Genomic DNA, 56486 nt, shown 5'->3' with positions numbered 1-56486 from the left:
AGCAAGGCGGTATTTTGCTGGCCAAGCCAGGTGCCCAGGGCCTGCAAATCCAGCCGGTAGGAGGCCAGCGTATTTTCCGCCAGATTGCGCTCAAGCCACAGCGCATCCAGGAATTGTTCAATCAGCGCATTGTCTTGCTGTTGCACGCGGTCCTCTCTTTGTTGCATTTCCACCCGCGCCATTATGCCTTAAGCCGACGCAAATCAGGTATACTCGCTGCAATTCTCTAAACAGCAACGTAACGGTTTACACATGAAGATTGGTCTGTTTTACGGCTCCAGCACCTGCTACACCGAGATGGCGGCAGAAAAAATCCGTGAGATTCTGGGTGAAGACCTGGTCGACCTGCACAACCTGAAAGACGTCTCGCCCAAGCTGATGGAGGACTATTCCATTCTGATCCTCGGCATCCCGACCTGGGATTTCGGCGAACTGCAGGAAGACTGGGAAGCGATCTGGCCGCAGCTGCCAGAGCTGGATCTGAAAGGCAAGATCGTCGCCATGTACGGCATGGGCGATCAGCTCGGTTACGGTGAGTGGTTCCTTGACGCGCTGGGTATGCTGCACGATCAGATCGCGCCGCTGGGCGTGCAGTTTATCGGCTTCTGGCCAACCGAGGGCTTCGAGTTCACCAGCCCCAAACCGCTGAGCGCCGACGGCAAACACTTCGTCGGCCTGGCGCTCGATGAGGTCAACCAATACGATCTGAGCGAAGAGCGCCTGCAGCAATGGTGCGAGCAGATCCTGTTGGAAATGGAACCGCTGCTGTAGCCGCTATCGGGCGCTGAACGCGCCCGATTTCCCTCGCTTATTTCCACAGACGGAAGCGTGGCTCCTCTTCCCCGGCCGGCGTTTCCTTGGTCAAACGCGCCGGATCGGCCACCTGGTACCAGTCCAGCTTGCGCGTCAACAGCATAATGCCCGCCAGAATGGCAAACAGCAGCCCGGCCCCCAGCACCAACGCATTATCCTCCGACTGCAACAGCAAATAGAGCACGCCGTACAACAGCAATAGGCTCGCAGCGAACAGCGCACCGCGCAGCTTGCCGCGCAGTACGGCGCTCAGATAGAAGCCGATCAGCCCGCTGCAGGCGATGCTGGCCGCCAGGTAAGCGAAAGCGAATCCCAGGTGTTCGGAGAAGGCCAGCAGAATCAGGTAGAACAACACCAGCGCCGCGCCGACCAGCAGGTACTGAATCGGGTGCACCCGCAGCCCGGTCAGGGTTTCGAACAGGAAAAACGCCATAAACGTCAGCCCGATAAACAGCAGCGCGTATTTGACCGCGCGCTCGGTCAGCTGATAGTGATCGACCGGTTCGACCAGGCTGGCGCTGAAGGCCGGCAGCTTGTCCTCGTCGATAATGGCATCGTCGTAATAGAACGCACTGTTGATGTTGTTGGCAAACCAGGTGCTGCGCCAGCGAGCGCTAAACCCTTGCTCCGTCACCTTGCGTTCGTCCGGCAGGAAGTTGCCGAGGAAATTCGGATGCGGCCAGTTGCTTTGCAGTTGCAGCTCGCTGCTGCGCCCCAGCGGCACCAGCGACAGGCTGCTGGTGCCCGCCAACGTCAGGGTGAAGTCGGCGTTCAGCCCCTCTTTTTGTTGCAGCATCGCCAGCGTCAGCGGGGCGTGGATCCCCTGCCGCAACGATCCCACGCCGGTGCCCGGCTCAAACGCCACCGGCTGCGGCAATCCCAGCGGGGAAATGCTCTTGATGCCGCGAGAGTCGCTCAGCGCCACCAGCAGGAACGGCTGGCCGACGGTCACGTTGGCACGTTGCAAATCCGTCAGCTCCGGCTGGCCGAAACGCACCTTGAAGCTCAGCGGCCCCTGGTAAACCTGCGTTTGATAAATACCCAGTTTGCGCACCTCTACTTTCGGCGCCCCCTGCACCTGAAGCGACTCAGGCAGCAAATAGCGGTAATGCTGTACCCGCTGCACTACCGTTTGTCCTTTCTCGTCTTTCTTCTCTTCACGTTCGACATAGGGAATGACAATCAACGGGCCGAGCACGCGCTGCGCCCCGCTGGTGCTTTCGCTCACCTGCCCGACCACGCTTTGCCGATAGCCGCTGCGTTCGTCGATCACGCTCATCAGTTGGGCGATGGGGATCAACATCACCACCATCAATCCCAACAGCGTGGTTATTTTCCAGAAAAGTACCGATTTCATCATGCTCGCTCCTCGTAGGTTATGAGGCCACGATAAAATCCGCAGGTGAAATCAGAATGTGGTTATGTGAAGGGAAGGTGAAGTCACAGCGATAACATAAACGTCGCTTCCACCCCGTGCGGCCGGCGGTTGCGCAGGTGAATGCCGCCATGATGCAGACGCGCGACTTCCTGCACGAAGTTCAGTCCCAGCCCGCTGCTTTTCGGCCGTTCGGCGCGCGGCAGCGAATAAAAACGCTCGAACACCTTATCGAGCGCATAGTCCGGAATGCCGCTGCCGTCATCGCAAACGCTGATGCAGTAATGCTGTTCTCGCCGTTCGCCTCGCACGCTGACGCAACCGCCCGGCGGGGTAAAGTCGATCGCATTGTCCAGCAGGTTGGTCAACGCCTGGCTGATCAGCAACGCATCGCCGTTCAGCGTCATCTCCGCCAACGCCTCCAGTTGCAATCTGACGCCGCGCTGCGTCGCCTGCGCCTCTTTGCCCGCCATCGTCTGGCTGACCAGCGCCGCGATCGCAATCGGCGCGGTTTCCATGTCTGGCCGACTCTCCAGCCGCGCCTGCACCAGCAGTTTGTCCACCAGCTGTTGGATACGTGCGCTTTGCTGCTCGATATTGGTGAGAAAACGCCGGGCGGTCTCCGGGCGGCGGCAGCTCTTGCAACAGCTCCGCCGCGCCCCTGATCGCCGCCAGCGGGCTTTTCAGCTCATGCGTCAGGGTATGTGCATATTGTTCGATATAAGCTTTCCCTTCCAGCTTCAGTCGCATGCTCTCCAATGCCTGCGCCAGCTGCGTCAATTCCCGGCCACCCACTTTAGGCAGCGGCGCGCTTTCCCCTTGCGCCACCCCATCGGCATAGCGCACCAGCCGGCCTATCGAACGGTTGATCCACCAGACGAATACCGCCCCGATCAGCAACGCAATCCCCAGCAGCAACGCACCGGCCCACAGAATGCGCCGTTCGCTGCGTTTGATCACCGGCGCCATGGTGCTGTTGGGTTTGCCCACGGTGAGCACGCCGATAATACGCCCTTGTTCTATCACCGGCGCGGCCACATACATCACCGAACTGTTTTCATCTTCTGGATCGCTGCGGGTGCTGCGAGCGCCGTACTCACCGCGTAGCGTCCGATAAACGTCATTCCAGCGCGAATAGTCCTGCCCCTGCGCGCGGCCGGCAGAATCGAAGATAACCCGCCCCTGGGCATCGGTCAGATAGACGTGGTATTCGCTGCGATCCTTGCGGATGCCGGAGATATTGGCGCCGATCGGCCGCTGGTTCAGCTGCGTGAACGCCTGCGCCAGTTGGCCATGCGCCGCATCGCCGCGCTGCATGTCCTGACGGGCGATTTGCGCCAGCAGGTTGGCGGTGTCCACCAGCGTGCCTTCGGTAGCGCGCCGCACGCCGGGCTTCACTTCCTGGACGAAAATGCTCAGCACGAAGTACCCGGCCACCGCCACGATCAGAAAATATCCCAGCAGCAGGCGCAGGCCAATTTTCATGGCTGGCGGCTCACGCTGTAGCCCAATCCGCGGTGGGTGTGAATGGGCGGTTCACCGGGCTCAACCGCACGCAGCTTGGCGCGCAGCGTTTTGATGTGGGTATCGACGGTGCGATCCAGACTTTCTTCCGCCTGCGCCCAAACGCTTTCCATCAGTTGCTGCCGCGAGAACACCCGTCCCGGCGCCAACAACAGCGTCTTCAGCAGCAGGTATTCGTAACGGGTCAGCGGCAGCGGCCGCTGATGGTAGGAGATGGTGGCCGCGTCTTCGTCGAGCGTGAAAGCGCCGAAATGATAGCGCGCGCTCTGTTGCAGGCGCTGCTGCTTATGCAGGCGGCGCAAAATGGTGCGCACCCGTGCGCTGACCTCGCGAGGGGAGAACGGCTTGGCGACATAGTCGTCGGCGCCGATCTCCAGTCCGATCAGGCGGTCTACTTCATCACTGCGGGCGGTAAGAAACAGAATCGGCAGGTCGGCCGCCTGAGCCAGCAGGCGGCGACACAATTCAAAACCGTTGATATCCGGCAAACCGACATCGAGGATAGCGAGCGCAGGCGCACCTTGCGCCAGCGCCTGCAACGCCGGTTCCGCGCGTTCGAACCAGCGCACCTCGAAGCCTTCGCTCTCCAGCGTGTAAACCAGCGTATCGGCAATGCTGGGTTCATCCTCCACCAACCAGAGTACGGGTTTCATCAGGCCTCCTCGCCGTCGCCCGCCGGCGGATACAGCAACAGCTGCCGCAGGTGGCGCCACTCCTCTTTGCTCATGCAATCGGAAGCCAGCCACAGCCGGCGGCGCTTTTTGCCCTCCAGCGGCTGCAGCGTCAACAGCATGCCATAACCCGGCATCCACGGTTTTTTCGCCAGCCGCCACTCGCGTCCGTGCCAGCTGAAACGCCGGTCCGCCAGCAGCCGCAACTCACCCTGCACGGCGGCGATGCGCTTCTGGCTGCGAATGCACTGAAACACTACCAACGTCAGCAGCACCAGCCAGAGCGGGCCCAAGCCTTCCGGCCAGGGCGAAATCAGGATCAGCAGGATCAGAACGCCGTGGGTCAACAGGGAAAACAGCTGGGTGCGCCAGGAAATGCGGATATCACATCGCCACTGGGCCACGGTCTTTATTTCGCGTTTGGATCAGGGTCACCATTCTCTGCAGCTCGCTGTCCTGCGGCGCGCCATGATTCATCAGCCAGTTGAACAAATCGGGATCGTCGCACTCCAGCAGGCGGATAAACAGCGCCTTGTCCGCGTCATTCAGGCTGTCGTATTCGTATTCGAAGAACGGCATGATGGAGATGTCCAGCTCGCGCATGCCACGGCGGCAAGCCCAGTGAATACGTGCTTTGTTGTTAATATCCATGTTGTTATGACTCACCTCTTTTCAGCGCGGCAGCGCCAGCGCAGGGTTCAAATGACACACTGTATGGCAACGCCGTCGCAATATAATTCCATCAGCCGGGGATCTGTCTGCAAGGGTGCCCAGGCCGCAAGCCTATAGAGTAACAATTTGACATACACGCCGGGAAGGCGCTTTGCTGCGGAAAACGTAATAAAGCGCAAAATGCCAAAAAAAGCGCACCCCGGCCCCACAGCGCGAATAACAGTTTGCAAAGCCCGCCGCCTCTTTTACCATGGGTTCAATACCCTTCAGGTAAGCTAAACGTTGAGCAGGAACTTACTATGGCGCATAACATTCCATTCCCACCCCGTCAGCCCTCCGCTTCCACCCATCTGCCCCTGACGCTGATCTCGCTGGAAGAGTGGGCGCTGGTGACGTTGAACGGGCCGGACACGGTGAAGTATCTCCAGGGCCAGGTGACGGCGGACATCGACGCGCTGGCGGCCGATCAGCACGTACTGTGCGCCCACTGCGACGCCAAGGGCAAAATGTGGAGCAACCTGCGTCTGTTCCACCGTGGCGAAGGCTTCGCCTATCTGGAACGCCGCAGCGTGCTGGACAGCCAGCTGGCTGAAATCAAAAAATACGCGGTGTTCTCCAAAGTCACCATCGCCGCCGATAACGATGCGGTGTTGCTGGGCGTCGCCGGTTTCCAGGCGCGCGCCGCGCTGACGGGCCTGTTCGCCACATTACCGGATGCCGAACATCCGGTGGTGCAGGACGGCGACACCACGATTCTGCACTTCAATGCGCCGGCGGAACGTTTTCTGCTGGTGACCCGCCCCGCCGTGGCCGAACAGCTGATCGGCAAACTGCATGACCAGGCGGAACTGAATGACAGCGGCCAGTGGCTGGCGCTCGAGATCGAAGCCGGCTATCCGGTTATCGACGCCGCCAACAGCGCGCAGCTGATCCCGCAGGCCACCAACCTGCAGGCGCTGGAAGGCATCAGCTTCAGCAAGGGCTGCTATACCGGTCAGGAGATGGTGGCGCGCGCCAAGTTCCGCGGCGCCAACAAGCGTGCGCTCTACTGGCTGGAAGGTAAGGCGGCCCGCTCCCCGCAGGCGGCGGAAGACCTGGAGCTGCAGCTGGGTGAAAACTGGCGCCGCACCGGCACCGTACTGGCGTCGAGCCAACTGGCCGACGGCACGCTGTGGGTGCAGGTGGTGATGAACAACGATTTGGATGCCGACAGCAAGCTGCGGGTGCGCGACGATGCCGCCAGCCAGCTGGCGATCAAACCCTTGCCGTACTCGCTGGCCGAAGAGAAATAATCCATCGGCCGCAGGCGCTCTGCCTGCGGCCGTCTTCGTTACTCGTCCAACTCCCCGTCGCGCTGTACCAGATAAATCAGCACCAGGATGATGGTGACGAAGAAGCGAAACGCACTCGGTACGCCGTTCCATTGCTGCGACATCCACATGCCGAACCACTCGCCCCCAATCGACATAAAGCCGACCTGCCAGGTGAGGAAGCCCAGCGTCAGCCCCACTACCGCCAGCTTTTTCCGGCCGTTGAAAGCGTTAGCGGGCAGTTTCAGGCCGCCCAACAGACGCAGGCCGCCGATCCAGCACAGCAGCGCGGTCAGGCTCTCCAGTGCAATGATGAAAATATAGCCGGCGTGATGTAGCCACGGTGTCTGTATCGAGCGGTAGCCGATGGTGGCGTCGGGGAAAAGGGTGTCCATCATAAAGACGTGGCGCACGAAGGCGAAGTTGGAGCCGTAATCGGTGATATTGCCGAAGGCCACCAGCGAAGCGAACAAAGCGATAGCGCAGACCAGCAGCGCTTTGGATAAGCGAACGATCATCTTAGTGAGTCCTGAACAGAGGTGAGAGAAACGGTATGCGGGCTCAGAAATGAAGGAACGGGCTTGCTGGATACCCGAAAGAAGCAAGCGCCTCTTTTTTAAAACAAAAGAGACGCCAGTGCAATACGCATTCAGACGTAGCGGCAACGCTTAGACGTACAGGTAGATCGCCATGAAATGGCAGGCGCTGCCGCCGAGCACGAAGGCGTGCCAGATGGCGTGGCCAAAGCGAATGCGCTTGGAAGCGTAGAAAATCACGCCCAGGGTATAGACCACCCCGCCTATCGCCAGCAGCGTGACGCCGCCGGCCTCCAGCCGCGTAACCAGCTGATAAATCACAATCAGCGACAGCCAGCCCATCGTCAGGTAGGTCACCAGCGACAGGGCTTCAAAACGGTGGGCGAAGGCCAGTTTGAACAGCACGCCGAGCAGCGCCAACCCCCAGATTACCGCCATCAGGCCCTTCGCCAACGGCGAATCCAGCCCCACGAGTAAAAACGGGGTGTAAGTCCCGGCAATCAGGAGATAAATGGCGCAGTGGTCAAATTTTTTCAGCCAATGCTTGGCCTTCTGATGCGGGATCGCATGGTAGAGCGTGGAAGCGAGAAACAGCAGGATCATGCTGCCGCCGTACAGGCTGTAACTGGTGATGGCCGTCGCATCGGCACCGGTATTCACCGCCTGCACCAACAGCAACACCAGGCCGACGATGCCGAACACCAGCCCGATGCCGTGGCTGATGCTGTTGGCGATCTCTTCCGCCCACGGATAAGCCGCGGCGACAATCTTATTGCTCCCGGCTTTCACTACGTCCGTTTTCCCCATAACGCGCAACCCCTCAAAATGCCCTGCTTTGTGCGAAATTAACGCAAAGCAGCTTAACTGAGAATAATTCCAGTGTACACGTGTACGCTAAAATAAAAATGTGAACGCGTGTAACCATCGAAATCCCCCGTCCGGTGGTCTACAATCGTCAGGCTTCAACCCACCCACCTTGAGGTTTACACCATGTCATCCGCTGTACCCGCGTTAGATTTCGGCTCAATGACCCAAGTCATCCAATTCCTGATGGAAATCGATAAGTTGAAAGGCGTGCAACGCCGCACCAAAGTGCTGGGCACCCAGCGCCAGGAAAACTCCGCCGAACACAGTTGGCACTTCGCCATCGCCGCCATGAGCCTGGCGCCCTACGCCGGTGATGACGTAGACATTCAGCGCGTGATCCAGATGGCGCTGCTGCATGACATCGTGGAAATCGACGCCGGCGACGTGCTGGTCTACGATCTGGCGGCCCGCGCAGCGATCCACGATCAGGAAGTGGCGGCGGCGCGTCGTCTGTTCGGCATGTTGCCGGAGGCTCAGCGCGAGTATTTCACCGCTTTATGGCAGGAATATGAAGATGGCGAAAGCGCCGATGCACGCTTCGCCTTGCTGCTGGATCGCACCATGCCGATGCTGATGAACCTGCACAATGAAGGCCAAAGCTGGGTGGAAAACGGCATCAGCCTGGAGCAGGTACTGTCGCGCAATGCGTCGATCGCCGACGTACACCCCGAGCTGTGGCGCCATATGGAGCAACACCTGCGGGATGCGCAGCGCAAAGGCTGGTTGAAGTAAGGGAACCGGGCTGCCGCCTCTTCGCCGCAGCCCGTTATCGTCACGCGAACGCCCGTTGGCGTTCCAACGCCTCCTCATAGCTCGGCATCGACCCCGCCGCCCCGGCGCGCTCCACGCAGACCGCCGCGTAGGCGGCGGCGAAGCGCACCGCCTCGGCTAACGGTACCTGATTCGCCAGCTGCGCCGCCAGGGCGCCGTTAAACGCATCGCCCGCGCCGGTGGTGTCTTTCGGCTGCGCCGGAAACGCCGGGATCAGCTCGCTGTTTTCCCCGTCCGAGAACAGCGCCCCCTGCGTACCCAAGGTCACGATCAGCAAGCGAATGCCTTTGGCGTGCAGCACCTGCGCCGCCTGGCGCGCCGAAGCCACATCCCGTACCGGCACGCCGGTCAGCAACGTACACTCGGTGGCGTTGGGCGTCAGCATATCGACCTGCGCCAGCAGGCTGTCCGGCACCGGCTGAAACGGCGCCGGGTTGAGAATAATGAACGTCTGCGCCTCGCGGGCGATGGCGATTACCTGCTCAATCGCCGACAGGTTGTTCTCCAACTGGGTCAACAGAATATCCGCCGCCGCGATCGCCGGCCGGCACTGGCGCACCTCGTCCTCGCTGACCGTCAGGTTGGCGCCGGGATCGACGGCAATCATGTTCTCCGCCTCCTCGCCGGCAACGTAGATAAGCGCATTGCCGGTCGGGCAGTCGCCGGTCGAGAACAGCGTCACCGCATCGAAACCGGCGGCGGCGAGGTGGCGCCGGGCGAAGGTGCCGAAGTCATCGCGCCCCACCTTGCCGATATAGTGCACCCGCGCCCCGGCGCGCAGCGCGGCGGTGGCCTGGTTGGCACCCTTACCGCCCGCGCCCATCATGCTGTTGCGGGCGATCAGCGATTCGCCGGGCTGCGGAAAGCGCGCCATGCCGGCAACGATATCCAGGTTGAACGAACCGAACACGCAGACTTTGCCTTTCATTGCGGGTACTCCCTGCTCAATTGGAGGTGGCGCCGGGCGGCCAGGCAGGCGCCTTTGCTGCCGGTTTCATCGGTCAGGCGGCTGACGGAGATCGCCAGCCCCTGCGCCGGCTGCGGCCCGCGCAAATGGCGGCGAATCTCTTGCTCAAGGTGCGCCAACGGGAAACCGCTCATGGCGATCACGCCGCCGCCCAGGATCAGCCGCTGGGGATCGAGCACGTTCATTTCGATGGCGATGGTCTGCGCCAATCGTTCGACGAAGCGCCGTAGATCCGGATGATCGCCGTGGCGCTCGAACAGCCGTTCGAACGGCGTTTGCGCCGCGTTGGCGCGCGCCCAGCCGGTCAGCCAATGCCCGGAAGTCAGGCTCTCGACGCAGCCCCGTTTACCGCACGGGCACTCGCCCTGATGGCCGGGCCAGGGAATGTGACCCAGCTCGCCGGCGGCGCCGTGCGCCCCGTGATAAAAGTCGCCGTTCAGCCACAGGCTGTTGCCCATGCCGGTGCCCAGATACAGCCCCACCGCCACCTGCGGCAGCGCCGGCAGCTGCTGCAAATCCCACCACAGCAGATGGTTGACGTCCTTATCCATTCGAACCGGCAACGCCAACACATCGGCCAACAGCGCCGCCACCGGCTGGGCGTCCAGCGCCGGGATAAACGGCAGCGACAGCACCCGTGAACGATCGCGACTGAGGATCCCCGGCAGCCCCAGCATCACCTGCGCCACCTGACGATCCTCACCATGCCCGGCGATCAGGCGGCCCAACGCCGCCAGCGGATCGGCCTGCTGCGCCCAGTCGGCGGTCGCTATCTTGCGGTACCCGCTGAACTCGCCATCATCATTCATCAACAACAGGCGGGTATTGGTACCGCCGACGTCAACGCCAAGAAAATGCCGCATCATGTCCCCCGCCTCAGGCCGCCTGCCGCATTTGGTCCAGCATTTTTTCCCATGCCGTCTCCAGATCCGGATCGAGGTTGAACAGCCCGGAGCTGCCGACGATCAAAACTTCAGCGCCGGCGCCCATCAGATCGCGGTAGGTCCGCTGATTGCAGGATCCGTCGATCTCGATCAGATAGCTCAGGTTTTGTTGGCGTTTCAGATCGCGCAACTGGCGGATCTTTTCCAGCATTTCGGGAATGAACGGCTGCCCGGCATAGCCCGGATCGACCGTCATCACGGTGATCTTGTCCAGCAGATGAAGGTAGTGGCGGATAAACTCCACCGGCGTAGCTGGGTTCAGCACTACCCCCACTTTTTTTCCCAGCGCGCGGATCTGGTTGATCACCCGGAACGCATCGCGGTTGATGGTTTCGGCGTGCGGGCAAATAAAGTCGGCACCCGCGCGGGCGATCGGGTCGATGAAATCGGTCGGGTTCTCTACCATCAGATGCACATCCAGCAACAACGAGGTGTGCGGGCGGATCTGTTCGATAAAGAACGGCGACAGCGTGATGTTTTTAACGTAGTGCCCATCCATGATGTCGATATGCAACATATCGGCGCGGCGGTTCAGCACCGCCAATTGCTGCCGGATATCCATCAGGTTCATGCACATCAGTGAAGGTGAAATCTGGTATTTCATTAGCGTTATCCTGCGCAAAAGGGAAAAGGATCAATGGCCCGTCGCGGTTCTGGCCTGGGCCGCGCTGCGGCGCATCGCCCGCCGCTGCCGATACCGATGACGGAAAAACTTCAGCGCCAGCACTGCGATCAGCACCGCGCCCCACATCGCCAGACTGAAATGCGGGCTGACGTTCATCAGGTTCAAACCGGTCGCGATCACCTGCAGCACGATCAGCGCCAGCACCACGCCGCTGACCCGGCCAAAACCGCCGAACGGATCGGTGCCCCCCAGAATGATCGCCAGCACCGTGAGCAGCAGGTAAGAGTCGCCGTAGCCCATGCGCGCCGAGTTGAAGCGCGCCATCATCACCAGCCCGGCAATGACGCACAGCAGACTGGAGAGGGTGTAAATGGCGATTAGCACCCGATGGGTATTCACGCCGCTGAAGTGGGTGGCGTTGATGTTGCTGCCGCTCATGTAGATGCATTTGCCGAGCCGGGTTTTCTGCAAGAACAGCGCCAGCAACGCGGCGACCGCCAGGAAGATCCACAGCGGTACCGGCACGCCCAGCACGCTCTCAGCGCCGATAAACCGCACGATATCCGGCATGCCGCTCAGGGCCGCGCCGCGCGTCAGGTAGATGCCGATGCCGTTGACCGTGGTCATGGTCGCCAGCGTCACCAGAATCGGATGCGCGCCGACGTACGCCACCAATGCGCCGGTCGCCGCGCCGATAAGCCCGGCCAGCAGCATCGCCGCCACCAGCGCCAACACCAGCCACACCGTCTGCAATCCCAGCCCGGCGTCCGCCGGCAGATAGCTGATGAACAGCCAGGCCATCAGCAGGCTGGTCAGGTTGGCGCTGGCGATAATGCACAGGTTCAGGCCGCCGCTGAGGATCGGGATGAACATCGCCAGGGTCAGCAGGCCCAGCTCCGGCAGCTGGAACGCCACGCTGGTGAAGGTGGCGCCGCTGAAGAAGCGCCCCGGCATCAGCATGCTGAAGGCCAGCACCACCGCCAGCAACAGCGCCAACAGGCCGACGGCGGTACCGTCCGGACGAAATTTCAGGTAGTTGCCCATCAGGTGCTCCTCAGGCGAAACCGACGTCGGTTTCTTTGCGCTTCTTGTAGTGAGTGACGGTGATCGCCGCGACGATCACCAGACCGATCACCACGTTCATGAAGTAGCTGGACACACCGATCAGGTTGAGGCCGTTTTTCAGCACGCCGATCAGGAATACGCCCATCAGCGTGCCGATCACGCTGCCCTTGCCGCCGTTGAGGCTGGCGCCACCCAACACCGCCGCCGCCAGCACGTCGAGCTCGCCGCCCACCAGTGCGTTGGGCACCACCTCCCCCATGCGGTACACCTGTACCAGGCCGCCGATCGCCGCCATCGCGCCCAGATAGCCATAGGCGAACAGATGCAGCAGGCCGACGCGGATGCCGATGCGCCGCGCCGATTCCGCATCGCCACCGACGGCAAACAGCTGGCGCCCGAGGTGCGTTTTGTTCAACAGCAGCCAGGTCAGCAGCGCCACCGCCAGCATCACCAGCGTCGGCAAACCGAGCTGATAGCTCTGCTCACCCAGTTGGAACGGCAGCACGCTGCGCGGCAACGTCCACCAGTCCGGCAATGCGTACACACTGCGGCCGTTGGTCAGCCACATCAGCATGCCGAACAAGAACGCCTGCATGCTGATGGTGACGATGATCGAGACGATACGCAGGCAGTAGATCAGCAGCGCGTTGACCATGCCCAGCGTGGCGCCGATCGCCAACGCCAGCAGAATGCTGCCCGCCGGGCTGGCCAGACCGTAGTGGGTCGCCAGCGTGGCGATCAGGTACTGCACCACCGAGGCGACCGCGGCAAAGGAGATATCGATGCCGCCGGTCACCAGCACCACGAACAGGCCGAGGGCGAAAATGCCGCTCACCGCGTAGCTTTCACTGAGGTCGAGCAGGTTCTGCACCGTCAAAAACCGATCGCTGAGCAGCGAAAAGACGATGACCGTCAGCAGCAGTACCCAGGCCAGATAGCCTTCGTTGCCGCGCGGTTTCAGACTGAATCTACGCATTGACCGCCTCCGCCAGCTGCTGCTGGCCCACCTGCCCCGGCAGGTATTCACCGATCACGCTGCCGCCGCTGAAGTGCAACACCCGATCGCAGTTGTAATACACCTCCGGCACTTCATCGGAGATCAGCAGAATGGCGATCCCTTCCTGCGCCAGCAGATGGATCAGTTGGTAGATGCTGGCCTTGGCGCCAACGTCGACGCCAACGGTTGGCGAGTCGAGGATCAGGATCCGCGGCTGGGTCAGCACCCACTTGGCCAGCACGATCTTTTGCTGATTGCCGCCGGACAGCGTCGAAACCGCCTGCTCCGGATCCGCCACCCGCACGCCGAGTTTGGCGATCCACTCTGTGACGATGCGATTCTTGCGGTACTCGTCGATCAGGCGAAAACGCCCGCGCAGCTTATCGAGAATGGTCAGCACCGCGTTGTCCGCCACCGACTGTTGTTGCACCAGCCCCAGCGTCAAGCGATCCTCCGAGACGTAGCCGATGCCGGCCTTGATGGCGTCCTCATGGCCGCGAAAGCGCACCGGTTTGCTGTCGAGATAAAGTTTGCCGCTGTCCGGGCGGGTCATGCCGAACAGGCTCAGCGCCAGCTCGGTGCGCCCGGAGCCGAGCAATCCGCACAGCCCGAGCACCTCGCCCTGATGCAGCCGGAAGCTCACGTCCTGATACTGCCCGGCGCGGCTGAGACGATCCGCCTCCAGCATCACCCGATCCTTATTCATGCTCGGTGACTTCAGGCGATAATCCAGCTTCAAGCCGGTCATCAGCTCGGTCAGGCGATCGCCGGTGATCTCCGCCGCCGGCCAGGTGCCGATCTTGTTGCCGTCGCGGATCACCGTGACGCGATCCGAGATCTCCAGCACCTCGTCCAGCCGGTGGCTGACGAACACCACGCAGATGCCTTTCGCTTTCAGGTAATTCACCGTGCGCAGCAGCTGATTGACCTCGGTGCGGGTCAGCGAGGCGGTCGGCTCATCCATGATCACCAGCCGCGCTTCCGCCACCAGCGCGCGGCAGATCGCCACCTGCTGGCGCTGGGCAATCGGCAGCTCCGCCACCCGTTTGTCGAGATCCAGATTAAAACTCAGCTCCTGCAGCAGGCCCTGGGCGGTACGCCGCAGCCGCGCCGGCCGGTGCCACCTCAACAGCCCGCGCAGGTTGTGCTCGAAGGCGATGTTTTCCGCCACCGTCAGGTTGGGAAACAGCGACAGATCCTGATAGATCACCTGAATGCCGAAGGCGCGCGCCTGATCCGGCGACAGCCGGCCGAAGGTTTGTCCATCGAGGGTAATGCGGCTGCCGTCATCCGGTTGATACACGCCGGCGATCGCCTTGATCAGCGTGCTCTTGCCGCAGCCGTTGGTGCCGGCCAGGCAGTGCACCTCCCCCGGCATCAGCGCCAGTGAGATATCGTTCAGCGCTCGCTGCCCGCCAAAAGTCATCGACAGCTGTTGCAGCGCGATCAGCGGTGCGCCCTGCGTTGCCGTATTGCCGGAAATCGCCATGATTACAGCCCCATTTTCACCAGCTTCGGCAGGTTTTGCTTATCCAGGCTTTCGGTGGCGTTGCCGAGAATGGTGTGCTGCTGCGCATCCACCTGCACCTTGCCCATGCCTTCGATGGTCATGCCATCGGTGATTTTTTCTCCCTTGTGCATCATGTCGGCGATGCGCACGAACACTTCGCCGGCCACCATCGGATTCCAGATATAGCCGCCCTTGATGGCACCGCGATTGACCAGCGAAGCGCCCTGTCCTGGGCTGAACGGCCCGATGACGCAGATATCGTTGCTTTTGCCGCGGTTGAGCACCGCGCGCCCGGCGCCGATCGGCCCCTGCGAACCGAATGCCAGCACGCCTTTCAGATCGGGATATTTGGCCATCAGATCGTTGGTGGTACGCACACTGTCATCCAGCGATTCACCCACGCCGAACTTGTCGCCCACCAGTTGCATGTTCGGGTAGTGCTGCTTCTGGTAGTTGATCGCCGAGTCAGACCAGGTGATGTGCAGCGGCACCGTCAGGCTGCCGACGTACACCGCGTACTTGCCCTGCTCTTTCATGCAGGCGGCCAGCGCTTTCATGTGGTTGACGCCGTGCTGCGAGGCGTCCACCAGCTCAAAGTCCCAATCGGCGTACTTTTGGCCGGGAGATTCATGCACGATCACCTTGATGCCCGCTTCCTGCGCGCGCTTGAGCACCGGCTCCAGCACCCGGGCGTCGTTCGGCACCACCCCGATGATGTCCACCTTCTGCGCGATCAGATCTTCGATGGCGCGCACCTGCAGCGCCGGGTCCGCCGCCGTCGGCCCGACCATCCAGGCATCGATGCCGCGTTTGGCGCCCTCGCTTTTGATGCCGGCCTCCATGGCGTTGAACCACGGAATGCCGCCGATCTTCACCACCACGCCCATTTTCAACTTGTCCGCCGCCTGCGCGGAGACCGAAAGCAGCAGCGAGGCAAACAGACCGACCAGTACGGATTTTTTCATTGTTCTCTCTCCACAAGTGTTGGCTGTAATAAAGGGTTTTCGTTGTTGTTATCGCGCCGCCCTTTTCGCGGCGGGTGAAACTTCAATCACGTCGACGTTGTTCCAGGCCAGTTCCTGACGAAATTCGTCGTCGCTGAGCCTGTCGGTGATCAGGGTGTCTATTTCCCGGTAGTGGCAGATGCGCGCGAACGAGCGGCGGCCGAACTTGTTGCTGTCCACCAACAGGAACTTGCGTTCCGACGCCAGCAGCATCTGCTGCTTCAACCGCGCATGGTGCTCGTTGCTCTCGCGGATACCGCCGTCCTGGCAGATGCCGTGGCAGGAGAAGAACAGCTTGTTGATCACGAACTCCTTCAGCATCTGCTCCGCCAGCACGCCGATAAAATCCTCGTACTTGGCGGAATACTCGCCCCCCAGTCCGATGGTGCGCACGTTGGCCTTGCAGGCCAGCGTCTGGATGATGTGCAGCGAGTTGGTCAGCACCACCAGTGAAATATCCGGCAGCTGGCGCGCCAAAAACCAACTGGTTGAGCTGCTGTCCAGCAGCAGGCAATCCCCCGGCGAGATAAACTCCAGCGCGCGTTTGGCGATACGCGTTTTCTGCTCCGGCGCCTCGTTGCTGCGCTGGCGGAAAGATTCCCCCTGGTCTATCTCGGCGGGCACATAGGTTTTCTCCACCGCCGGTGGCTCGACGAACACCGCGCCGCCGTGGCTGCGCAGCAGCAGGCCGCGCCGTTCAAGCAAGGCCAGATCACGCCGCGCCGTCTCGATAGAGATGTGGCACAGCTGCGCCACCTCCTGCACCATCACGCGGCCGCGCTGGCTCAAGACTTCGGTGATAAAGCGATGACGTTCTACAGGCAGCATGTTTCTTTTCTCCTCCACGACGATGATTACGATATCGATTTGCCGCGCCGCGTTTTGCGCGCAGACGCAAAGCGCATCGCCCCGCGATCGGTCAACGACCGCGATGTGATAGTTGTCAAAAAAATCGGGAAGGAAATGAAATGAATAATTACGAAAGTGTGGAGTAACAGGCAGTTATGATGTGTGTGCGTCTTAGACAGACAGGAGAGAAACGGTAAACGGTCACAATTCCACGGTCCGCAGCATGACCGTTAATGACCGTTTTTGTGGTTTTGACCGAGCGCTGCTAAGCGGCAGCTAATGCTGGTAGGCTTTACCTGAAAAACTGCAAAAAAAATCCGGTGAGAACCTCACCGGACCGTTACCCGTCTGACACGACTTATTCCTCGTGCTCATGCTCTTTCAACATCGCCTCACGCAACACGGCGTTCAGGCGTTTCTGATAGCCTTTGCCTGGTCGCTGAAGCCAGGCCAACACATCCGCATCGATCCGGATGGTCTTCGATACTTTCATCGGTTTATAAAAACACCCCTGCACCGCAGTCTGCCACTTTTCCTCACCCAGGGCCGGGGCATCGGCATAATCGATCTCCTCATCCGGCAGCGCACTCAACGAAGCAATTTGCGCTTTCTGCTCCTCCGTCAACGGAGGGAGTACGCTATGCGCCAGATTTTTGGCTGAATTTTTGCGCTTCATATCTTCCCCTCTCTTTAGCATCGGCCTTGCGTGCTGAAATGATACGCACGATCTCTACTGTATCGCCTTCGACATCCGTTTCGATCGTCGTATGCGCCACCAGCAGCAGCAAACAGGAGCCGACCATACCGAGCGTTTGCCAGCGTTCTTCTCCGCCCTCGATCCTCTCCAGCACGGACAAATGGTTGGGATCCAGAAAAACCCGTTGCGCAATCTCAAAACTGACGCGGTGTTTACGCTGGTTGCTGTGACTTTTATCCTGATTCCATTCAAAATAAACATACATTTTTGTAACTACATTTTGATTGTTATTTAATCAAAATACACTCCGCACGGCGGGATGTCAAAACCCCCTCATGCGTTCAACGCCCGCCTGCGGCCTCGATAAAAGTGCCGGTCACATAAGACGCGGCGTCAGACAGCAGCCAGGCGATCGCCTCCGCCACTTCCTGCGGCTGCCCGCCGCGCTGCATCGGCAAACTGTCCTTCACGCGATCCACCCGGCCGGGCTCGCCGCCGCTGGCGTGTATCTCGGTATAAATCAGTCCTGGCCGCACGCCGTTGACGCGGATACCCTGCGCCGCCACCTCCAGCGATAGCCCGATAGTCAACGAATCGACGGCGCCTTTCGAGGCGGCGTAATCGACGTATTCCCCCGCAGCCCCCAACCGGGACGCCGCGGAGGAAACGTTGACGATAGCGCCACCCTGCCCGCCATGACGTTGCGCCATGCGCTTCACCGCCTCGCGGCAACACAGGAAGTAACCGGTGACGTTGGTGCTAAGCACCTTATTGATGCGCTCGGCGGTCAACTGTTCAATGTTCGCCTGCTGGAACAGAATGATGGCGTTGTTGACCAGCGCGCTGAGCGTGCCCAGCCCGGCATCCAGCGCGCTGAACATCGCCATCACCTGCGCTTCATCGGCCACGTCGGCCTGCAGCGCCAGCGCCTTGCCGCCCTGCGCCTCGATCTCCGCCACCACCTGCCGTGCCGCATTTTCGTCACGCAGGTAATTCACGCCCACCGCATAGCCCTGCCGGGCCAGCAGCAAGGCGGTCGCGCGGCCAATCCCCCGGCTTGCGCCGGTCACCAATGCCACTTTCGTCATACTGTTTTTTCTCTGGTTAGCGATATCAACACAGCGGCCTGCGCGCAGGCGCCCCGTTTGCCGTCAGAGTATAGAGCAGCGCCCTAAAAAACGCGTCAAAGCTGAGCCAGGCGGCGCAGCTGCTTTTTAATGCGCGCTTTGACGCAGCCGTAGGCGTCCGGCGTCGTCACCTGATGCCCCCGTTGCAAGCCGGCAGCATGCAGGCCGCTATGGCTATGGTTCTGGGCATCGCCGCGAAAAGACAACAGCAACAGAACGAGCAGCGTCGCCACGCCTGAATACATCAACCGCCGCGAGGAGCCCGCAAGCGGGGAACCGTCAGTCTGCATGTTTTGCTCCCTCTGTTGTGATATCGAATGGCAGCAAAATAACTGAAATTCCCCCGAGCTCCCTTAACGCGAGATTAAAGCCAGATTAAGGTTTGCTTAAGAACGCGCAGGCAAAGTGGGTTTCCCCGTTGTCTTCCCGGCAGGGTTATAGTTAGATAATCGCGACTTGAGGATCTCAGCGGAACAAACGTGAACATACTGTTGGTAGAAGACGACCTGCAATTAGGCAAGGCGCTGTGCCGCGCATTGGAGCTGGCCGGCTTTAATTTGTGCTGGGTGCGCCTGCTCGCGGACGCGGAAAATAAACTTCCACCCGGCGGGTTCGATTTGATGCTGTTGGATCTCACGTTGCCGGACGGCGACGGTTTGCAGAAGCTGATCGCCTGGCGCGCCGCCGGGCAAAATATCCCCATCATCATCCTGACCGCCCGCGACCGCATCGAAAGCCTGGTGAACAGCCTGGACTCCGGTGCGGACGACTTTCTGGCCAAACCCTTTGCGCTGCCCGAACTCATCTCGCGCGTCAAGGCGGTCAACCGCCGTATGGCGGGCTTCGCTTCGCAAACCTGGAGCCTCGGCACGCTGTATCTCGACCCGGTCAACCATCAGGTGACACTGGATAACGCACTGCTGATGCTGTCGAAAAAAGAGTATCACCTGCTGCACGAGCTGATGCGCTGCGCCGGCACCGTGGTGCGCAAAGCGGTGTTGGAACAGCGGCTGTTCGGCCACGGTGACAGCGTGGAAAGCAACTCGCTGGAAGTGCACATGCATAATTTACGGCGCAAGATCGGTAAAGAAAGAATTATTACCGTACGCGGCATTGGCTATTTGCTGAAGAAAGAGTAGCGGAATGATCGGTTTCAAATCCTTCTTTATGCGCACCATTATTTTCCAGGTCCTGGCCATTTTATTATTGTGGGGGATCCTCGTCGCCTGGGTGAAATATTGGTATTACCCCGACATGGAAAAATATTTCGATAACCAGCAACGCATCGTCGCCGTGGGTATCGCCAATATTCTCGATGAAACCGGCACCGATAATATTGATTACCGCGGCATCATCACAACCATCGAAAGCATGTACATTGATTCCATCAATAATGGCATGCAGGATCAATTCGACTATCACCCGCTGTTCGTCGTTTACGATCGGGATAACCGGGTGCTTTACTGTTCGCAAACGGAGGGAGAACCGCTGCGCCTGCCGCCTTCGGTGCTGTCCGGCTCCGTCAATTACGCCGGCGCCAACTGGCACCTTGCCGGCAGCTGGAGCGAAAAGCGCCAGTACCGGGTGATCGTCGGCGAGTCGTTCAACGATCGCACCACGATCTTCGGCAATCCGGCGGAGAGCACCGCCGTACCGCTGCTGGGCATTCTGGCAGCCATTATCGTCACCTTGCTGTTTACCGCCTATTTCAGCCTGCGGCCGCTGCGCCAGATCGCCCGCACCATCTCCGATCGCCAGCCTGGCAACCTGTCGCCGATCAACGTCCGCGCGCAGTATCAGGAAATCCGGCCGGTGGTGGTGGAGGTCAACAAGCTGATGGCGCGCATCGACGCCGCTAACCAGCGCGAGAAACGCTTTATGGCCGACGCCGCGCACGAACTGCGCACGCCGATCGCCGCCGTGCTGGCGCAGCTGCACCTGCTGACCCAGGTCGGCGAGCAACAAGAGCGCCGGGAGATCATCGCCGACATGCAACAGGGGCTGGATCGCGCGGCATCGCTGTCGCGACAGCTGATCAACCTGGCCAAGCTGGAGGCGGAAGATTTCCCACTGAAAATTGAGGCGGTGGACATCTACGCAGAGATCGGCAAATGCATCGCGCAGCACGTCCCCTATGCGCTGGAAAAGGATGTGGAACTCTCGCTCGACGGCAGCGAGGACGTGGTGGTGAGTACCGATCGCCATGCGCTGATCGCCATCTTCACCAACCTGCTGGACAATGCGCTCAAGTACGCGCCACCCGGCAGCCGCATCGAAGCCAATATCCGCTCGTTGGCGCCGCTCGGCTGCTATATTACGTTGCGCGACAACGGCCCCGGGGTGAGCGAAGAACACCGTTCCCGCCTGTTTGAGCGCTTTTACCGCGTGCCCGGCACGCAGCAAACCGGCAGTGGACTGGGGTTGGCCATCGCCCGAAACCTGGCCGACAAAATCGGCGCACAGCTGCGCGTCACCGAAGGCCTCGACGATCGCGGCATCGGCTTCATCATCGATTTGCCGGAAAGTTACCGGCCACAGACTGAGAGTTAACAACGAGCATGATCGCCCCTGTTCTGCTGCAACGGCAGCAACTCGACCGGCTATGGGATATCGACCGCAGCGAAATTATCGACACCCTGTATCGCCTGCAGGACGGCAAGCTGCAGCCCTATGCAGAGTACTACGATGTGCGCGGCTGGGATCCGCACGATCGGGAAACCTATACGCCGATCCACGAAGCGTGCTTCGACCGCGGCGGCGCGTTCTTCGCGCTGTTCGAAGGCGAGGAGATCGTGGCGGCGGCGGCGTTGGATACCGAACCGCGCGGCCCGCAGCGGGATCTGCACCAACTGCTGTTCTTTTACGTCAGCGCGCACAAACGCGGCCAGGGATTGGGCAGGCAGCTGTTCCAGCTCTGCCTGCGTCAGGCGGCGCAAGAAGGCGCTGCCGGGCTGTACGTCTCCTCCATCCCCAACAAAAGCACCGTAGACTTCTATCTGGCGCAAGGGTGCCGGCTCATCGAACACCCGGATACGGAATTGTTCGCCCGTGAGCCGGAGGATATTCATCTGGTCTGCCCTGGCCGCTAGCGGCCGGAACTTAACGGGCGATGCGTATCACCGAACGCACGTCGCTTTTCTTGTTCAGATCCCACACCTCGGCGATCTCCGCCAACGCGTGTTCCTGCGTCTCGATAGTGAGCGCGCCCGTCGCCGCCAGTGCCAAAATCTCGGTCGCGTAGCGCTGCATCTCCGGGATCGGCGGGAAGTTGCCGGTACCGCTGCCGAGGATCTGCAGCTGATTGCTGCGCAATACCGCCGCCGGCAGCCGGATGTCCGGCGCGGCCATCGAGCCGACGTTGACCAGGCGAATGCCGCGTCCACCGGCGTAAGACGAGAGATCGTGATTGTTCAGCGTCGCGAGCAGCGCTTCAGTCGCCGGGCCCCAGATATAATCGACGATCACCTGATAACCGCCCGGCCCCGCCGCCGCCGCGAAGGCCTGCGTCAGCGCCTCGCCCTGCAGGCTCAGATCCACCGTGGCGTCTACGCCCAACGCCTCCAGCACGCTCAGCCGACGGCCGGCGGCAACGATACGTCCGGCCCCTGCCTGACGCGCTGCGGCAACCGCCAGTTTGCCCGAGGTGCCGGTGGCGCCGATGATCAGCACCGTTTCACCGGGCTGCAGATCCGCTCGCCAGCGCAACGGCAGCCAGGCGGCGAAGGCTGGGTTGATCAACGCCGCCGCCGTGGCGTCGTCCACCGCCTCCGGCACCGGCACCGTCCATGACGCGACGCTACGCTCAGCCATCGCACCGTAAGGACGGCGGAAGGAGGCAAAGTACACCCGTTTTCCGTCCGCCGTACGGCCCACGCCGTCGGTACCGGGCACAATCGGCAATTGCTTCGGGCTGGAATAGTGGGTGCCGGCGACGGTGGCGCGATCCAGCTGTTTGATGCCGGCCGCCAGAACGTCGATCGGCACTTCATTCGCCTGCGCCTGGGGCTCCTCAAAAGTGCCGAAAACCGGGGCTTGCCCCAGCGCTGTTACGATTGCCGCTTGCATGGTGACTCCTCAAATCGTGGGAACGTACAGGAAAGAATAGGCCGCTATAAAATAAAAAGGGACACCGCATGATGCGGTGTCCCCCGAACACAAACTTTGCCGAACGTGTTATTCGTAATCGCTCATCGGCACGCAAGAGCAGAACAGGTTACGGTCGCCGTACACGTCGTCCAGACGCTTAACGCTCGGCCAGTACTTGTTCTCGCGTACGCCGGCCACCGGGAACACCGCCAGCTCGCGGCTGTACGGGTGCTGCCAGTCGTTGACCAGCTCCGCCTGCACGTGCGGCGCATTCACCAGCGGGTTGTCTTCCAGCGGCCATTCGCCTTTGGCGACGCGGTCGATCTCGCTGCGGATCGCCAGCATGGCATCGATAAAGCGATCCAGCTCCACTTTGCTTTCCGACTCGGTCGGCTCGACCATCAGCGTGCCCGCCACCGGGAAAGACATGGTCGGCGCGTGGAAGCCGAAGTCGATCAGGCGCTTGGCGATGTCCATTTCGCTGATGCCGGTCTCTTCCTTCAGCGGACGAATATCGAGGATACATTCGTGCGCCACGCGGTGATCGCGGCCGGTATACAGGATCGGATACGCGTCTTTCAGACGAGTTGCGATGTAGTTGGCATTCAGGATCGCCATCTGGCTGGCCTGCTTCAGGCCTTCCGCGCCCATCATGCGGATGTACATCCAGCTGATAGGCAGGATGGAGGCGCTGCCGAACGGCGCCGCGGAAACCGCGCCCTGCTGGGTGGTTACGCCGTCGATCTGCACGACGCTGTGGCCCGGTACGAACGGAGCCAGGTGCGCTTTCACGCCGATAGGGCCCATGCCCGGGCCGCCGCCGCCGTGCGGGATGCAGAAGGTTTTATGCAGGTTGAGGTGCGAAACGTCCGCACCGATGTAGCCTGGCGTGGTGATGCCCACCTGGGCGTTCATGTTGGCGCCGTCCAGATATACCTGACCGCCGAACTGATGCACGATCTGGCACACTTCACGGATGGTTTCTTCATACACGCCGTGGGTCGACGGGTAGGTCACCATGATACAAGAGAGTTCTTCACCTGCCTGCTCTGCCTTGACGCGCAGATCGTGCAGATCGATGTTGCCGTTCTTGTCGCAAGCGACCACGACCACGCTCATGCCCGCCATTTGGGCAGAGGCCGGGTTGGTGCCGTGCGCCGAGCTCGGGATCAGGCAGACGTGGCGGCCCGCTTCGTTGCGGCTTTCGTGGTAGCGACGGATAGCCAGCAGGCCGGCGTATTCGCCCTGCGCGCCGGAGTTCGGCTGCATGCATACCGCGTCATAGCCGGTCAGCTGCACCAGCCACTGAGACAGTTGGCCGATCATCTGTTGGTAACCGGCAGCCTGCTCCGGCGGGCAGAACGGGTGCAGTTCGGAGAATTCAGGCCAGGTGATCGGGATCATTTCCGCCGCAGCGTTCAATTTCATGGTGCAAGAGCCCAGTGGGATCATCGCCTGGTTCAGCGCCAGATCCTTACGCTCCAAGCGATGCATGTAACGCATCATCTCGGTTTCGCTGTGATAGCGGTTGAATACCGGGTGGGTCAGGATCGGGTCCTGGCGCAACATGGCGGCCGGGATCGATACGCTGTTCTTGCTCACCGCCGCGTCCAGCGCGTCGATGTCCAGGCCGTGGTTGTCGCCGGCCAGCAGTGCGAACAGCGTTTGCACGTCTTCACGGGAGGTGGCTTCATCCAGCGTGATGCCCACGGCGCCGTGAATGTCGTTACGCAGGTTGATGCCGAAGCTCAGCGCACGTTCCAGCACGGCGGCTTTGTCTTTCACTTCAACGGTCAGGGTGTCGAACCAGGTGTTGTGGCGCAGCGTCAGACCGGCCTTCTGCAGCCCGGCGGCCAGAATGTCGGTCAGGCGGTGGATACGCCCGGCGATGCGCTGCAGCCCTTGCGGGCCATGGTACACCGCGTACAGGCTGGCGATGTTCGCCAGCAGCACCTGCGAGGTACAGATATTCGAGTTGGCCTTCTCGCGGCGGATATGCTGCTCGCGAGTCTGCATCGCCATGCGCAGCGCGGTGTTGCCGGCGGCATCGCGGGAAACGCCAATAATGCGGCCCGGCATCGAACGCTTGAACTCGTCGCGGCAGGCGAAGAAGGCGGCGTGCGGGCCACCGTAGCCCATCGGCACGCCGAAGCGCTGCGCGGAGCCGAACACCACGTCGGCACCCTGCTTGCCCGGCGCGGTCAACAGCACCAAAGCCATGATGTCGGCGGCCACGCTGGTGATGATTTTGCGCGATTTCAATTCGGCCAGCAGCGCGCTGTAGTCGTGCAGCTCACCGGTGGTGCCCACCTGTTGCAGCAGCACGCCGAACACGCCGTCCAGCTCCAGCACTTTTTCCGCTTTATCGACGATGACGTCGAAGCCGAAGGTTTCGGCGCGGGTGCGCACCACGTCCAGCGTTTGCGGATGCACGTCGTCAGCCACGAAGAAGCGGTTGGCGTCTTTCAGTTTACTGGCGCGTTTGGCCAACGCCATCGCTTCGGCGGCGGCGGTCGCTTCATCCAACAGCGATGCGGAAGCCAGATCCAGGCCGGTGAGATCGAGGGTCACGGTCTGGAAGTTCAGCAGCGCTTCCAGGCGGCCCTGCGACACTTCCGGCTGATAAGGGGTATAAGCGGTGTACCAGCCCGGGTTTTCCAGCATGTTGCGCAGGATCACCGGCGGCGTCAGTACGGCGCTGTAGCCCATGCCGATATAGGATTTGTAGCGCTGATTTTGCGAGGCGATCGCCTTCAGCTCAGCCAGCGCCTGGTGTTCGGTCGCCGCGTCGCCGACCGGCGGCGGCCCCGGCAGCTGAATGTCCGCCGGCACGATCTGTTGGATCAGCGCGCTGAGCGAGCGAGCGCCCACCGCTGCCAGCAACTCCTGGCGTTGTTCCGCAGAAGAGCCGATGTGGCGTTCAATGAACGCTTCGCTGTGTTCGAGTTGGCTGAGTGTCTGAGTCATTGCTACAAATTCCTGAATGCTTGCGTGATACGGGATATAGCTTGAACGGTAACTAAAACGCCCCGGCCGAAAGGCCTGGGGCGCGGTCACGATTACTCGTCGATCGAGGCCTGATAAGCCGCGGCGTCCAGCAGGTTCGCCAGCTCGCCTTCGTCGGCGGCTTTAATCTGGAACAGGAAGCCGTCACCGTAAGGTTCGCTGTTCACCAGCTCCGGGGAGCTTTCCAGCTCGCTGTTCACCGCCACGATTTCGCCGCTGATTGGCGCGTAAATGTCCGACGCCGCCTTGACGGATTCCGCCACGGCGCAATCTTCACCGGCGGCGACGTTGCGGCCCACTTCAGGCAGATCGACAAACACCATATCGCCCAGCAGTTCCTGCGCATGTTCGGTGATGCCTACGGTGTAAACGCCGTTACCTTCTGAACGAACCCACTCGTGGGAGGATGCGTATTTCAATTCTGTTGGCACATTGCTCATAGCCGGTTACTCCTTCGAAGAAATAATTTCCCGTCGTCTTTCACACTGCAGCGTTGTTGGCTGCATACGTTCACCTCGGTCACTTACCGCAGTAAGCTCCCGAGGACTCGCGCACTCGCCGCCTGGCCGCGGCGCGAAATCCCTAGGGAAGAATCAATAAAAATCAATTTGTCAGCGGCTTGCCGGCGCGAACGAAACCGGGCTTGGTCACTTTGACCGGCATTTCACGGTTGCGGATCTGCACGATGGCCTGCTCACCGATGCCGGCAGGCACGCGCGCCAGCGCGATGCTGAAGCCCAGCGTCGGAGAGAACGAGCCGCTGGTGATCACGCCTTCGTGGGTTTGCCCCGCCGCGTCGGTGAAACGCACTGGCAGCTCATTACGTAATACGCCTTTTTCCGTCATGATCAAGCCGACCAGTTGCTCGGTGCCCTGCTCGCGCTGTTGTTCCAGCGCTTCGCGGCCGATGAAACGGCGATCTTCCGGCTGCCAGGCGATGGTCCAGCCCATGTTGGCGGCCAGCGGCGAAACGCCTTCATCCATCTCTTGCCCGTAGAGGTTCATGCCCGCTTCCAAACGCAGCGTGTCGCGCGCGCCCAGACCGGCCGGCTTGACGCCCGCGGCCAGCAATTTTTGCCAGAAATCCGCCGCCTGCTCTTTCGGCAGCGCGATCTCATAGCCGGCCTCGCCGGTGTAACCGGTGGTGGCGATGAACAGCTCGCCGGCCTGCACGCCGAAGAACGGCTTCATGCCTTCGACCGCACTTTTTTGTTCCGGGGTGAACAGCGTGCCGGCACGCTCTTTGGCTTGCGGGCCCTGCACTGCGATCAGCGCCAGATCGTCGCGCACCGTCAGCGCTACGCCATACGGCGCGGCGTGCTCTTCGATCCAGGCCAGGTCTTTGTCGCGCGTGGCGGAGTTCACCACCAGGCGGAAATAGTCTTCAGTGAGGAAATAAACGATCAGGTCGTCGATCACGCCGCCGGAGGCATTCAGCATGCCGGTATACAGCGCTTTGCCAGGTTGGGTCAGTTTGGCGACGTCGTTCGCCAGCAGGTAGCGCAGGAACTCGCGGGTGCGGGCGCCGTGCAGATCCACAATGGTCATGTGAGACACGTCGAACATGCCGGCATCCTGACGCACCGCGTGGTGCTCATCGAGCTGCGAGCCGTAATGCAGCGGCATCATCCAGCCGTGAAAGTCTACCATGCGCGCACCGCACGCCACGTGCTGGTCGTACAGTGGGGTTTGCTTTGCCATCTTTTCCCTCTTTCCACTCGTCGCTAGAAGTTAGGGTGCTGCCACGCAATGCGGCGGAGCCTGGCTCGCGGCCCGATCGCCATGGCGTACTGACTGCTCAACACAAATGCTGCGCCGGGACGGGCGGAAACTGCGTGCAACCGCCGTGACGCAAACGATACCTTTCCCTCGAACTTATCACCGAACGACCACATTAACCATAAGTTAAAATAGGCTCATCGCCGTTCCGGGGCGGTAAAACGCCGGGCTAGTGTGCAGAGTTTTTCACTGGAAAAATGCGCCTTAAGGCACAAAATTAACAATTAAAGCGGCAAAACGCCGAACTTATATAACAAACCTATGGCCTCACATAGGATCCGGACTTTTGATAACCGAACATGGGATTAGAAAAAGTAATGATAAAAAGCGGCTGAAATTAGATTATTTCAAATGAAGGGTTTTATAAGGAAAAGCGATGGCATAAGGCGAGAAGCGCGAGCCCGATGAGGGCTCGCAGAAGGCGGGGTGTCAGGCAAGCCACTCGGGCAGATCGTTCAGGCCCATCGCCTGACGCACCAGCTTAGGCTTGACGCCAGGCAGGCTGTCCGCCAGCCGCAGACCCACATCGCGCAGCAGCTTTTTGGCCGGGTGGTTGCCGTCGAACAGTTCGCGGAAACCCTGCATGCTGGCCAGCATCACCGCCGCGCCATGTTTGCGACGGCGCTCATAGCGGCGCAGATAGAGGTGCTGGCCGATATCCTTGCCCTGCCGCTGCAGGCGGCGCAGTTCGGAAATCAGCTCGGCGGCATCCATAAAGCCCAGGTTCACGCCCTGCCCGGCCAGCGGATGCACGGTATGCGCCGCATCGCCTACCAGCGCCAGACGGTGCGCGGCGAAACTGCGCGCATAGCGACCGGTCAACGGGAACGCCAAGCGTTCGCTTTCCAGGCTGCAAGCCCCCAGGCGCATGTCGAAGGTCATCGCCAGTTCGCGGTTGAATTGCTCCGGTTCAAGCTGTTTGAGCCGTTCGGCGTCTTCCGGCGTCACCGACCAGACGATGGAGCTCAAATGCGGATCGCTGAACGGCAGGAACGCCAAAATGCCGTCACCGTGGAAAATTTGCCGCGCCGTCGCCTGATGCGGTTCTTCGGTGCGAATGGTGGCCACCAGCGCGTGGTGGCGGTAATCCCAGAAGGTGAGCGGAATATCGGCGTGCTGACGCAGCCACGACTGGGCACCATCGGCGCCGATCACCAGCCGGGCGGTCAGCATGCGCCCGTCCTCCAGCGTGACGAAGGCGTCATTTTCGCCCCATGCCACCTGCTTGAGTGCGGCCGGGGTAATCAGCGTGATGTCCGACAGGCTTTCGGCGCGTTTCCACAGCGCCTGCTGGATCACCGAGTTTTCGATGATGTGGCCGAGATGGCTGAAGCCGCACTCGTCGCCGCGGAAAGCAATCTTGCCGAAGCTGTCGCGATCCCACACTTCCATCGCGTTGTAGGCGCTGGCGCGCAATTGGAGAATGTCGTCCCACACGCCGATGTGCTGCAGCAAACGCTCGCTGGCGGCATTGATGGCGGAGACGCGCAGGGCCGGCTGTTCCGACGGCGGCGCCATCTCCGGCTGACGCTGCTCCAGCACCGCCACGCGCAGCCCGCTGCCCTGCAGGCCGCAGGCCAACGCCAGCCCCACCATACCGCCCCCGGCGATAATCACGTCAAATGATTGCATGCTGCTCGATTTCCTTAAATAACGCGCGACGCCTTACCGCGTCGCGCTTTGGGCGCGTTAAAGCGCCCGACTATGTCTCTAACGTTCCACCCAGCCCAGCGTTCGCTTGGCGAAGGCATCGCGTACCGCCGGCAAACGTTCCATCGCCATCAGCCCCAGGCTGCGGCCGACTACCAGCGGGGCATAACGGTTGGCGAACAGGTGGATCAACCCATCGGTCACGCCGATCGTCGCCTGCTGATCGTTTTGCCGCCGCTGCTGGTAGCGGCTCAGCAGTGCATAACCGCCGGCGTCTTCGCCGCTGTCTACCGCTCCCGCCAGCGTTTCCGCCAGCGACATCACGTCGCGCAGGCCAAGGTTGAACCCCTGCCCGGCGATCGGGTGCAGCGTCTGCGCGGCGTTGCCCACCAGCGCCAGCCGGTGGCTGACATGGCGATCGGCGGTCAGCAGGCTGAGCGGATAACTGTGCCGTTTACCGGCCTTGAGGATACGCCCCAGCCGCCAGCCGAAGGCCTGTTGCAGCTCGGCGATAAAGCGCTCGTCGTCCCAGGCATCCACTCGGGCGCGATCTTCGCGCGCATGGCACCACACCAGTGAACTGCGCCCCTGCGACATCGGCAACAGCGCCAGCGGCCCATAGCGGGTAAAGCGCTCGAAGGCGCGCCCCTGCGGATCTTCCGCCGTGGTGACGTTGGCGATGGTGGCAAACTGCGGATAGTCCTCCTGCCGCCACTGCATGTTGCAGGCCTGCGCCAGCGCCGAACGCGAACCGTCGGCCGCCACCAGCAGCTGCCCGCACAGGCGCTGACCGTTGTCCAGCAGCACCTCTGCCCGCTCTGCGGTGCGAATCACGTCCACCACCCGCGCCGGGCAGTGCAGCGTAACGCCCGGCGCCTTCGCCAGCAGTGCGAACAGCCGCTGCCCGGCGTCGTGCAGCTCGATCACCTGGCCGAGCGCATCGACCTGATAATCTTGCGCCCGCAGATTTACGAAACCGGCGTGGCCGCGATCGCTGACGTGCACCTGAGTGATCGGCGTGGCGCAATCGCGCAGCGCCGGCCAAACGCCGATGCGCGCCAACTGTTGGCAGGTGCCCTGCGCCAATGCGATGGCGCGGGCGTCAAAGCCTGGGTGGCTGCGGTCATCCGGCCGGGTCGCCTCGACCAGATCTACCGCCATCCTTCCCTGAGTAAGCGACGAGATAGCCAGCGCCAGCGTCGCGCCCGCCATACCGCCGCCAACGATAATTACGCTCATTTTATGACCTTGCCGCCGCCATCAACGCTTCGATAGCATCGGCGTCTTTCACCACGGTGGCGGTCAGGTTTTCATTGCCGTCGGCGGTGATCACGATGTCGTCCTCGATACGGATACCGATGCCGCGGTATTCCGCCGGCACGTCCGCATCCGGCGCAATGTACAGCCCCGGCTCCACGGTCAGCACCATGCCCGGCTCCAGCAGCCGATCGCGGCTCGGCGTGCCGTAGTGGCCGACGTCGTGCACATCGAGGCCCAGCCAGTGGCTCAGCCCATGCATGAAGAATTGACGGTGCGCCTGCTCGGCGATCAGCGGGTCGACTTCACCTTTCAACACGCCCAGCTCCACCAGCCCGACCACCATGATGCGCACCACTTCGTCGTTGACTTCGCGGATGCTGGTGCCGGGTTTGAACAATTCCAAAGCGCGCAGCAGCGACGCCAGCACGATGTCGTACACCGCGCGCTGCGGCTTGCTGAACTTGCCGTTGACCGGGAAGGTGCGGGTGATATCCCCGGCATATCCCTGGTACTCGCAGCCGGCGTCGATCAGCACCAAATCGCCGTCGCGCATCGGGCTCTCGTTCTCGGTGTAGTGCAGGATACAGCCGTTTTCGCCGCTGCCGACGATGGTGTTGTAAGAGGGGTAGCGGGCGCCGAGGCGGGTGAATTCATGGTGAATTTCCGCTTCCAACTGATATTCGAACATGCCCGGGCGGCATTTTTCCATCGCGCGGGTATGCGCCAACGCGCTGATCTCACCGGCGCGGCGCATCACCGCCAGCTCTTCCGGTGACTTGAACAGCCGCATGTCGTGCAGCCACGGCCGCCAGTCGGTCACGGTGGCCGGCGCCTGCAGATTCTGGCGGAACCCCTTGCGCAGCTTGTCCAGCGCGCCGAACAGGATCTGATCGGCATAGGCGTATTCGCCCTGCGCGTGGTAGACCACGTCCAGGCCGTTGAGCAGCAGGTGCAGCTGGTCATTGATTTCATCGAACGGCAGCGCGCGATCCACGCCCAGCTTCGCCGGCGCGGCGTCTTGCCCCAGACGGCGGCCAAACCAGATTTCCGCCGTCAGATCGCGCACCCGGTTAAACAACACGCTGTGGTTGTGCGTTTCGTCGCTTTTAATCAGCACCAGCACCGCTTCCGGCTCATTGAAGCCGGTCAGGTACCAAAAGTCGCTGTTCTGCCGATAGGGATAGTCTGAATCTGCACTGCGCGTCGTTTCCGGCGCAGAGAAAATAACCGCCGCACTGGCCGGCGCCATTTTCGCCAACAGCGCCTGACGGCGGTTGTTGAATTCCTGCTGAGTCATTACCTTCTCCTGAAATCATGCCATCCGCACCGCCGGCGGAGGGGCGATAGAACGTTTAGTGCAACGTCGGTTTGATGTTTTCCGGCGCCGTCGGCTTGTGACGGGTGAATTCGCCGTGGCACATGATGGCGGCGACCCGCACATATTCCGCCACTTCTTCCAGCGACTGTTCCAATTCTTCCTGATCTTCGTCTTCGTCGTAGCCCAGCTGCGCGATGTTGCGCAGATCGTCGATCGCTTCACCGACCTCGTCTTTCACCTGAGCCAGCTTCGGCTGCATCATGCCCAGCCCGAGCAGGAAGTGGTTGACCCAACCGCCCAGCGCATCGGCGCGATCGAACACGCTGACGATCTCCCCTTCAGGCAGCATCAGTTGGAATAGGAATTCATCGTCTTCCAGCGTTTCACGCGTTACTTCATACAGCTGTTGCAGCGGTTGGCTGAGCGCCTGCGGGAAGGCCACGCCTTCGTTGGTCAGATCGTGCACCAGCGCCTGCCAGCCGGCGTCACGGCTGCCGCCGCACAGCAGGCCGCTGATCAGGCCGTGCATTTCTGCCGCGGTCAACGCCACCGACTGCTGGTTGAGGGCCACGGTCAAAGATTGGTAACTTGGAAATGTATTCTGTATAGACATGCGCATTCGTCATCGTTGGCAGGATAAGTTCGTGTTATGCTACCACCAAGGTCCGTCGCTATACCAGATAAGCGCGACACCTCAGTGGCTAGTTATAATCGCGATGTGGCAGGTTTCACACTGCGCCGTCGGGTGGCGAAAGTGCGGTAAATACGCATTTTGAAACCCTTTTTTGACTGGCAATGTGCGCCACAGTAGATTACAACCAGGTACTGAAAAAGGGGTTGTATCTTGGTACCGAGGTATATATAGTGGCGCCCGCTTTGACGGCCCGGCCAGGGCGGACAAGGCTGGCGCGAAATTTAGGCAGGAAGGTGGCATGTCTGCACAACCGGTAGATATTCAAATTTTTGGCCGCTCGTTAAGAGTCAATTGCCCGCCAGAACAACAAGATGCGTTGAATATGGCGGCGGACGATCTTAACCAACGGTTGCAAGATCTTAAAGTTCGCACTAGAGTCTCCAATACTGAGCAACTGGTTTTCATCGCGGCATTGAACGTCTGTCACGAACTTGCTCAAGAACGGTTGAAAACCCGTGACTATGCGTCCAATATGGAACAACGCATACGGATGCTGCAGCAGACCATTGAACAAGCGCTGCTTGAACAAGGTCGCATCTCTGAACGTCAGGATGCACAATTCGAATAACTTAAGTTGTTGAAATCAAAGTTTCGGCAACGAGTACAAAATTTCTCTGAGATGTTCGCCAGCGGGCCAGTCCCCTGAGCCGATATTTAGTACAAACAGAATGTGTTGCTCCGCGATCGGTGAGCACGCTCGGTGCGCCGAGAAGCCTTAAGATTGCGACGGCACGTTCACCTTGAACCATGGGTTCAAGGGTTACAGCCTGCGACGGCATCTCGGAGATTCCCCTTCTCAGCGGTTTATGTGTGCTGAACGCCACACTGAGCAAGCCTGATACGATGTCTTTTCAACCCCAATTCGCGCAGCAGCGCCAAGCCATTCGCCAACTCATTCGCCAACGCCGACGCGAACTTACGCCGGATCAGCAACGCTTTGCCGCAGACAAGATAACCGAGCGCCTTGCCGCACATGCACGCATTCAGGCGGCGCACAGCATCGCGGTATTTTTGTCGTTTGACGGCGAACTCGATACCGAGCCGCTGATCGAGCAGCTGTGGACGCTCGGCAAACGGGTTTACCTGCCGGTGCTGCACCCGTTCAGCCCGGGTCACCTGCTGTTCCTGCGCTATGCGCCGGAAACGCCGCTGGTACGCAATCGCTTCAATATTCTCGAGCCCCGCCTCGATGTGCGCCAGGTGTTGCCGCTGGGCGAACTTGACGTCGTGCTGACGCCGCTGGTGGCATTCGATCATACCGGGCAGCGTTTGGGCATGGGGGGCGGTTTTTACGATCGCACCCTGCAAAACTGGCGCAGCGGCGGCCCCTATCCCATCGGTTTGGCCCATGATTGCCAGCAGGTGGAGCGCCTGCCGACCGAGCACTGGGATATCCCGCTGCCGGAAATCCTCACCCCGCTCTGCAGCTGGGCGTGGCACGAGCCCAAATAGCAAAAGGCCGGATCGCTCCGGCCTTTTTCGTTGCGGCAAGCCGCCGAATCAGAACAGCAGACGGGCGCGAATGGTGCCGTCGATGGCCTTCATGCGCTGCAGCGCAGCGTCGGCGCGTGCGATTTCCGCTTCGATGTCGATCACCACGTAGCCGATTTCCGGCCCGGTTTGCAGATACTGGGCGGCGATGTTAACCCCCTCTTCGGCGAAGATCTGGTTAATCTGCGTCAGCACACCCGGACGGTTTTCGTGGATGTGCAGCAGGCGGCTGGCGTTCGGACCATGCGCCGGCAGCGACACTTCCGGGAAGTTGACGGCGGACAGAGTCGATCCGTTGTCGGAGTATTTCGCCAGCTTGCCGGCCACTTCGTCGCCGATGTTCTCCTGCGCTTCCTGCGTGGAACCGCCGATGTGCGGCGTCAGCAGCACGTTGTCGAACTCACACAGCGGCGAGTTGAACGGATCGCTGTTGGTCGCCGGCTCTTCCGGGAAGACGTCGATCGCCGCGCCCGCCAGGTGATTGCTGGCCAGCGCGTCGCACAGCGCGGGAATATCCACCACGGTGCCGCGCGAGGCGTTGATCAGAATCGCGCCCGGTTTCATCAGCGCCAGCTCTTCCGCCCCCATCATGTTCTTGGTGGCCAGCGTTTCCGGCACGTGCAGCGTCACCACGTCGCTCATATTGAGCAGATCGGACAGATGGCGCACCTGCTGCGCGTTACCTAACGGCAGCTTGTTCTCGATATCGTAGAAGAACACTTTCATGCCCAGCCCTTCGGCCAGAATGCCCAGCTGGGTGCCGATGTGGCCGTAGCCGATGATGCCCAGCTTTTTGCCGCGCGCCTCATAAGAGCCCACGGCCAATTTGTGCCACACGCCGCGGTGCGCCTTGGCGTTGGCGGCCGGAATACCGCGCAGCATCAACAGCAGCTCGCCCAGCACCATTTCGGCCACGGATCGGGTATTGGAGAAGGGGGCGTTGAAGACCGGAATACCGCGTTTGGTCGCCGCTTTCAGATCAACCTGGTTGGTGCCGATGCAGAAGCAGCCCACCGCCACCAGTTTTTCTGCGGCGGCAAACACCTCTTCGGTCAGATGCGTACGCGATCGGATGCCGACGAAGTGTGCATCGCGGATGGATGCCTTCAGCGATTCGGTGTCTAACGCACCCTTGTGGTATTCGATGTTGGTATAACCGGCGGCACGTAAATTATCGACCGTGCTCTGATGAACCCCTTCCACCAACAGGAATTTAATCCTGTCTTTCTCCAATGATACTTTTGCCATTTACCCGACCCTATGTTCAGACTTCAGAAGCGGCTGTGACGACACAGCTCCCATCCAACATAACAAAAATAACGCGGGCGGCAATACAAACGATTGCCTGCCCGGCAGGACAAGGCGCAGCGTTCATGGCGGTTTACGGCAGAAAATGCCATAGGGAAAGTTTTCGGCAGAAGCTTTGGGGAGTCAGGTTTCACAATGTGACATAAGTCACCAAATTTGCCGTTTTTCAGAAAAGATATTTTAACCGAAGAATTATGCGGCCCGGCGCTACCGGGCCACAGACGGCGGAGGCTTATTTGACCACTTTCACGCCTTCCGGGGTGCCGACCAGCGCCACGTCCGCGCCGCGGTTGGCGAACAGCCCCACGGTCACCACGCCGGCGATGCCGTTGATCTTGTTCTCCAGCGCGATGGGGTCGGTGATGCTCAGGTTATGCACATCGAGGATCACGTTGCCGTTGTCGGTCACCACGTTCTGGCGATACTCCGGCAGGCCGCCGAGTTTCACCAGCTCGCGCGCCACGTAAGAGCGGGCCATCGGGATCACTTCCACCGGCAGCGGGAACTTGCCCAGCACGTCCACCTGCTTGCTGGCGTCGACGATGCAGATGAATTTCTTGGCGATGGCAGCGATGATCTTCTCGCGCGTCAGCGCAGCGCCGCCGCCCTTAATCATCTGCATATGACCGTTGATTTCGTCCGCGCCGTCCACGTAGATATCGAGCGAGTCCACTTCGTTGCTGTCGAACACGTGGATGCCGAGGCTTTTCAGCTTGGCGGTGGAGGCGTCTGAGCTGGACACCGCGCCTTCGATCTGGTGCTTGATGGAGCCCAGCGCGTCAATAAAGTGGGCGGCGGTAGAGCCGGTGCCAACCCCGACGATGGTGCCCGGCGTCACGTATTCCAGCGCCGCCCAGCCCACCGCTTTTTTCAGTTCATCCTGCGTCATAATATGTCCCTTGCCTCTGTACGAAAACGTGTGCGTATTATAGGGTAAAACGCTGTTTTTCACGCCGGCAGGATCACACTTATTTACCGCAGCCCGCATTTTTACCCGCTTGGCGGCGAGCTGGGGGCGTGATTTTTCCACCTGCGCCGTGCGCAAAATGTGGCATAGTGCCGGTATCATTCTAATTTAAGGGATATCTTTCCGATGAAACGCCCAGACTATCGTACGCTGCAAGCGCTGGACGCGGTGATCCGTGAGCGCGGCTTCGAGCGCGCCGCGCAAAAACTCTGTATCACGCAATCGGCGGTATCCCAACGCATCAAACAGCTGGAAAACCTGTTCGGCCAACCGCTGCTGGTCCGTACCGTGCCGCCGCGCCCGACCGAACAAGGGCAAAAGCTGCTGGCGTTGCTACATCAGGTGGAATTGCTGGAAGAAGAGTGGCTCGGCAACGACACCGGCATCGATACGCCGCTGCTGCTGTCGCTGGCGGTCAACGCCGACAGTCTGGCAACCTGGCTGCTGCCGGCACTGAAACCGGTGCTGGCGGACTCCCCCATTCGCCTGAATCTGCAGGTGGAAGATGAAACCCGCACCCAGGAGCGGCTACGCCGCGGTGAGGTGGTGGGCGCGGTGAGTATTCAGCCGCAGCCGCTGCCGAGCTGCCTGGTGGATCGGCTGGGAGCGCTGGACTACCTGTTCGTGGCCTCCAGCGGCTTCGCCGAGCGCTACTTCCCGAACGGCGTCACCCGTTCCGCGCTGTTGAAAGCGCCGGCGGTGGCCTTCGATCATCTCGACGACATGCATCAGGCATTCCTGCAGCAGAACTTCGATCTGTCGCCGGGCAGCGTGCCCTGCCACATCGTGAACTCATCGGAAGCCTTCGTGCAGCTGGCGCGTCAGGGCACCACCTGCTGTATGATCCCGCATCTGCAGATCGAAAAGGAGCTGGCATCCGGTGAACTGATCGATCTGACGCCGGGGCTGTACCAGCGCCGCATGCTGTACTGGCACCGCTTCGCGCCGGAAAGCCGCATGATGCGCAAAGTGACCGACGCGCTGCTGGAACACGGTCACCTGGTGCTGCGTCAGGATTAAAACGAAAAAAGGTTCGCCGCAGCGAACCTTTTCTTCAATACGATAACCTTACTGCGCGGCGTTACGCTGCAGCTCGAACACCACGTCCACCTGATCGTCGAAGTGAATGCTTTGCTGTTCATAGGTTTGCGCCGCGTCGCTTTCCGCCGCTGCACCGGCCGCCTTATACATCCGCGCCACCGGCATCGGCTGGTAGTTGGCGACCCGATAGCGAATGCTGTACACCGGCCCCAGCTTGGCGTGGAAGCCCTTGGCCAGGGATTCGGCCTGCTGAGTCGCGTTCTCGATAGCTTTTTGCCGCGCCTGCTCGCGATACACGTCCGGCTTGGCGACGCCCAGCTCCACCGCGCGGATCTCGTTCAGGCCGGATTTCAGCGCACCGTCCAGCAGCTCGTTCAGCTTGTCCAGCTGACGCAGGGTCACCTGCACCTGGCGCACCGCCCGGTAGCCCTTCAACACCGACTCGCCGGTTTTCAGGTAATCGTATTCCGGCTGGGTGCGCAGGTTGGCGGCGCTGATGTCTTTCTTCTCGATGTTGTTTTTCTGCAGGAAATCAAAGTACTGCGCCACGCGCTCGTCCACCTGCTTCTTCGCCTGGGCGGCGTCTTTGGAGGAAACGCTCACTTCGATCGCCAGGGTGGCGATATCCGGCGTGGCGTCCACGCTGGCGGTGCCGGAGGTGACGACGTGCGGCCCTTCAGGCACTTCAGCCGCCTGCAGCGCCATCGGTAACGTCCCTAATCCGACCATTGCGGCCATAGCCAATGCTTTTAGCTTCACAGTGTCTCCTTAATGACAGGCTGTCTCTGATCGCCGGCTTTTCCCTGTGAGAACCGCCGGATTCCTGGCATCAAACGTAGCATATCGCACGGCGTTTTGAATTCGGATTAGTGACAAATTCTTATAAATTTGCCCCCTGCCAGGCCAGCTGCAGCGCGATGCCCCACATCACCAGCCCGACCAGCGCGTTGATGATGCGCTGCGCCCGCTGCGTGTTCAGCCACGGCGCCAGCCAGGAGGCCAGCAGCGCCAGGCCGAAGAACCACACCGCCGACGCGCTGACCGCGCCAAGCGCGAACCAGGAGCGCACGTCCGCCGTCAGCTGCCCGCCCAGGCTGCCGAGCACCACAAAGGTGTCCAGGTACACGTGCGGGTTCAGCCAGGTGACCGCCAGCATGGTGACCACGAGGCGCCAGCGGCTCTGCGCCAGCTCCTGCGCCGCGGCCTGCGCCGGTTGCGGGCTGAAGGCGGAACGGAACGCGCCCCACCCGTACCACAGCAGAAACGCCACCCCGCCCCAGGTGACCAGCGCCAGCAGCAGCGGCGAACGGGTCAGCAATGCGCTGCCGCCGAAAATCCCGGCGCAGATCAGCACGATATCGCTCAGCGCGCACAGCGAGGCAATCATCAAATGATACTGGCGGCGAATACCCTGGTTCATCACGAATACGTTCTGCGGGCCCAGCGGCAGGATCATGGCGGCGCTCAGGGCAAAACCCTGCAGGAAGACGGCTAACATGGGAGATTCCTCGAATGATAAAAGGCGCCGGACGAAGGCGCGTGTCGGTCAACACGCGCATCATACGAGGAAGCGATCATTAGGTGAAATTGATGTTTCTAATCCAGTATCAGAGACGCTAATACTTAAATCGGCGTGACGAACCCCAGCTCCTGAGAGATGCGTTGCGCGGTGGCCAGCACCGGTTTGATCAGGCTTTTGACGCCGATCTGCTGCAGCTTGGCGGTCGGCAGAGAAACCGACACCGCATAAGGCACGCGCTGTTGAATATCGAACACCGGTGCCGCCACGCAGGAGACCCCCAGCTCGTTTTCCTCGCGATCCATCGCCATGCCGCGCTGACGAATATCGGCCAACTCCTCATACATCTTCGGCAGCTCGGTAATGGTATTGCGCGTCAGCGTCTGAATCTCCTGCTGGTGAGTCTGCCAGTAGTGAGCCGGGTAATCATCGTTGCCGTAAGCCATGAAGATTTTACCCATCGCCGAACAGTACAGCGGCATATGCTGGCCGATATAGGCGCGGGTGCGCATCATGCCGGTGGTCGGCTCCAGCTTGTAGATCAGGATGACGTGGTCGTCTTCGCGGCTGGAGAAGTTGACCGTCTCGCCCACTTCCAGGTTCAGCTGTTCCAAATGCGGCGCGGCCACGTGAATGATGTTGAGTGACGACAGCGCCTTCTGGCCGATGGAAATGAACTTGGTGGTCAGACGGTAGCTGCCCGGCGACGGCGCCTGGGTCACATAGCCGCTGGTGTGCAACCCCTGTAGCAAGCGGTGCACCGTGCTCTTGTTCATGCCGGCCAGCTCGGACAGATGCGCCAGCGGACATCCGTTGGGGAAATTGCTCAGGATCTCAATCAACTGCAAACCGCGGAACAGGCTTTGGCTGCCCAACGGTTTGTCTTTCTTGTCATCTTTCTCGTCGACGGCTTTCAGGCTCATAGCGAAAATCTCTCCAGTGTCGAACCGCCAACCGGCGCTGCGGCGAAGTCAGCAGGCTCTTTGCCGGGCATGTTACCCCAAGGCCCGCATCAGGTGAAGACGGAACGCCGTTTCATTGTCCGCAGCGGGCCAAAAATCCGCAATATTTCCCCCACATTGAAGTGAGCCATCGGTCACATTTCCGCAAAGTAAAAAATAACTCATTGTTTAATAACAACAATTAAAACCTCATCGCCTTTGATTTAGCGCAACGAACGTCATATTATTTTTGAAACTGAATTTCGCATGTTGAAATTTAAAGGCCAGATACTCACCAGCGGTTTAGCTGATTTGCCCGGCATCTTCGCACGGGCGCAACACCAGGGGCGCATCACATGACTATCGATAATGCGGCACAACCCATCCTTACCCTCAACCACATCGTCAAGCGATTTGGCGGCAACGTGGCGGTCAACGACGTCAGCCTACAGGTGATGCCGGGCGAGGTTCTGGCGTTGCTGGGCGAAAACGGCGCCGGTAAATCGACGCTGATCAAAGTGCTGGCGGGCGTCTACCCGCGCGACGGCGGCGATATTCGCTTTCAGGGCGCAAGCATCGCCTCCGCCGCCGCGATAAAAAGCGCCAGCCGCCAGCCGATCGCTTTTATTCATCAGGATCTCGGCCTGATCGAATGGATGACGGTGGCGGAAAACATGGCGCTGGTGATGGGGTTTCCCCGCCGCTTTGGGTTGATCGACTGGCGCGCCATTCGCCGCCGGGCGGCGCAGGCGCTGCACGACGTCGGCATCGCACTCGATCCCGATGCGCGCGTTTTCGAACTGTCGCGCACCGAAAAATCGCTGCTGGCGATCGCTCGCGCGGTGGCGGTCAATGCCGAGCTGCTGGTGCTGGATGAACCGACCGCCTCCCTGCCCGCCAACGACGTGCGTCATCTGTTCGCCGTGATCAACCGGCTGCGCGCCAAAAAGGTCGGCATGATTTACGTCACCCACCGCCTGGACGAAGTGATCGAAATCGCCGACCGGATCTGCGTGATGCGCGACGGGCGCTATGTCGCCGGCGGCCGCACCGCCGACTACTCGCTGCGCGATCTGGTGCAAACCATCGTCGGCGAAGCGATGGCGGACGATCAGCGCGAACCGCTGCCGGAACATCGTCCGCCGGTGCTGCAGCTCGATAGCGTCACGGTGGGCGATATCGGCCCGGTGAGCTTCGACTTGCAGCCGGGCGAGATGCTGGCGCTGGCCGGCCTGCGCGGGGCCGGACAAGAAGAAATTGGCCGGCTGCTGTTCGGGTTGCGCCAGGCCGACGGCGGCACGATTCGGTTTCGCGATCGACCCTATCAGGCGAGCACCCCGCAGCAGGCAATGGCCTGCGGCGTTTCGCTGGTGGCGGGCGATCGCACCGGCGAAAGCCTGGTGATGTCGATGACCGTGCGTGAAAACCTGTTTATCAACCCCTGCGCCAGCGGCCACCGGCTGCTCTCCCGCTACGGACGGCGAGCGGAGATCGGCGCCAGTTGGTGGAAGGTGCAGCTGTTCGACGTACGCCCCAAGGACGTCAATATCGATATCAGCGCACTGTCCGGCGGCAACCAGCAAAAGGTGGTGATGGCGCGCTGGATGCATCTGGGGGCGCCGCTGCTGATCCTGGAAGATCCCACCGCCGGCGTGGACGTCGGCGCGCGAGCGGAAATCTACCACCTGCTGAATAAATCCCTGGCGGAAGGCGTGGCGGTGCTGGTTATCTCCAACGATTTCGAGGAGATCGCCCATATTTGCAACCGCGCACTGGTATTCAACCGCGGGAAAGTGGTCGGCGAGCTGAAAAATCAGCAGGTGTCATTCGCCAATTTATTGGAGCTGGCCTCAGCCAGCACCGGGGAAAGCGTCGCAATCACGTCAGAATCCGAGGTAGGCCATGTCTAAAACATCCGTTAAATCAACCGCGCTGGAGCAGCGCGTCAGTCTGGCGCAGGACGGCGCCGGCCCGTGGCTGATGCAGGTTCTCACCCGCTATGGCCTTCTGCTGCTGTGCATCGCGCTGGTCGTGCTCTTCTCACTGCTCACCCCCTCCTTCGCATCGATGCTGACGCTGCAGGCTATCTTGTCGAGCAAGGCCAAAATCGCCCTGTTGGCGCTGGCGGCGACCATCCCGATGATCGTGGGCAAGATCGATCTTAACGTCGGTTTCGGCATTGTGCTGTGGCACATTCTGGCGATCACGCTGCAGGTGGAATACGGCTTCTCCTGGCAGATGGCGGTGCTGACGGTGCTGGCGATCTCGGCGCTGTACGGATTGCTGAACGGCATTCTGGTGGCGCTGGCCGATATCGACAGCTTCGTCGCCACCCTCGGCTCCGGCACCGTACTGTACGCCATTGCCCTGTGGCACTCCGGCGGGCGGCAGATCGTCGGCGACTTGCCGGATGCCTTCATCGCGCTGCACCACACCGAGATCGCCGGCATTCCGATCGTGGCGTTTTACGTGCTGATCGTCGCGGTGGTGCTGTGGCTCATCACCGAACACACCCCGCTCGGCCGCTGCATGTATGCGGTGGGCGGCAACCCGGCGGCGGCGCGCCTGAACGGCATCTCGGTCAACCGCTTTACCATCGGCGCCTTCATCGCCTCCAGCGTGCTCACCGGTTTCAGCGGCGTGTTGATCGCCGCCGAACAGGGCGTCGGCCAGGCCGGCGTCGGCATGGACTATCTGCTGCCGGCGCTGGTCGGCGCCTTCCTCGGCAGCACCACCATTCGCCCAGGGCGCGTCAACGTCTGGGGCACCGTGGTCGGCATCGCCATTCTGGCTATCGGCATCGCCGGCATTCAGCAGTTCGGCGGCGAATTCTGGGTCGAGCCGCTGTTCAACGGCGCGACGCTGTTGCTGTCGATCACTCTGGCCGGCTATGCCCAACGCCGTCGGCTGCTCAATCAGAAAGCGGTACAACGCAGCCAGGCGACGCCGGCTGACAACAACAATCAGACAGCGACCCACCCTTAAACCAGGAGCACACCATGAAACGCATTTGGCTGTTACCGGGGTTCACCACATTCTTGCTCGCCGCATCGCCGGCCTGGGCCGACGCCTATCTCGATCAGGCCACCGCCGCCGTCGCGAAGGCTACCGCCAGCGCCACCCAGTGGGACGGCCCCACCAGCGGCCCGCAGTTGCAGGCCAACAAGAAGATCATTTTTATCGCCTCCGACATGAAGAACGGCGGCGTGCAAGGGGTGCAACAGGGGCTGAGCGAAGCGGCAAAAGCCGCCGGCTGGAAGCTGGAAACGCTCGACGGCGGCGGCTCGGTGAAAGATCAGCTGGCATCGCTCAATCAGGCCATCGCCCAGAAACCGGACGGCATCGTGATCGGCGGCTGGAACCCTAACGTCGCCAAGATCCCGCTGAAAAAGGCCGTACAGCAGGGCATCGTGCTGACCGCCTGGCATGCGGTGCCGGAACCGGGCCCCATCGCCAAATACAACGTGTTCTATAACGTCACGTCGGATTCCAACGAAGTGGCACGCATCGCCGCGCAATACGCGGTGGTGCAGTCCGGCGGCAAGGCGAGCGTGTTGATCTTCACCGACTCGCTGTACCAAATCGCCTTGGACAAGGCCAACGTCATGAAAGAAGAGATCGCCAAATGCAGCGGCTGTACGCTGCTGGAATTCATCGACACGCCGCTGGCAGATACCGCCAACCGCATGCCGGCGATGACCTTCAGCCTGCTGCAGAAGTACGGCGACAAATTCCAATATGCGCTGGCGATCAACGATCTGTACTTCGACTTTATGGCGCCGGCGCTGAAAACCGCCGGCAAAGGCGGCAAGAACGCGCCTTACAACGTGTCGGCCGGCGACGGTTCAATCTCCGCTTACCAGCGTATCCGGTCGGGCGACAGCCAGTCGGCGACGGTGCCGGAGCCCTTGAAGCTGCACGGTTGGCAACTGCTGGACGAATTCAACCGCGCCTTCGCCAAGCAGCCGCCTTCCGGCTACGTGACCCCGGCGCATCTGGTCACCCGCGACAATATCGCCGCCGACGGCGGCGCCAATAACCTGTATGACCCGCAAAACGATTACCAGGGCCACTACAAAGCGATCTGGGGCGTGAAGTGAACGGCGGCATTCGGCATTCATTGCGCACGCACGCTCAGCTCGAGCGTTTGTGCTCACCGGCGATCTGGGCCGAGGGGCCGGTCTGGCTGCCACAGGAGGATGCGGTGGTGTTCAGCGACGTGAAAGGCAATCGCATGTTCCGCTGGTCGCGCCGGGGTGAGCTGAGCCTATACCGCTCGCCGTCGCACTATGCCAACGGCAATGCGCGCGACGGCGAGGGCCGCGTGGTCAGCTGTGAACACGGGCGGCGCGGCATCAGCCGCACCGAAAGCGATGGCGAGGTGCGCCTGTTGATCGACCGCGTCGACGGCAAGCGCTTTAACTCGCCGAACGACGTGGCGGTGCGTTCCGACGGCACCCTGTGGTTCACCGATCCGCCCTACGGCATCATCGGCGACGAAGAGGGTTACAAATCAGAAAGCCAGGTAATCGGCTGCTATCTCTACAGCTTCGATCCGCGCGACGGTTCGCTGACCATCGCCGCCTGCGACCTGCAGCGCCCGAACGGCCTGGCGTTTTCACCGGATGAAAAATGGCTGTACGTTGCGGACATGTCGATCGTGGATTTTCCGACGCTGGGCCGCCGCGAGCTGCGCGTCTATGCGGTCAACGGCCGCGAGCTGGAAGCCGGCCGCCGTTTTGCAACCGTGGAACCCGGATTCCCGGACGGCTTCTGCGTCGATCGGGCCGGCAATCTGTTTTGCAGCTGCGCCGACGGCGTGCTGGTCTTTGATCCACAGGGGCGACAGATCGACAAAATCAGCGTGCCGGAACGCGTCTCCAATTGTACCTTCGGCGGCCCGAACGGCGATGAACTCTATATCACCGCCACCACCTCGCTCTACCGCATGGTGCTGAACACCCGCGGTTAACCGGGGTCTCGCAAGACGCAGGGTGGGTTTTGATCCGCCCTGCTTTGTCACGTCTGAAGCACGCCATCTCCACCAAAACGTGGCGGCGATCACAAAATCACCACTCAATTTTAACGTCATGTTTTTCATGAATAATTTTACTCCCCCTTGCTTTGACTTCCCTGAATCACCGGGATAGCATTTATTTGAAATGCAATTTCGCATATTGAAATTTAGCGAACCAAAAACAGACGATTTGCACAGGCGGAGAACCGGCATGAGAGTGAGTTACAGCGAGTTAAAACAGCAATTCAAACGCGTGCTGCTGGCGCGCGGCGTGGCGGAACATCTCGCCGACGACTGCGCCGGCATGTTCGCCGACACCACCGCCAGCGGCGTTTACTCCCACGGCGTTAACCGCTTTCCGCGCTTTATTCAGCAGCTGGACGCCGGCGATATCGTGCCGGACGCCGAACCCAGCAAACTGTTGTCTCTGGGGGCGATCGAGCAATGGGATGCGCACCAGGGCATCGGCAACCTTACCGCCCGCCGCATGATGGATCGCGCCATGCAGTTAGCCGACGAGCATGGCATCGGCCTGGTGGCGCTGCGCAACGCCAACCACTGGATGCGCGGCGGCGGTTACGGCTGGCAGGCGGCGGAGAAAGGCTATATCGGCATTTGCTGGACCAACTCGATCGCCGTGATGCCACCGTGGGGCGCCAAAACGTGCCGTATCGGCACCAACCCGCTGATCGTCGCCGTGCCCGGCAACCCGATCACCATGGTGGACATGTCGATGTCAATGTTTTCCTACGGCGCGCTGGAGCTGAACCGGCTGGCGGGCAAAACCCTGCCGGTGGACGGCGGCTTCGACAACGACGGCCGCCTGACCCGCGATCCGGCCACCATCGAAGAGAACCGGCGCATTTTGCCGATGGGGTATTGGAAGGGATCGGCACTGTCGATCGTGCTGGACATGATCGCCACCCTGCTGTCCGGCGGCGCCTCGGTGGCGGAAGTGACGGAAGATCACCGCGACGAATACGGCGTCTCGCAGGTGTTCATCGCGATTGAGATAGACCGGTTGATCGACGGCGACAGCCGCGATCAAAAACTGCAGCGCATCATGGATTACGTCACCAGCGCCGAACGGGACAACCCCGACGTCGCCATTCGCCTGCCGGGCCACAAGTTCCCGCGCATTCTGGAAGAAAACCTGCGCGACGGCATTCCGGTTGACGAACGAGTCTGGGCGCGCATTCAGGCGCTGTAACGGGAGGATCATCATGATATTCGGCCACATCGCCAACACCGCGCCCGAGCAGTACCCGACGCCGGTCGCCAACGCCGTCGCCTATTTGCAGCGCACCGATTTCAGCGTCTTGCCCGCAGGGCGCTATGAAGATCCCGCCACCGGCTACGTGGTGCAAGTGCTGGATCTGCATACCCAACCACCGGATGCGCTACGCCCGGAAGTCCACCGGCAAAACGTCGACGTGCAGTTTCTGGTCAGCGGTACCGAGCTTATCGGCGTAGCGGCGGACAACGGCGACAACGTCATTCATCAGGAGCTGCTGGCGCAGCGCGACATCCTGTTTTATCAGGACGTGACCGACGAATCCTGGCTCACAATGCGGCCCGGCAACTTCGCGGTATTTTTTCCGCAGGACGTGCATCGCCCGGCCTGCATTAACCAACGCCCCTGCGCGATACGCAAGGTGGTGGTGAAGATACCGCTGGCGTCGTTTAGCGCCTGATAGACGCAACACCCGTAACGATAACAACACCGGTCCATGAGGCCTGTGCGGGCGCCCTTGCGCCCAAATCAAGCAAAACAATAACGCCCGACCCTACAAAAAAGCGAACATCGAAAGAGGTCCTTATGAATACAGCCTCCGTTTCCGTCAGCCAAAGCCAGGCGATACCCAAGCTCCGCTGGCTGAGGATCGTGCCGCCGATCCTCATCACCTGCATCATTTCTTACATGGACCGGGTCAACATCGCCTTCGCCATGCCCGGCGGCATGGATGACGAACTCGGCATCACCGCCTCGATGGCCGGGCTGGCCGGCGGCATCTTCTTCATCGGTTACCTGTTTCTGCAGGTGCCCGGCGGCAAGCTGGCGGTATACGGCAACGGCAAGAAATTCATCGGCTGGTCACTGCTGGCCTGGGCGGTGATCTCGGTGCTGACCGGCCTGGTCACCAACCAGTACCAGCTGCTGTTCTTGCGCTTCGCCCTCGGCGTTTCCGAAGGCGGCATGCTGCCGGTGGTGCTGACCATGATCAGCAACTGGTTCCCGGATAAGGAGCGCGGCCGCGCCAACGCCATCGTCATCATGTTCGTACCGATCGCCGGCATCCTCACCGCCCCGCTGTCGGGTTGGATCATCACCGCCTGGGACTGGCGCATGCTGTTCCTGGTGGAGGGCGCTCTATCGCTGGTAGTCATGGCGCTGTGGTATTTCACCATCAGCAACCGGCCGCAGGAAGCCAAATGGATCTCGCAGGCGGAAAAAGAGTATCTGGTGAAGACCCTGCACGACGAACAGCTGCTGATCAAAGGAAAAACGGTGCGCAACGCCTCGCTGCGCCGGGTGCTGGGCGACCGGATCATGTGGCAGCTGATCCTGGTGAATTTCTTCTACCAGACCGGTATCTACGGCTACACCCTGTGGCTGCCGACCATTTTGAAAGGGCTGACCCACGGCGATATGGAGCAAGTGGGCCTGCTGGCTATCTTGCCCTATATCGGCGCCATCTTCGGCATGCTGATCATCTCCACCCTCTCCGATCGCACCGGCAAGCGCAAAGTCTTCGTCGCCCTGCCGCTGGCCTGCTTTGCCGCCTGCATGGCGCTGTCGGTGCTGCTGAAAGATCACGTCTGGTGGTCTTACGCTGCGCTGGTCGGCTGCGGCGTGTTTATTCAGGCGGCGGCCGGGGTGTTCTGGACCATCCCGCCCAAATTGTTCAACGCTGAAGTGGCCGGCGGCGCGCGCGGCGTGATCAATGCGCTGGGCAACCTCGGCGGCTTTTGCGGCCCGTATATGGTCGGCGTCCTGATCAGCCTGTTCAACAAGGATGTCGGCGTCTACAGCCTGGCGGCCTCGTTGGCGATCGCCTCCGTGCTGGCGTTGATGCTGCCCAATAAATGCGACCACAGCGCGAGGAGCGAATGATGGAATATTGGCTGGGACTCGACTGCGGCGGTACCTTCATCAAGGCGGGATTATACGACCGCAGGGGCCATGAACACGGCGTTGCGCGGCGCAATCTGGCGATCATCGCGCCGCAGCCCGGCTGGGCCGAGCGCGATATGGCATCGCTGTGGCGCACCGCCGCCGACGTGATCCGTGAAGTGCTGTCCGGCAGCGGCGTCGCTGCCGGCGCCATCCAGGCCATCGGCATCTCGGCGCAGGGTAAGGGGGCGTTTCTGCTGGATAAGCAGGGGCAGCCGCTGGGTAACGCCATGCTCTCTTCCGATCAGCGCGCGCTGGCGCTGGTGCAGGAATGGCAGCGACAGGGCGTGCCGCAGGCGCTGTATCCACAAACGCGCCAAACGCTGTGGACCGGGCACCCCGTCTCGCTGCTGCGCTGGCTGAAGCGGCATCAGCCGGAACGTTACGCCCGCATCGGCAGCGTGCTGATGGCGCACGACTACCTGCGCTATTGCCTGACCGGCGAGCTGGCCTGCGAAGAAACCAATATCTCCGAATCCAACCTGTATCAGATGCGCAGCGGACGCTATGACCCGGCGCTGGCGCAGCTGCTGGGTATCGGCGACATCATGCCCGCCCTGCCGACGATTGTCGGTTCGGCCGAGATCGCCGGGCGCGTCGAGGCAAACGCCGCGGCCATCACCGGCCTGCAAACCGGCACCCCGGTGGTCGGCGGGTTGTTCGACGTAGTGTCCACCGCACTGTGCGCCGGCCTGCAGGACGAAACCCGACTCAATGCGGTGATGGGGACCTGGTCGGTCACCAGCGGCATCACCGACGCCATCGTCGAGGGTTTCGATCATCCCTTTGTCTATGGCCGCCACGCCGAAAACGGCCAATACATCGTGCACGAAGCCAGCCCCACTTCCGCCGCCAACCTGGAGTGGTTCTGTCGCCAATGGGGGCTGCAGGACTACGACCAGCTTAACCGCTGGGTCGCCGCCCTGCCGAAAGCCGCCGGCGATCTGCTGTTCGCCCCTTTCCTGTATGGCTCCAACGCCGGCCTGGGGCTGAGCGCCAGCTTCTACGGTCTGCAGGCTTTCCACCAGCGCGAGCACCTGGTGCAGGCGATCTACGAAGGCGTGGTGTTCTGCCACATGACGCACCTTAACCGCATGCGCCGGCGTTTCCCTGAGGCGCAGGCGCTGCGCGTGACCGGCGGCCCCGCCAAATCTCTCCCCTGGATGCAAATGTTCGCCGACGTCAGCGGTCTGCCGGTTGAGCTGCCGCAGGTGGAAGAAACCGGCTGTCTGGGCGCGGCGATGGCGGCCATGGTCGGCAGCGGCGTCTTCAACGATTTCACCGCCGCCCAGCACCGGCTGGCGCCGCGTATCGAGCGGCTGCTGCCTGATGCGGCCGCCGCCGAAGCTTACGACAACAAACACCAACGTTATCAGGCGCTGATTGCTGCATTGCAACATCTGCAGCCCGCCAACAAGGAGGCCCCATGAGCAAGAAACCGCGCCTGCAGCTGGCGCTCGATCAAACCCGTTTGGATACGGCGCTGCGCACCGCCGAGACCCTCAGCCCTCATGTGGACATCATCGAGGCCGGTACCATTTTGTGCATCAGCGCCGGCATTCAGGCGGTTAGCGCGCTGCGCGAGCGCTGCCCGCAGCACACGCTGGTGGCCGACCTCAAGGTGGCCGACGCCGGTGCGACGCTGGCCGAGCAGGCCTTCGGTCAGGGTGCGGACTGGATGACCGTGATCTGCGCCGCGCCGTTGGCCACCATGGCCAGCGCGCGGGAGGTCGCTGAGCGTCACGGCGGTGAAATCCAGATCGAACTGTTCGGCCGCTGGACATTGGAGGATGCGCGGCAATGGCGCGGCCTCGGCATTCGCCAGGCGATCTATCACCGCGGCCGCGACGCGCAGGCCAGCGGGCAAACCTGGGGCCGGCAGGATCTGGATCGGATGAAGGCGCTGTCCGATCTGGGCATCGAGCTGTCGGTAACCGGCGGCATCACGCCCGCCGACCTGCCGCTGTTTAAAGAGATCGCCGTCACCGCCTTTATCGCCGGCCGCGCGCTGGCCGAGGCCGGTGATCCACCGGCGGCCGCCAGGCAGTTCCGCACCGCCATCGATGACATCTGGAGATCATGATATGCGTCAGCACCCGTTGGGAATTTACGAGAAAGCGCTGCCGAAACACCTGAGCTGGCCCGAACGCCTGGCGCTGGCCAAGGCCTGCGGCTTCGACTTCGTCGAAATGTCGGTGGACGAAAGCGATGAACGTCTGGCGCGCCTGAGCTGGAGCAAGGCGCAGCGCCTGGCGCTGGTGGACGCCATGCTGGAAACCGGCATTCGCATCCCGTCGATGTGCCTCTCCGGCCACCGGCGCTTTCCGTTTGGCAGCCACGATCCGGCGCTGCGACAGCGCGCCTTCGACGTGATGGAACAGGCCATTCAGCTGGCCAAAGATGTCGGTATCCGGACGATCCAGCTGGCCGGCTACGACGTGTATTACGAAGAGCAGGACGAGGGGACGCTGGCGCGCTTTAGCGAAGGCATGCAGTGGGCGGTAGACCGTGCCGCCGCCGCCCAAGTGATGCTGGCAGTGGAAATTATGGACACCGCCTTTATGAACTCGATCGGTAAATGGAAAGCCTGGGATGCCCTGCTGGCCTCACCGTGGTTCACGGTGTATCCGGACGTCGGCAACCTCAGCGCCTGGGGCAATGACGTGCCGCGCGAGCTGGAGCTGGGCATCGATCGCATCGCCGCCATTCACCTGAAGGACACCTACCCGGTCACCGCCGCTTCGCCGGGGCAGTTCCGTGACGTGCCGTTTGGCGAAGGCTGCGTCGACTTCGTCGAGGTGTTTCGCACGCTGCAGCGCCTCAATTACCGCGGCGCATTCCTGATTGAGATGTGGACAGAAAAAGCCGAGGAGCCGGTGGCCGAGATCGTTCAAGCCCGCCGCTGGATCGAACAGAAAATGCAACAAGGGGGCATGACATGCTGACTCAGTTAAAACAACAGGTGCTGGAGGCCAATCTCGATCTGCCGCGCCATAAGCTGGTGACCTTTACCTGGGGCAACGTCAGCGCGGTGGATCGCGAACGCGGTCTGGTGGTGATCAAGCCTTCCGGCGTTGAATACGAGCATATGACGGCGGAGGATATGGTGGTGGTCGATCTGGCCAGCGGCCGCACCGTCGAGGGGGCAAAAAAACCGTCGTCGGATACCGCCACCCATCTGGCGCTGTACCGCGAATTTGCCGATATCGGCGGCATCGTCCACACCCATTCGCGCCACGCCACCATCTGGGCGCAGGCCGGGTTGGACATCCCCGCCTGGGGAACCACCCACGCCGACTATTTTTATGGCGCTATCCCCTGCACTCGCCTGATGACCCAGGATGAAATTGAGCACGATTACGAACTGGAAACCGGCAACGTGATTATCGAAACCTTCCGCCAGCGCGATATCAATCCCAACGCGATCCCAGCGGTACTGGTCAATGCCCACGGCCCCTTCGCCTGGGGCAAAGATGCCCACAACGCGGTGCATAATGCGGTGGTGCTGGAAGAAATTGCCTACATGGGCATTTTCTCGCGCCAGCTGACGCCGGGCATTCACAGCATGCAGCGCGAGCTGTTGGACAAACACTACCTGCGCAAACACGGCCAAAACGCCTACTACGGGCAGTAGAGCGCCGGGGACTTAACCGTGGCACCCGATGCTTTGCCGCATCGGGTGCCAACGGGCATGAGGCGCAGTGCTGCGAAAACCGCATTCGCTCATCGACGCGAAATTCGCTATCATCCGCACCCACCCTCCAGCCGGCCACCCGATGTCTACGATCACCGATACCTTTATCGCCCCGCCCTGCCATGACCAAATAGAGATCCTCTATCAGGACGATCATCTGGCGCTGATCAATAAGCCGGCCGGGCTGCTCAGCCTCTCGGGCAAGAATCCGCAGAATCTCGATTCGGTACACCATCGGCTGGTTCAGATCTTCCCCGGCTGCGCCCTGGTGCACCGCCTGGATTTCGGCACGTCCGGGTTGATGGTGGTGGCCCGCAACAAAGCCGCCAACGCCGCGCTCTGCCGGCAGTTCAGCGAGCGCACCGTCAGCAAAGTGTACAGCGCGCTGCTCTGCGGCCATCTGGCGGATAACGAAGGGGTCATAGACGCGGCGATCGCCAAAGATCCGGCGCTGTTCCCGCTGATGTCGATTTGCGCCCTCCACGGCAAACCCGCCCGCTCCCACTATCGGGTCGTCGAGCGTTTTTATCGTGAAGCGGAGGGCGGGATCTCGCTGCCGCTGACGCGGGTGCAGCTCACCCCAGAGACTGGGCGCACCCACCAACTGCGTATTCACAGCCGGCAGTTGGGCCACCCTATTTTAGGTTGCGATCTGTATGGCGGGCGCCTGCTGCCGGGTACCGAACAGACGCCGCGGCTGATGCTGCACGCCAGCGAGCTGGACTTTGTGCACCCCGTCCGTGGAGAGCGGATCGCCGCTCGTCACGCCGCGCCGTTCTGAACGCGGCTTACCACATCAAATCGTCGGGCACTTTGAAGTCGGCGTACGGATCGTCTTCATCCTGCTCTTCCTGACTCAGCGCGCTGTGCAGCACAATGCTGGCCGCATCGCGCTGCGCGATTTTATCGGCGACGCTCGCGGGGATAATCGCGTATTCACACTCTTCGCGGTTCTCGACCACCAAGCGGGCAATGGCGAGACGGCCATTGATCAGCTGGGTCTGCGTCGCCTTATCCACCAGGATTTTCTTGATCAGGTTACCGTCGGTGAAGTTGAAACCGATATCGCCTTTCGCCAGGACGATGCGGTTCATCTCGATCAGTTGCTTCACCTGCGCCTTGTATTCTTTGGACAGCGTGGCTTGCTTTTGCTGCTCGTTCAGCTGCTTATCGCGCTCAAGCTGCGCCTTTTTATTCTCTTCCACCGCCTCTCTGGCCTCGCGGGCCTGAACGCGTGATTTTTTAGCCGTTCTTTGGACTTTGGCCATTTTCTTGCTGGTTACCAAGCCCGCTTTGAGCATCTGCTCTTGTAAGGTGAGTTTTGTCATGTTCGTGTCTGAAGCCGTGGAGTCATGGGGGGATTATACCCGTAATTTTTCAGGCTGCACCAGGTTGCCGGCCCTGTAGTTGGCAGTTTGCGCTGCAGGGCAACGGCGGCAAACCGACACGAACGCCAGATCATGAACAGCGCTCATGTGGTAATGAAATTAAGTCTCTTTCACTCCCTGCGGGACTCTGGCAAAAATAGACCTCATTAACGACAGACAATATGAAATCGGCTGAATAAAAAAAGAGAAAAACAACCCATTGAAATAAATGGATAAATCCAGCCTTCATATCATATAACAGGATGCTATAAGACGATGAATAGAGACTTTGCCTTTACGATTAAGAGCAGTTCTTTCAATGAAGACTATAACCCTTCTGAAAGTACGCGTATCACCACCAACTTCGCCAATTTGGCCAGAGGGGAAAACCGCCGGGAGAACCTGCGCAACACGCTGGTGATGATTAACAATCGCTTCAATTCGTTGGCGCATTGGGATAACCCCAAGGCCGACCGCTACTCGGTCGAACTTGAAATCATTTCGGTTGAGATGCGCGTTGAAGATCAGGGGGCCAGCTTCCCGGTGATCGAAATCCTGAAAACCAACATCATTGATAAAAAAACGCAAAAGCGTATTGAAGGCATCGTTGGGAACAATTTCTCCTCTTACGTGCGCGATTACGACTTTAGCGTCTTGCTGCCGGCGCACAATAAAAACACGGCGGAATTTACCATTCCAGATGATTTCGGCGATTTGCACGGCAATATCTTTAAGCACTTCGTCAATTCAAACGAATACCATGAAAATTTCAGCAAACCGCCGGTGATCTGCCTCAGCGTGTCCAGCAAAGACACCTATCATCGGACGGGCAATCAACACCCGGTGTTGGGCGACGAATATCGGCAAGACGGCGCTTCGCTGACCGACCGGTATTTTAAAAAAATGGGCCTGCAGGTGCGCTACTTCATGCCGAAAAATAGCGTCGCGCCCCTGGCGTTCTATTTCCCTGGGGATTTGCTGAGCGATTACACCGATCTGGAACTGATCGGCACCATCAGCACGATGGAGACCTTCCAGAAAATCTATCGGCCTGAAATTTACAATGCCAACGCGGCGGCGGGGCAATGCTATCAGCCAAGCCTGAATAACCAGGATTATTCATTAACCAAGATTGTTTACGATCGCGAAGAGCGTAGCCAGTTAGCGATTGAGCAGGGGAAATTTACGGAAGAGCAATTTATCAAACCCTACAAGCCTCTTCTTGAGCAATGGTCTGCTCACTACGCGCTTTGATTCACTCAAATACAGGTCATCTATTATGAAAATATTGCTCCCTACGTCGACCGCCGGCAGCTTGCCTAAACCTTCCTGGCTGGCCCAACCGGAAACCCTGTGGTCGCCCTGGAAATTGCAGAATGAAGAATTAATCGAAGGGAAACAGGACGCCTTGCGTTTGTCGCTGGCAGAGCAACAACTGGCCGGCATCGATATCGTCAGCGATGGCGAGCAAACGCGCCAGCACTTCGTCACGACGTTTATCGAGCACCTCAGCGGCGTCGATTTCGAGAAACGCGAAGTGGTTAAAATCCGCAATCGCTACGAGGCGAGCGTGCCAACCGTTGTGGGGGCGGTCTCGCGCCAAAAACCCGTTTTCGTTGAAGACGCCAAATTTTTACGCCAGCTGACTAAGCAGCCGATTAAATGGGCCCTGCCGGGGCCGATGACCATGATCGACACGCTTTATGACAACCACTATAAAAGCCGCGAGAAATTGGCCTGGGAGTTCGCCAAGATCCTCAATCAGGAAGCTAAAGAGCTCGAGGCCGCCGGCGTCGACATTATTCAGTTTGATGAGCCCGCATTTAACGTGTTCTTTGACGAAGTGAATGACTGGGGCATCGCCGCCCTGGAAAGAGCCGTTGAGGGGCTTAAGTGTGAAACGGCCGTACATATCTGCTATGGATACGGCATTAAGGCCAACACCGACTGGAAAAAGACGCTGGGCTCAGAGTGGCGGCAATATGAAGAGGCGTTCCCCAAGCTGCAAACGTCTACTATCGATATTATCTCACTGGAGTGCCATAACTCGCACGTGCCGATGGATCTGCTTGAACTGATTCGCGGTAAGAAAGTGATGGTCGGCGCCATTGATGTAGCGAATCATACCGTTGAGACGCCGGAGGAAGTGGCCGCTACGCTGCGCAAAGCGCTGCAGTTTGTCGATGCCGACAAGCTCTATCCGTCGACCAACTGCGGCATGGCTCCCCTGCCTCGTCAGGTCGCCAGCGGCAAGCTGAATGCCTTGAGTGCGGGTGCCGAGATCGTGCGCCGTGAACTGTTAGCCAAGTAACCTTGCCAATCGCCCGCCACAGGTCCCTCCTGCGGCGGGCGAGTATCATCGACGCCCTCTCCCCGCAACGCCCCCCCTCTGGTGTATACTCGGATCTCTACGCGATGCCAGCCACAGCGGCCTGAACAGCCCCTCAGCCAGCCCACACCAGCTTAATAACAGTGGAACCCTCATGAGCCCAGATACCGCTCGCATCAGCGAAATTATCGATCGCGCCAGGATCTCGCCTTATCAAATCCTCATCCTCACCCTGTGTTTCCTGATTGCCCTGCTGGATGGCTTCGATACCGCCATCATCGGCTATATCGCCCCGGCGCTGCGCGAAGAGTGGGATCTGTTGCCCGCTCAGCTCTCTCCTGCCTTCGGCGCGGGGCTATTCGGCTTGCTGATCGGCAGCCTGCTGTTCGGGCCGATCGCCGACGCCCTCGGCCGCAAACGCGTGCTGCTCGTCGCGGTGCTGGTGTTTGGCGGCTGCACCCTGGCTTCCGCCTATACGCATTCAATCGAGTCCCTGACCCTGCTGCGCTTCATCACCGGCATTGGCCTCGGGGGCGCGATACCGACTTGCATTACCCTCAGCTCAGAGTACTCACCGGCGCGCCGCCGCATGCTGATGGTCACCCTGAGTTGGAGCGGCTTTACCGCCGGATTGGCCCTGGGCGGCCTGCTGGCCGGGCAGATCATCCCGGCGTTCGGCTGGCGCGGCGTGCTGCTGGTCGGCGGCATTGCGCCATTGGCACTGCTGCCGCTGTTGGCCTGGCAGATGCCCGAGTCGGTACGCTTTATGGCCGCCAGCGCCAAACATGCCGATCGGCTGCGCCGGGTGGTCGAGCGTATCACCGGCCAGCGTTGGACGGGGGTCACCATCGTCGATGACGAGCGCCCGGCACAGGCCACGTCGCCGATCTCGCACCTGTTTATCGAAGGACGCGCCGTGCGCACCCTGCTGCTGTGGGCGGCGTTCTTCTGCTCGCTGTTCGTGTTCTACCTGCTCACCAGCTGGCTGCCGACGATCCTCAAAGACGCCGGTTACGATATCGCCCACGCCTCGCGCATCGGGGCGATGGTGCCGCTCGGCGGCACCCTGGGCGCCATCCTGATGGCGCTGCTGATGGACCGGGTCGGGCCCTACCGCGTGCTGGCCGTCTCCTACCTGGGCGCCGCGCTGGTGATCGGCGCGACCGGGTATCTGATGGGCGACGCCTACACGCTGGCCGCCATTGTGTTCCTGATCGGCTTCGGCGTGGCCGGTGCGCAGAACGGCCTGAACCTGGTTTCCGCCACCCTTTACCCGACCGCAGCCCGGGTGACCGGCGTCAGCTGGGCCATGGCCAACGGCCGCTTCGGCTCGATCGTCGGCTCGATGCTCGGCGCCTGGATGATGACCGCCGCCGGATCGGCGGAAGTGTTCTTCCTCTGGCTGGCGCTGCCGGCGCTGCTGGGCGCGATCGCCATCTTCCTGCTCTATCGCCTCAGTCTGCGCCGTCGCGCGCCGCTCGCGGAACCGGCCGCTGGCGCCTGACCTCGCGGAAAAGAAA

Annotated in this window: 57 protein-coding genes, 1 other RNA gene and 1 pseudogene (1 of these 59 running past the window's edge); 25 read left to right on the top strand and 34 right to left on the bottom strand. The window is 60.9% G+C overall.

Annotated features, from left to right (window positions below):
• Positions 1-146: the beginning of a site-specific tyrosine recombinase XerD gene (gene xerD, locus FUU19_RS17515; RefSeq protein WP_033654130.1), read on the bottom strand. The gene continues 754 nt to the left of window position 1, outside the view; 146 of the gene's 900 nt are visible here — the first part of the coding sequence; it begins with the start codon at positions 144-146; the stop codon falls past the left edge of the window.
• 106 nt (positions 147-252) lie between these two features.
• On the opposite strand from xerD, the gene fldB reads away from it, so the two are divergent.
• On the top strand, positions 253-771 hold the full coding sequence (gene fldB, locus FUU19_RS17510) for a flavodoxin FldB (RefSeq protein ID WP_060435004.1): 519 nt from the start codon (positions 253-255) through the stop codon (positions 769-771).
• 37 nt (positions 772-808) lie between these two features.
• Here the strand turns inward: fldB and creD are convergent, their stop codons facing one another.
• From creD to sdhE, 5 genes and pseudogenes are all read right to left on the bottom strand, one after another.
• The gene (creD, locus tag FUU19_RS17505; RefSeq protein WP_197834327.1) at positions 809-2173 is read right to left on the bottom strand and encodes a cell envelope integrity protein CreD; all 1365 of its coding nucleotides are present in this window, start codon (positions 2171-2173) and stop codon (positions 809-811) included.
• Positions 2174-2253: 80 nt separating this feature from the next.
• Positions 2254-3673 (bottom strand): annotated as a pseudogene (gene creC, locus FUU19_RS17500) (two-component system sensor histidine kinase CreC).
• Positions 3670-4365, bottom strand: a complete 696-nt coding sequence (gene creB / locus FUU19_RS17495; RefSeq protein WP_025304122.1) for a two-component system response regulator CreB — start codon at positions 4363-4365, stop codon at positions 3670-3672. Before creB ends, creC begins: the two are co-directional and overlap by 4 nt.
• Positions 4365-4787: a protein YgfX gene (locus tag FUU19_RS17490; protein ID WP_197834330.1), complete on the bottom strand. Its 423-nt coding sequence runs from the start codon at positions 4785-4787 to the stop codon at positions 4365-4367. Before FUU19_RS17490 ends, creB begins: the two co-directional genes overlap by 1 nt.
• Positions 4768-5034 (bottom strand): FAD assembly factor SdhE, encoded by a 267-nt coding sequence (gene sdhE, locus FUU19_RS17485; RefSeq protein WP_019455657.1) that lies wholly within the window; start codon positions 5032-5034, stop codon positions 4768-4770. Before sdhE ends, FUU19_RS17490 begins: the two co-directional genes overlap by 20 nt.
• A gap of 320 nt (positions 5035-5354) precedes the next feature.
• On the opposite strand from sdhE, the gene ygfZ reads away from it, so the two are divergent.
• Entirely contained in the window at positions 5355-6347 is a 993-nt protein-coding gene (gene ygfZ, locus FUU19_RS17480) for a tRNA-modifying protein YgfZ (RefSeq protein ID WP_230490968.1), read from the top strand.
• A gap of 38 nt (positions 6348-6385) precedes the next feature.
• Here the strand turns inward: ygfZ and FUU19_RS17475 are convergent, their stop codons facing one another.
• Together FUU19_RS17475 and trhA are read right to left on the bottom strand one after the other, a co-directional pair.
• Positions 6386-6883: a DUF2165 family protein gene (locus FUU19_RS17475; protein ID WP_141960180.1), complete on the bottom strand. Its 498-nt coding sequence runs from the start codon at positions 6881-6883 to the stop codon at positions 6386-6388.
• 150 nt (positions 6884-7033) lie between these two features.
• The gene (trhA, locus tag FUU19_RS17470; protein WP_033639467.1) at positions 7034-7708 is read right to left on the bottom strand and encodes a PAQR family membrane homeostasis protein TrhA; all 675 of its coding nucleotides are present in this window, start codon (positions 7706-7708) and stop codon (positions 7034-7036) included.
• Between the two features lie 183 nt (positions 7709-7891).
• Between trhA and FUU19_RS17465 the strand changes: the two genes are divergently transcribed.
• Positions 7892-8500, top strand: a complete 609-nt coding sequence (locus FUU19_RS17465; protein WP_049208209.1) for an HD domain-containing protein — start codon at positions 7892-7894, stop codon at positions 8498-8500.
• 40 nt (positions 8501-8540) lie between these two features.
• On the opposite strand, the gene rbsK is transcribed toward FUU19_RS17465, so the two are convergent.
• The 12 genes from rbsK to FUU19_RS17405 form a co-directional block, all read right to left on the bottom strand.
• Entirely contained in the window at positions 8541-9467 is a 927-nt protein-coding gene (gene rbsK, locus FUU19_RS17460; RefSeq protein ID WP_049208212.1) for a ribokinase, read from the bottom strand.
• Positions 9464-10372 carry an allose kinase gene (gene alsK, locus FUU19_RS17455; RefSeq protein ID WP_141966797.1) on the bottom strand — a complete coding sequence of 303 codons (909 nt, stop codon included), beginning with the start codon at positions 10370-10372 and terminating at the stop codon, positions 9464-9466. Before alsK ends, rbsK begins: the two co-directional genes overlap by 4 nt.
• A 10-nt stretch (positions 10373-10382) precedes the next feature.
• Positions 10383-11054 carry a D-allulose 6-phosphate 3-epimerase gene (gene alsE / locus FUU19_RS17450; RefSeq protein WP_033635837.1) on the bottom strand — a complete coding sequence of 224 codons (672 nt, stop codon included), beginning with the start codon at positions 11052-11054 and terminating at the stop codon, positions 10383-10385.
• A 30-nt stretch (positions 11055-11084) separates the two neighbouring features.
• Positions 11085-12119, bottom strand: coding sequence for an ABC transporter permease (locus tag FUU19_RS17445; RefSeq protein WP_230490967.1), 1035 nt, complete (start codon positions 12117-12119; stop codon positions 11085-11087).
• Between the two features lie 10 nt (positions 12120-12129).
• Complete coding sequence (locus FUU19_RS17440; RefSeq protein WP_141966791.1) at positions 12130-13116, bottom strand: ABC transporter permease; 987 nt, start codon at positions 13114-13116, stop codon at positions 12130-12132.
• Positions 13109-14626: a sugar ABC transporter ATP-binding protein gene (locus FUU19_RS17435; protein WP_230490966.1), complete on the bottom strand. Its 1518-nt coding sequence runs from the start codon at positions 14624-14626 to the stop codon at positions 13109-13111. Before FUU19_RS17435 ends, FUU19_RS17440 begins: the two co-directional genes overlap by 8 nt.
• 2 nt (positions 14627-14628) lie before the next feature.
• Positions 14629-15612, bottom strand: a complete 984-nt coding sequence (locus FUU19_RS17430; RefSeq protein ID WP_141998910.1) for a substrate-binding domain-containing protein — start codon at positions 15610-15612, stop codon at positions 14629-14631.
• A 48-nt stretch (positions 15613-15660) separates the two neighbouring features.
• A complete protein-coding gene (locus FUU19_RS17425) occupies positions 15661-16479 on the bottom strand; it encodes a DeoR/GlpR family DNA-binding transcription regulator (protein ID WP_230490965.1) in 819 nt (272 codons plus the stop codon).
• Positions 16480-16858: 379 nt separating this feature from the next.
• Positions 16859-17176 carry a BrnA antitoxin family protein gene (locus tag FUU19_RS17420; protein WP_197834336.1) on the bottom strand — a complete coding sequence of 106 codons (318 nt, stop codon included), beginning with the start codon at positions 17174-17176 and terminating at the stop codon, positions 16859-16861.
• The gene (locus tag FUU19_RS17415) at positions 17139-17462 is read right to left on the bottom strand and encodes a BrnT family toxin (RefSeq protein ID WP_197834337.1); all 324 of its coding nucleotides are present in this window, start codon (positions 17460-17462) and stop codon (positions 17139-17141) included. Before FUU19_RS17415 ends, FUU19_RS17420 begins: the two co-directional genes overlap by 38 nt.
• Before the next feature lie 76 nt (positions 17463-17538).
• The gene (locus FUU19_RS17410) at positions 17539-18285 is read right to left on the bottom strand and encodes an SDR family oxidoreductase (protein ID WP_230507267.1); all 747 of its coding nucleotides are present in this window, start codon (positions 18283-18285) and stop codon (positions 17539-17541) included.
• Between the two features lie 95 nt (positions 18286-18380).
• A complete protein-coding gene (locus FUU19_RS17405; protein WP_197834339.1) occupies positions 18381-18614 on the bottom strand; it encodes a hypothetical protein in 234 nt (77 codons plus the stop codon).
• A gap of 189 nt (positions 18615-18803) precedes the next feature.
• Between FUU19_RS17405 and FUU19_RS17400 the strand changes: the two genes are divergently transcribed.
• Genes FUU19_RS17400 through FUU19_RS17390 form a run of 3 tightly spaced genes read left to right on the top strand, consistent with a single transcriptional unit; the run spans position 18804 to position 21413 of the window.
• Complete coding sequence (locus FUU19_RS17400) at positions 18804-19463, top strand: response regulator (RefSeq protein ID WP_141966781.1); 660 nt, start codon at positions 18804-18806, stop codon at positions 19461-19463.
• A gap of 4 nt (positions 19464-19467) precedes the next feature.
• Positions 19468-20874 carry an ATP-binding protein gene (locus FUU19_RS17395; RefSeq protein ID WP_141966779.1) on the top strand — a complete coding sequence of 469 codons (1407 nt, stop codon included), beginning with the start codon at positions 19468-19470 and terminating at the stop codon, positions 20872-20874.
• An 11-nt stretch (positions 20875-20885) separates the two neighbouring features.
• Positions 20886-21413 carry a GNAT family N-acetyltransferase gene (locus FUU19_RS17390; protein ID WP_230491018.1) on the top strand — a complete coding sequence of 176 codons (528 nt, stop codon included), beginning with the start codon at positions 20886-20888 and terminating at the stop codon, positions 21411-21413.
• A 10-nt stretch (positions 21414-21423) separates the two neighbouring features.
• Here the strand turns inward: FUU19_RS17390 and FUU19_RS17385 are convergent, their stop codons facing one another.
• The 8 genes from FUU19_RS17385 to FUU19_RS17350 form a co-directional block, all read right to left on the bottom strand.
• Positions 21424-22389 (bottom strand): quinone oxidoreductase family protein, encoded by a 966-nt coding sequence (locus FUU19_RS17385; protein ID WP_079452414.1) that lies wholly within the window; start codon positions 22387-22389, stop codon positions 21424-21426.
• A 108-nt stretch (positions 22390-22497) separates the two neighbouring features.
• Positions 22498-25377 carry an aminomethyl-transferring glycine dehydrogenase gene (gcvP, locus tag FUU19_RS17380; RefSeq protein WP_230507265.1) on the bottom strand — a complete coding sequence of 960 codons (2880 nt, stop codon included), beginning with the start codon at positions 25375-25377 and terminating at the stop codon, positions 22498-22500.
• Between the two features lie 92 nt (positions 25378-25469).
• Positions 25470-25856: a glycine cleavage system protein GcvH gene (gene gcvH / locus FUU19_RS17375; RefSeq protein WP_197834342.1), complete on the bottom strand. Its 387-nt coding sequence runs from the start codon at positions 25854-25856 to the stop codon at positions 25470-25472.
• 163 nt (positions 25857-26019) lie between these two features.
• Positions 26020-27117, bottom strand: coding sequence for a glycine cleavage system aminomethyltransferase GcvT (gene gcvT / locus FUU19_RS17370; protein ID WP_004931631.1), 1098 nt, complete (start codon positions 27115-27117; stop codon positions 26020-26022).
• A 507-nt stretch (positions 27118-27624) separates the two neighbouring features.
• Positions 27625-28827, bottom strand: coding sequence for an FAD-dependent 2-octaprenylphenol hydroxylase (gene ubiI, locus FUU19_RS17365; RefSeq protein WP_141966766.1), 1203 nt, complete (start codon positions 28825-28827; stop codon positions 27625-27627).
• A gap of 78 nt (positions 28828-28905) precedes the next feature.
• Positions 28906-30084: a 2-octaprenyl-6-methoxyphenyl hydroxylase gene (ubiH, locus tag FUU19_RS17360; RefSeq protein WP_230490963.1), complete on the bottom strand. Its 1179-nt coding sequence runs from the start codon at positions 30082-30084 to the stop codon at positions 28906-28908.
• Between the two features lies 1 nt (position 30085).
• The gene (pepP, locus tag FUU19_RS17355) at positions 30086-31402 is read right to left on the bottom strand and encodes a Xaa-Pro aminopeptidase (protein ID WP_141966762.1); all 1317 of its coding nucleotides are present in this window, start codon (positions 31400-31402) and stop codon (positions 30086-30088) included.
• 55 nt (positions 31403-31457) lie between these two features.
• A complete protein-coding gene (locus FUU19_RS17350; RefSeq protein WP_063990675.1) occupies positions 31458-32036 on the bottom strand; it encodes a YecA/YgfB family protein in 579 nt (192 codons plus the stop codon).
• A gap of 319 nt (positions 32037-32355) precedes the next feature.
• Here FUU19_RS17350 and zapA point away from each other — a divergent pair, with 319 nt between their 5' ends.
• From zapA to FUU19_RS17335, 3 genes are all read left to right on the top strand, one after another.
• Entirely contained in the window at positions 32356-32685 is a 330-nt protein-coding gene (gene zapA, locus FUU19_RS17345) for a cell division protein ZapA (protein ID WP_004931621.1), read from the top strand.
• Between the two features lie 40 nt (positions 32686-32725).
• Positions 32726-32908: non-coding RNA, 6S RNA (ssrS, locus tag FUU19_RS17340), on the top strand.
• 52 nt (positions 32909-32960) lie between these two features.
• A complete protein-coding gene (locus FUU19_RS17335) occupies positions 32961-33569 on the top strand; it encodes a 5-formyltetrahydrofolate cyclo-ligase (protein ID WP_230490961.1) in 609 nt (202 codons plus the stop codon).
• 48 nt (positions 33570-33617) lie between these two features.
• On the opposite strand, the gene serA is transcribed toward FUU19_RS17335, so the two are convergent.
• Entirely contained in the window at positions 33618-34856 is a 1239-nt protein-coding gene (gene serA, locus FUU19_RS17330) for a phosphoglycerate dehydrogenase (RefSeq protein WP_046687762.1), read from the bottom strand.
• Positions 34857-35148: 292 nt separating this feature from the next.
• Positions 35149-35805 carry a ribose-5-phosphate isomerase RpiA gene (rpiA, locus tag FUU19_RS17325; RefSeq protein ID WP_230490959.1) on the bottom strand — a complete coding sequence of 219 codons (657 nt, stop codon included), beginning with the start codon at positions 35803-35805 and terminating at the stop codon, positions 35149-35151.
• Between the two features lie 204 nt (positions 35806-36009).
• Between rpiA and FUU19_RS17320 the strand changes: the two genes are divergently transcribed.
• Positions 36010-36903, top strand: coding sequence for a LysR family transcriptional regulator ArgP (locus FUU19_RS17320; protein ID WP_197834344.1), 894 nt, complete (start codon positions 36010-36012; stop codon positions 36901-36903).
• A 48-nt stretch (positions 36904-36951) separates the two neighbouring features.
• On the opposite strand, the gene FUU19_RS17315 is transcribed toward FUU19_RS17320, so the two are convergent.
• The 3 genes from FUU19_RS17315 to FUU19_RS17305 form a co-directional block, all read right to left on the bottom strand.
• Entirely contained in the window at positions 36952-37683 is a 732-nt protein-coding gene (locus FUU19_RS17315) for an oxidative stress defense protein (protein ID WP_025160209.1), read from the bottom strand.
• A 121-nt stretch (positions 37684-37804) separates the two neighbouring features.
• Positions 37805-38422 carry an arginine exporter ArgO gene (argO, locus tag FUU19_RS17310; RefSeq protein WP_025304159.1) on the bottom strand — a complete coding sequence of 206 codons (618 nt, stop codon included), beginning with the start codon at positions 38420-38422 and terminating at the stop codon, positions 37805-37807.
• Positions 38423-38547: 125 nt separating this feature from the next.
• Complete coding sequence (locus FUU19_RS17305; protein ID WP_025304160.1) at positions 38548-39366, bottom strand: IclR family transcriptional regulator; 819 nt, start codon at positions 39364-39366, stop codon at positions 38548-38550.
• Between the two features lie 374 nt (positions 39367-39740).
• Between FUU19_RS17305 and FUU19_RS17300 the strand changes: the two genes are divergently transcribed.
• From FUU19_RS17300 to FUU19_RS17245, 12 genes are all read left to right on the top strand, one after another.
• Positions 39741-41294, top strand: coding sequence for a sugar ABC transporter ATP-binding protein (locus FUU19_RS17300; protein WP_230490958.1), 1554 nt, complete (start codon positions 39741-39743; stop codon positions 41292-41294).
• Positions 41287-42369, top strand: coding sequence for an ABC transporter permease (locus FUU19_RS17295; protein ID WP_230490957.1), 1083 nt, complete (start codon positions 41287-41289; stop codon positions 42367-42369). The genes FUU19_RS17300 and FUU19_RS17295 overlap by 8 nt, the downstream gene beginning before the upstream one ends.
• 14 nt (positions 42370-42383) lie before the next feature.
• Positions 42384-43484, top strand: coding sequence for an ABC transporter substrate-binding protein (locus FUU19_RS17290; RefSeq protein ID WP_025304163.1), 1101 nt, complete (start codon positions 42384-42386; stop codon positions 43482-43484).
• Positions 43481-44356 carry an SMP-30/gluconolactonase/LRE family protein gene (locus FUU19_RS17285; RefSeq protein WP_173888423.1) on the top strand — a complete coding sequence of 292 codons (876 nt, stop codon included), beginning with the start codon at positions 43481-43483 and terminating at the stop codon, positions 44354-44356. Before FUU19_RS17290 ends, FUU19_RS17285 begins: the two co-directional genes overlap by 4 nt.
• A gap of 256 nt (positions 44357-44612) precedes the next feature.
• On the top strand, positions 44613-45611 hold the full coding sequence (yiaK, locus tag FUU19_RS17280; RefSeq protein ID WP_025304165.1) for a 3-dehydro-L-gulonate 2-dehydrogenase: 999 nt from the start codon (positions 44613-44615) through the stop codon (positions 45609-45611).
• A gap of 13 nt (positions 45612-45624) precedes the next feature.
• Complete coding sequence (locus FUU19_RS17275) at positions 45625-46095, top strand: NanQ anomerase/TabA/YiaL family protein (RefSeq protein ID WP_049199283.1); 471 nt, start codon at positions 45625-45627, stop codon at positions 46093-46095.
• A 125-nt stretch (positions 46096-46220) separates the two neighbouring features.
• Positions 46221-47516, top strand: a complete 1296-nt coding sequence (locus tag FUU19_RS17270; protein ID WP_230490956.1) for an MFS transporter — start codon at positions 46221-46223, stop codon at positions 47514-47516.
• A complete protein-coding gene (locus FUU19_RS17265; protein WP_304622321.1) occupies positions 47516-49006 on the top strand; it encodes an FGGY-family carbohydrate kinase in 1491 nt (496 codons plus the stop codon). The genes FUU19_RS17270 and FUU19_RS17265 overlap by 1 nt, the downstream gene beginning before the upstream one ends.
• Positions 49003-49659, top strand: a complete 657-nt coding sequence (gene ulaD / locus FUU19_RS17260) for a 3-keto-L-gulonate-6-phosphate decarboxylase UlaD (RefSeq protein ID WP_230490954.1) — start codon at positions 49003-49005, stop codon at positions 49657-49659. Before FUU19_RS17265 ends, ulaD begins: the two co-directional genes overlap by 4 nt.
• A gap of 1 nt (position 49660) precedes the next feature.
• Complete coding sequence (locus FUU19_RS17255; RefSeq protein ID WP_060444422.1) at positions 49661-50521, top strand: L-ribulose-5-phosphate 3-epimerase; 861 nt, start codon at positions 49661-49663, stop codon at positions 50519-50521.
• Positions 50515-51210, top strand: a complete 696-nt coding sequence (araD, locus tag FUU19_RS17250) for an L-ribulose-5-phosphate 4-epimerase (protein WP_025304171.1) — start codon at positions 50515-50517, stop codon at positions 51208-51210. The genes FUU19_RS17255 and araD overlap by 7 nt, the downstream gene beginning before the upstream one ends.
• Positions 51211-51352: 142 nt before the next feature.
• The gene (locus FUU19_RS17245; protein ID WP_187321693.1) at positions 51353-52051 is read left to right on the top strand and encodes an RluA family pseudouridine synthase; all 699 of its coding nucleotides are present in this window, start codon (positions 51353-51355) and stop codon (positions 52049-52051) included.
• A 7-nt stretch (positions 52052-52058) separates the two neighbouring features.
• On the opposite strand, the gene FUU19_RS17240 is transcribed toward FUU19_RS17245, so the two are convergent.
• Positions 52059-52598 (bottom strand): DUF2058 domain-containing protein, encoded by a 540-nt coding sequence (locus tag FUU19_RS17240; protein WP_230490953.1) that lies wholly within the window; start codon positions 52596-52598, stop codon positions 52059-52061.
• Positions 52599-52913: 315 nt separating this feature from the next.
• On the opposite strand from FUU19_RS17240, the gene FUU19_RS17235 reads away from it, so the two are divergent.
• From FUU19_RS17235 to FUU19_RS17225, 3 genes are all read left to right on the top strand, one after another.
• Complete coding sequence (locus tag FUU19_RS17235; protein ID WP_230490952.1) at positions 52914-53891, top strand: DUF1852 domain-containing protein; 978 nt, start codon at positions 52914-52916, stop codon at positions 53889-53891.
• Positions 53892-53916: 25 nt separating this feature from the next.
• Positions 53917-54948, top strand: coding sequence for a methionine synthase (locus FUU19_RS17230; protein WP_141966737.1), 1032 nt, complete (start codon positions 53917-53919; stop codon positions 54946-54948).
• Between the two features lie 172 nt (positions 54949-55120).
• Positions 55121-56470 (top strand): MFS transporter, encoded by a 1350-nt coding sequence (locus FUU19_RS17225; RefSeq protein WP_230490951.1) that lies wholly within the window; start codon positions 55121-55123, stop codon positions 56468-56470.
• The last annotated feature ends 16 nt before the right edge of the window (positions 56471-56486 follow it).

It is taken from the genome of Serratia montpellierensis, from assembly GCF_020858655.1.
Lineage (GTDB): Bacteria > Pseudomonadota > Gammaproteobacteria > Enterobacterales > Enterobacteriaceae > Serratia > Serratia montpellierensis.
Note: the sequence above shows the minus strand (reverse complement) of the source record. Positions and strands in the feature narration are given on the sequence as shown.

Excerpts from the sequence above, each read along its gene's own strand:
- fldB (WP_060435004.1), top strand. The coding sequence starts at position 253 with ATGAAGATTGGTCTGTTTTACGGCTCCAGCACCTGCTACACCGAGATG.
- creD (WP_197834327.1), bottom strand. The coding sequence starts at position 2,173 with ATGATGAAATCGGTACTTTTCTGGAAAATAACCACGCTGTTGGGATTG.
- creB (WP_025304122.1), bottom strand. The coding sequence starts at position 4,365 with ATGAAACCCGTACTCTGGTTGGTGGAGGATGAACCCAGCATTGCCGAT.
- sdhE (WP_019455657.1), bottom strand. The coding sequence starts at position 5,034 with ATGGATATTAACAACAAAGCACGTATTCACTGGGCTTGCCGCCGTGGC.
- ygfZ (WP_230490968.1), top strand. The coding sequence starts at position 5,355 with ATGGCGCATAACATTCCATTCCCACCCCGTCAGCCCTCCGCTTCCACC.
- FUU19_RS17475 (WP_141960180.1), bottom strand. The coding sequence starts at position 6,883 with ATGATCGTTCGCTTATCCAAAGCGCTGCTGGTCTGCGCTATCGCTTTG.
- trhA (WP_033639467.1), bottom strand. The coding sequence starts at position 7,708 with ATGGGGAAAACGGACGTAGTGAAAGCCGGGAGCAATAAGATTGTCGCC.
- FUU19_RS17465 (WP_049208209.1), top strand. The coding sequence starts at position 7,892 with ATGTCATCCGCTGTACCCGCGTTAGATTTCGGCTCAATGACCCAAGTC.
- rbsK (WP_049208212.1), bottom strand. The coding sequence starts at position 9,467 with ATGAAAGGCAAAGTCTGCGTGTTCGGTTCGTTCAACCTGGATATCGTT.
- alsK (WP_141966797.1), bottom strand. The coding sequence starts at position 10,372 with ATGATGCGGCATTTTCTTGGCGTTGACGTCGGCGGTACCAATACCCGC.
- alsE (WP_033635837.1), bottom strand. The coding sequence starts at position 11,054 with ATGAAATACCAGATTTCACCTTCACTGATGTGCATGAACCTGATGGAT.
- FUU19_RS17445 (WP_230490967.1), bottom strand. The coding sequence starts at position 12,119 with ATGGGCAACTACCTGAAATTTCGTCCGGACGGTACCGCCGTCGGCCTG.
- FUU19_RS17440 (WP_141966791.1), bottom strand. The coding sequence starts at position 13,116 with ATGCGTAGATTCAGTCTGAAACCGCGCGGCAACGAAGGCTATCTGGCC.
- FUU19_RS17435 (WP_230490966.1), bottom strand. The coding sequence starts at position 14,626 with ATGGCGATTTCCGGCAATACGGCAACGCAGGGCGCACCGCTGATCGCG.
- FUU19_RS17430 (WP_141998910.1), bottom strand. The coding sequence starts at position 15,612 with ATGAAAAAATCCGTACTGGTCGGTCTGTTTGCCTCGCTGCTGCTTTCG.
- FUU19_RS17425 (WP_230490965.1), bottom strand. The coding sequence starts at position 16,479 with ATGCTGCCTGTAGAACGTCATCGCTTTATCACCGAAGTCTTGAGCCAG.
- FUU19_RS17420 (WP_197834336.1), bottom strand. The coding sequence starts at position 17,176 with ATGAAGCGCAAAAATTCAGCCAAAAATCTGGCGCATAGCGTACTCCCT.
- FUU19_RS17415 (WP_197834337.1), bottom strand. The coding sequence starts at position 17,462 with ATGTATGTTTATTTTGAATGGAATCAGGATAAAAGTCACAGCAACCAG.
- FUU19_RS17410 (WP_230507267.1), bottom strand. The coding sequence starts at position 18,285 with ATGACGAAAGTGGCATTGGTGACCGGCGCAAGCCGGGGGATTGGCCGC.
- FUU19_RS17405 (WP_197834339.1), bottom strand. The coding sequence starts at position 18,614 with ATGCAGACTGACGGTTCCCCGCTTGCGGGCTCCTCGCGGCGGTTGATG.
- FUU19_RS17395 (WP_141966779.1), top strand. The coding sequence starts at position 19,468 with ATGATCGGTTTCAAATCCTTCTTTATGCGCACCATTATTTTCCAGGTC.
- FUU19_RS17385 (WP_079452414.1), bottom strand. The coding sequence starts at position 22,389 with ATGCAAGCGGCAATCGTAACAGCGCTGGGGCAAGCCCCGGTTTTCGGC.
- gcvP (WP_230507265.1), bottom strand. The coding sequence starts at position 25,377 with ATGACTCAGACACTCAGCCAACTCGAACACAGCGAAGCGTTCATTGAA.
- gcvH (WP_197834342.1), bottom strand. The coding sequence starts at position 25,856 with ATGAGCAATGTGCCAACAGAATTGAAATACGCATCCTCCCACGAGTGG.
- gcvT (WP_004931631.1), bottom strand. The coding sequence starts at position 27,117 with ATGGCAAAGCAAACCCCACTGTACGACCAGCACGTGGCGTGCGGTGCG.
- ubiI (WP_141966766.1), bottom strand. The coding sequence starts at position 28,827 with ATGCAATCATTTGACGTGATTATCGCCGGGGGCGGTATGGTGGGGCTG.
- ubiH (WP_230490963.1), bottom strand. The coding sequence starts at position 30,084 with ATGAGCGTAATTATCGTTGGCGGCGGTATGGCGGGCGCGACGCTGGCG.
- pepP (WP_141966762.1), bottom strand. The coding sequence starts at position 31,402 with ATGACTCAGCAGGAATTCAACAACCGCCGTCAGGCGCTGTTGGCGAAA.
- FUU19_RS17350 (WP_063990675.1), bottom strand. The coding sequence starts at position 32,036 with ATGTCTATACAGAATACATTTCCAAGTTACCAATCTTTGACCGTGGCC.
- zapA (WP_004931621.1), top strand. The coding sequence starts at position 32,356 with ATGTCTGCACAACCGGTAGATATTCAAATTTTTGGCCGCTCGTTAAGA.
- FUU19_RS17335 (WP_230490961.1), top strand. The coding sequence starts at position 32,961 with ATGTCTTTTCAACCCCAATTCGCGCAGCAGCGCCAAGCCATTCGCCAA.
- serA (WP_046687762.1), bottom strand. The coding sequence starts at position 34,856 with ATGGCAAAAGTATCATTGGAGAAAGACAGGATTAAATTCCTGTTGGTG.
- rpiA (WP_230490959.1), bottom strand. The coding sequence starts at position 35,805 with ATGACGCAGGATGAACTGAAAAAAGCGGTGGGCTGGGCGGCGCTGGAA.
- FUU19_RS17320 (WP_197834344.1), top strand. The coding sequence starts at position 36,010 with ATGAAACGCCCAGACTATCGTACGCTGCAAGCGCTGGACGCGGTGATC.
- argO (WP_025304159.1), bottom strand. The coding sequence starts at position 38,422 with ATGTTAGCCGTCTTCCTGCAGGGTTTTGCCCTGAGCGCCGCCATGATC.
- FUU19_RS17305 (WP_025304160.1), bottom strand. The coding sequence starts at position 39,366 with ATGAGCCTGAAAGCCGTCGACGAGAAAGATGACAAGAAAGACAAACCG.
- FUU19_RS17300 (WP_230490958.1), top strand. The coding sequence starts at position 39,741 with ATGACTATCGATAATGCGGCACAACCCATCCTTACCCTCAACCACATC.
- FUU19_RS17295 (WP_230490957.1), top strand. The coding sequence starts at position 41,287 with ATGTCTAAAACATCCGTTAAATCAACCGCGCTGGAGCAGCGCGTCAGT.
- FUU19_RS17290 (WP_025304163.1), top strand. The coding sequence starts at position 42,384 with ATGAAACGCATTTGGCTGTTACCGGGGTTCACCACATTCTTGCTCGCC.
- yiaK (WP_025304165.1), top strand. The coding sequence starts at position 44,613 with ATGAGAGTGAGTTACAGCGAGTTAAAACAGCAATTCAAACGCGTGCTG.
- FUU19_RS17275 (WP_049199283.1), top strand. The coding sequence starts at position 45,625 with ATGATATTCGGCCACATCGCCAACACCGCGCCCGAGCAGTACCCGACG.
- FUU19_RS17270 (WP_230490956.1), top strand. The coding sequence starts at position 46,221 with ATGAATACAGCCTCCGTTTCCGTCAGCCAAAGCCAGGCGATACCCAAG.
- FUU19_RS17265 (WP_304622321.1), top strand. The coding sequence starts at position 47,516 with ATGGAATATTGGCTGGGACTCGACTGCGGCGGTACCTTCATCAAGGCG.
- ulaD (WP_230490954.1), top strand. The coding sequence starts at position 49,003 with ATGAGCAAGAAACCGCGCCTGCAGCTGGCGCTCGATCAAACCCGTTTG.
- FUU19_RS17255 (WP_060444422.1), top strand. The coding sequence starts at position 49,661 with ATGCGTCAGCACCCGTTGGGAATTTACGAGAAAGCGCTGCCGAAACAC.
- araD (WP_025304171.1), top strand. The coding sequence starts at position 50,515 with ATGCTGACTCAGTTAAAACAACAGGTGCTGGAGGCCAATCTCGATCTG.
- FUU19_RS17245 (WP_187321693.1), top strand. The coding sequence starts at position 51,353 with ATGTCTACGATCACCGATACCTTTATCGCCCCGCCCTGCCATGACCAA.
- FUU19_RS17240 (WP_230490953.1), bottom strand. The coding sequence starts at position 52,598 with ATGACAAAACTCACCTTACAAGAGCAGATGCTCAAAGCGGGCTTGGTA.
- FUU19_RS17235 (WP_230490952.1), top strand. The coding sequence starts at position 52,914 with ATGAATAGAGACTTTGCCTTTACGATTAAGAGCAGTTCTTTCAATGAA.
- FUU19_RS17230 (WP_141966737.1), top strand. The coding sequence starts at position 53,917 with ATGAAAATATTGCTCCCTACGTCGACCGCCGGCAGCTTGCCTAAACCT.
- FUU19_RS17225 (WP_230490951.1), top strand. The coding sequence starts at position 55,121 with ATGAGCCCAGATACCGCTCGCATCAGCGAAATTATCGATCGCGCCAGG.